This window comes from Sphingorhabdus sp., assembly GCF_046596595.1.
Classification (GTDB): Bacteria; Pseudomonadota; Alphaproteobacteria; order Sphingomonadales; family Sphingomonadaceae; genus Sphingorhabdus_B.
Genome location: NZ_JBKJMB010000124.1, coordinates 1 through 54,722 on the forward strand (window position 1 = coordinate 1; position 54,722 = coordinate 54,722).

A 54,722-nucleotide genomic window follows, 5' to 3' on the forward strand; every position below is an offset into this window, starting at 1 on the left:
GGGTAATTGGTGGACAGGGCTGGATTCGAACCAGCGTACGGAAAACCGGGCAGATTTACAGTCTGCTGCCTTTAACCACTCGGCCACCTGTCCACATCTTCGTCGGGGCATCACGCGTTAGCGTAAGGGCCGGTCCCGTCGAAGAAGCAGCCCAATGGCGAAAGGGCCCTTGCCTGTCAATGCCTCAAGTGGGAAAGGATGGCAGAACGTCCTCTTTTTCACACACAGGTAAATGATATGTCTTCCCATAAAAGCCATCGCCGTCGTGGCGCTGCGGTCACAAGCGGTAACCCAAAATTCTACGGACGGCATGCCGTCTATGCGGCGCTGGATAACCCCGAACGCCGCCTCATCAATTTATGGGGTACGCGCGAGGAAATCGGCAAGATTGTCGTACCCGACGGCCTGACCGTACAATATGCCGAAGTGAACGATCTTGCGCGCTTCGTACCCAAGGACGCGCCGCATCAGGGCCTCGTGCTTGAGGTGGCCCCACTCGAGGATGTCTGGCTAACCGATGCGCTTGCGGTTGCGAATGACGACAACCGGCCGTTACTGATTCTCGACCAAGTGACCGATCCGCATAATGTCGGCGCAATTTTCAGGACCGCAGCAGCATTCGGGGCTGTTGCCGTTGTTACGCAGGACAGGCATTCGCCGCCAGAATCCGGGGCTTTGGCAAAGGCTGCATCAGGCGGGCTTGAAGTCATGCCCTGGGTGCGCGTCGTCAACCTTGCCCGCGCGCTCGAGGAAATCGCCGAGGCCGGCTATTGGCGCATTGGCCTGTCGGGACATGCAGAGGTAACTCTTGAACAAGCACTGACGCCCGGCCGCAACGCGCTTGTTCTGGGCGCGGAGGGCGACGGTATGCGCCACAATATTCAGGAACATTGCGACCAGTTGGCAAAGCTGCCGATCAGCGGGCAGATGGAATCGTTGAACGTATCTAATGCAGCGGCGATATCCCTATATGCCGCAACCGTTCGGCGCGGCCAATAAAGGCGGATCATGGGCATTCCGGCACAACAACTTCACGCTGCGCTCGATTCGCTCGCAGCGATTGAACCCGGCATTGCAGCGGCGCTCGCTGTGACGGGATATCCCGATGAGCGATTGCGCCAGCCCGGCTATGCAACCTTGCTGCGTACGATCTTGGGGCAACAGGTGAGCGTTGCCTCCGCTGCATCGGTCTGGAACAAGCTGGAGGCTCTGCTGGGTCCGCAGTGCCCACCGGAGCAATTGCTGGCGCAGGACTTCGATGCGTTGCGTTCCTGTGGCCTTAGCCGACAGAAGCAGGGCTATGCGCGGTCGCTGGCCGAGCTTGTTCTGTCAGGCGACCTGCCGCTTGATGCACTTCCCGACGATGATGAGGAAGCGATTGCCTATCTTACGCAAGTAAAAGGCATTGGCCGCTGGTCGGCCGAAATCTATCTGCTGTTTGCCGAAGGCCGCACCGACATTTGGCCAGCAGGGGACCTTGCGGTGCAAGAGGGCGTGGGCCGATTGCTGAAGATGGAAACGCGGCCTTCTGAGAAGGAAATCCGCCTCATTGCCGAACGCTGGCGGCCGCATCGCGGGGCAGCGGCGATTTTTACATGGCATATCTACGCCAAGGGCTTTCAGGCGATTTAAAGTTTGAGCGTCTTGTTAAGTCCCATAACCTCAAGCAGAAATGTCTTCGGCTTTTTAAAATGACGGCTTTGGCGGTTGACGCTGAGGCCAAGCAGGGCAGCCGCCTCCATCGCGAAATGCACGCAATTGCGCTTGCCTAGATTATAGCTTTTTCCGGGCAGGCTGCGCCATTTTTCCACGAACGCCATGAACCGCTGATATTCAGCCTCGGATAGTTTGACAGAGAAATGCGGGTTACTGGCAGCGATATATTTGGCATCCTTGGTTTCGATCATGCCTTTGACTGAACCCATCAAGATCGCCGGGGAAACGCTGGTCGCGGTAAATCCGTAGTTGGTATCGACCGCCTGTCCGGTAGACTCATCGGTGCCCTTTAATTTTACAAATGCGTGCGGGAAATGATCGCCAAAGTCATGGCTGTAAAATGTTGCCACCACTTCCGCCCGCGCAGACGCCGGAAATAGGCTGAACAGGGCAACGATAACCAGCGACCAATAACGAAACATATGCACTCCCTAACGCCAAAACATTTATCCAGCCTTTACCGTTGCCGCAATAATCAGTTGACGTAATCGACAAATTGATGTGGCGCACAGGCATGTGAGTAAGAGGGGGAACGTCATCATGGCAGCAGCACAAAAAAGCATTTTCATCACCGGCGCCGCGTCCGGCCTTGGCCGGGAGGTTGCGCGCTATTTCGCGAATGTCGGCTGGTTTATCGGGCTTGCGGATATCGATGAAAAGGGACTGGACGAAACTGCCGCAATGCTGCCCCCGGGCCAGTGGTCACGGCACCGCCTGGATGTGGCCGACCGTGCGCAATGGAAGGCTGTCGTCGCCGATTTTGCAACGCATACAAACGGACATATGACGGTGTTGTTCAACAATGCCGGTATCGGCGCGGGTGGTCCTATTCAGGACATGGCCGATGAAGATATTGACCGTATGATCGCGATAAACCTGACTGGCGTAATCAGTGGTACCCGCGCCTGTTTCGATCTGTTGAAAAACACGCCCGAATCTTGCGTCCTCTACACCAGCTCGGCCGCCGGTATTTATGGCTCGGCTGGCCTGAGCGTCTACAGCGCAACCAAATTTGCGGTGCGCGCATTGGCCGAAGCACATGACATCGAATGGCGGCCTTATGGCATCAAATCACGCAGCCTGATGCCCGGCTTTATCGATACCAAAATCATAGGAAATGTTGACGCCAGCAGCAACATGACGGGTAAGGAAAAGCTTCAGTCAGCAGGCGTTGAGGTCAGCCCTGTGTCGATCATCGGTCCTGCCGCCTGGGAAGCCATTCACGGCAACAAGGTGCACACGCCCGTCAACAAAATGGCAAAGCAGCTTGCCTTTTCCGCCCGCTGGTTTCCAAACCGTTTGCGCAAGCAACTCGGTCTACTGGGTGGCCTTGGGGACGTCGTATAAGCTAAGGCGCGATAGCGTCGATGGCCAAGGCCAGGTCGATATCGCGCTGCGACAACCCGCCTGCATCGTGCGTTGTCAGCAAAATCTCGACCCGGTTATAGACGTTGAACCATTCGGGATGATGGTCCGCTTTTTCGGCAAGTATGGCAACGCGCGTCATGAAACCGAATGCCTCGGCAAAGTCGCCAAAACGCAAATTGCGGCGAATGCCTGATGCATCATTATCGTACGTCCAATGCGGCAATTGTTCCATCGCGGCATCGCGCGCGGCGTCATCCAGTTTTGAAACCTGCATAAGATAATCCTGCTTTTGCAATTGTATGAATTCATGCCTAAGTCGCGATATGTCCTCCCGTCAAGCAGCCTTGCCATCGTTGCACGTTGAAAATGTCGCGGTCATTCGCGGCAACCGGCTCGTGCTGCACGATTTATCGGTCACTGCGGACTCGGGCGATATCATCTGGGTCAGGGGGGCAAATGGCTGCGGAAAGTCTACTTTGCTTCGCCTCGTTGCTGGGTTGTTGTCGCTTTCCTCAGGTACAGTCCATGCCGAAGGACGGATTGCGCTTGCGGATGAAAATCTTGCGCTCGACAGCAATTTGACGGTTCGAAAGGCGCTGCAATTCTGGGCCGACATGGACGGTGCGTCCGCACATGAGCGCGGCGCAGCGCTGACTGATATGGACTTGCAGGGCCTTGCCGACATTCCCGTGCGATTTCTGTCGACCGGGCAACGCAAGCGGGCAAGCATCGCGCGCGTACTTGCGTCCAGGGCAGAAATCTGGCTGCTTGATGAACCTTATAACGGCCTCGACAGCGCAAGCTGCGCGCGGCTCGATCAATCAATCACCACCCATGCCGCGTCGGGCGGAATTGTGCTGGTCGCCGCACATCAGCCGCCGTCGATCAACGTCGCGCACAGCCTTGTGCTTGATGGCAAGGGCGTGGTTGCATGAAGGCGTTTGTGGCGCTGGTTGCCCGTGAGGTACGATTGGCATGGACTGGAGGCGGGCTGTGGCTTCCTGTGGTCTTCTATCTGGCGGTGGCGACGCTGTTCCCCTTTGTCACCGGGCCCGACAAGGCGTTGCTTGCGCGCACCGGCGGCGGCATCTTGTGGATAGCTGCACTTCTTGCGACCCTGCTCCCGATCGAGCGCCTCATATTGCCCGATCGCCAGTCCGGCGTGCTGGATCAACTTGCCCTGCGCGGCTGGTCTGACGAACTTGTGGCGACGGCCAAGATTGCAGGACAGATTGTCGCTTTCGCCCTGCCCCTGCTTTTGGCGACCATTGTCGGATCGGCGCTCATTGGCTTGCCCGAGGCACAATTGGGCACGCTGCTGCTTGGCCTTGCTTTCGCGTTGCCAGCCTTATCGGGATTGTCGGTCATGATCGCGGCACTCACAGCCGGTCTGAGCGGCGCCAGTGCACTTGGCGGCCTGTTGCTCGTGCCAATCACGATTCCATTGCTCATCTTCGGCGCTGGCACTTTGGCCAAAGATCCGGGCAATGCCATGCAGTTGCTCGCGGCGACATCGCTGGCTATTACCGCGCTGTCCCCCTTTGCGGCAGGCGCAGCATTACGTGCCGGCAGAATCTAGACAACGCGTAACGCGCCGCCGTTACTGCGCCGATATTTTCTTGGCATAGCCGTCGGCGACCATCGCCTCGACCATATCGAACAGTTTTTCGGGGTCGTGCGCGCGAAGGACTGGAATATTGGCCTCCATCCCCTCGGCAATCACAATTTCGCGGGTTCCGTTGGCAACCGCTTCCCAGATCAGGCTTGCGACTTTATCCGGGTCAATGCCGTTGTCGATGGCGGCATCGCTGACACCGCGCACTGAACCATCGGCGTTGAGTGCATTGCGCGATACATTGGTGCGAACCGAGCCAGGCGCCACTACAAGGACTTTTACCCCCTGCCCCGCAACTTCACTGCGCAAGGCGTCAGCATAGCCAATCAGTCCGTGCTTGGCCGCGCAATACGCCGTACGCATCGGAATCCCTGCTTTACCGGCGACGCTGGAAATCATCACAATCTGCCCACTGCCGCGCGCGACCATATGCGCCAACAGAGCCTGAGTCAGCGCAATCGGCGCAAGCAAGTCGACGTCGATGATGCGTTGATACACCGATAGATCGGTATCGACCGCAGGTGAACGCTGCGAAATGCCTGCATTGTTGACCAGAACATCAACGCCGCCCTGAAACGCGATGGCTTTCGCGACTTGCCCGGTTAAGCCGTCAAAATCCACCGTGTCGAACGGCAATACAAGACAGCGATCCGGCGCGCCAGTTTCGTTCGCGACGCGCTGCAACTCGGCGACGTTACGTCCCGACAATATCGCGTGCCCGCCGCTCCCCACAAATGCCTTGGCCAATGCCTCACCAATGCCCGACGACGCGCCCGTAATCCACGCGGTTTTCAATGACTGACTCATTATCTCGCTCTCCTTATCGCCCGTTAGGTCAACGCAGGCTTGTCCTGAGTCAAGACTTTCTGGCTTGCACTTTGACGGCCACCGCACCACATGCAAACTATGCTGATAGAAACCGAACTAACCCCTAATCCTTCCACCATAAAATTCTTGCCCGGCCGCGCCGTCATGGACACAGGAACGCGTGACTTTGCGAGCCCGGAGGAGGCTGAGGCCTCACCACTGGCCGAAGCACTTTTTGCGCTTGGCGATGTGACGGGCGTATTCTTCGGGCATTCGTTTATTTCGGTGACTGCGGCTCCCGGCGTCGAGTGGGCAAGTCTGAAGCCTGATGTCCTTGGGATATTGCTCGATCATTTCACTGCTAACATGCCTTTGTTCAAGCCCGCGGTAGCGGGTTTTTCGGTCCCATCGGGTAATGCCGACTATCCACTCGATGATCCCGAAGACGCAGACATTGTCGACCAGATTAAGGAACTGATCGAAACGCGCGTCCGCCCTGCGGTCGCCAATGATGGCGGCGACATCATCTATCGTGGCTTCCAAAAAGGCGTCGTGTTTCTTCAAATGCAAGGCGCTTGCGCAGGGTGCCCGTCGTCATCGGCCACGTTGAAAAACGGGATTGAGCAATTACTCAAGCATTATGTGCCCGAAGTGACCGAAGTACGCGCAGCGTAAATTCATCCCATTCAGAAAGTAATTTGCATGTCCGAAGCTTTGAACGAGACCGCGCTTGACCAAATGTTTCGCGAGGCGCGCAGCTATAATGGATATCTCGATACACCTGTCAGCCAGGCTCAGCTTGAGGCGATTTGGGATCTGATGAAATTCGGGCCAACGTCCGCCAACTGTCTGCCAGCGCGGATCATCTGGTGCACCAGCGATGCGGCAAAGCAAAAGCTGGCCGCATGCACGATGCCAACCAATGGCGAAAAGATCCTTCAGGCGCCCGTAACTGCAATTATCGGGATGGATCTGGAATTTTACGAACTGCTGCCCGAGCTTTTTCCGCACACCGACGCGCGCAGCTGGTTTGTCGGCAATGATGCGTTGATCGAGAAAACCGCTTTCCGCAACAGCAGCCTGCAGGGCGCGTATCTGATGCTTGCGGCGCGCGCGCTTGGCCTCGACACAGGCCCAATGTCGGGTTTCAACAACGCAGCAGTCGATGAAGCGTTCTTCGAAGGCACGACGGTCCAGTCCAATTTCATCTGCACACTGGGCTTTGGCGACAAGACAAGCATTTTTGAACGCAGCCCGCGCCCTGCGTTCGACCGGTTCAATCAGGTCGTCTGATCAGCAGGCGGCGGGACGGCGGTATGCGGACATTGGTCATCGACACTGCAACGCGCGCTTGTTCAGTCGCGTTATTTGACGGTGACCGCCTCGTTTCTGCACAGCATGAAATCATTGGACGCGGCCACGCCGAACGCCTGCTGCCGTTTATTGCGGGGCTCCCTGACAAGGGCAAGGCGGACCAGATTATGGTAAATGTAGGGCCAGGCAGCTTTACCGGCATCCGCGTTGGCGTTGCGGCGGCAAAGGCGCTTGGTCTGGCTTGGCATATAAATGTGCACGGCTATGGCTGTCTTGCTTTGGTTGCTGCCACCGCGCAATCGGATATGGTCCAGCGCCAGGCGGTCGATGTCATCATGACCGGCGGCCATGGCGAATATTTTTTTGAGGCTTTTGACAGGGACGGACAATCGATCGCGCCAGTGCGGTCTGTTTTGCCGGACTCGCTATCTACAACCGCCCACGCAGATGTGGTTGCCGGTGACATTGATCCGCAGCGCAGTGACCGGATTTGGAAAGAGCTATTGCCCAGCGCGCGCGATTGGCCGCAATTGCCCGAGCAGGATTTCATGCCGCCGGTGCCCGTTTACGGCAGGGCGCCCGACGCGAAGCCAGCGGCTACCCGCTGATGATCCACGTCGCACAGGGTGATGCCAGCGATATTTCCGCCGTGATGTCGATCATGAAAGATGCATTCGACCCACGATTTGGCGAAGCATGGACAGCCGCCCAATGTCTTTCAACACTTGTCCTGCCCGATTGCCAGCTTTTGCTCGCCAAGGATGCGGATGAAGTTTGTGGATTTGCGATGACCCGTTGGGTTCTTGATCATGAAGAATTGCTGATGATCGGGGTTGCCCGCCATGCGCAGCGGCAAAGCATAGGAAACCGGTTGATTATGGAAATGATCAGTCGTGCACGAAACGCAGGACGTACGAAAATATTTCTTGAAGTGCGCGACGGCAATAATGCCCATGATTTTTACATAAGATGCGGCTTTAATCCGATTGGCCGCCGCAAAAATTACTATAAAAACGCAGACGGATTAAGTCCGGATGCAATCACAATGAACCTAATTCTATAATATAGGATGCATTTGCTAACGTTTGTTGACGGTTTAACTTTCACCCGATATATGTATCTGAAGTCGCATAACAAAATAATGGGTCTAGGAGTTTACCATATGTCTCAAGAAAGTAATGATGTTGCTGAACTGTTGATTACGCTTACTGCCGATATTGTTGCGGCACATGTCAGTAACAACAGTGTGGCTGTATCTGATGTTTCAACTTTGATAACGAATGTACATGCCGCTTTATCGGGTATTTCAGGACCCACGGTTGCAGCAGAAGTTGTGCTTGAACCTGCGGTTCCGATTCGTAACTCGGTCAAAAGAGATTATATTGTTTGCTTGGACGACGGTAAAAAACTGAAGATGCTGAAGCGGCACCTCATGACCCATTATGGTATGACGCCTGATGACTATCGCGCCAAATGGGGGTTGCCAGCCGACTATCCGATGGTAGCCCCTGCTTATGCAGAACAGCGCCGTGAACTGGCCAAAGCGATTGGCCTTGGCCGTGCGCCGGGGTCAGGTCGCAAGAAAAAAGTGAAATAGAAGCTGCTGCAGGGCACTGGAAACATAGGCCGGGGAGCTCTCCGGCCTTTTTCTTTGACGAATCACGGGGCTGCTCTAAATGTCGTCGGCAATGGATAGTAAAATAGACATCGAAGCGCTTTGCAACGAACGGGGCCTGCGCATTACCGACCAGCGCCGGGTCATTGCCCGCGTAATCTCAGATGCTACCGATCACCCCGATGTCGAGGAACTTTATCGCCGCTCGTCAGCGATTGACCCGAAGATTTCGATCGCCACAGTTTATCGCACCGTTCGCCTGTTTGAAGAGGCCGGCATTTTGGACCGGCATGACTTTGGCGACGGACGCGCGCGTTATGAAGCTTCGCCCGAGGCGCATCACGACCATCTGATTGATGTTGAAACGGGCAAAGTTGTGGAATTTGTTGATCCCGAGCTTGAGGCTTTGCAGAAAATCATTGCCGAACGGCTTGGTTATCGCCTGGTCGACCACCGTATGGAACTTTATGGCGTCGCCATCGACCGCAAGGATTGAGCGGCGCAACCCTGCGGCTTTTGTCGCCGGGCAATTCGTTTTCCTGGCGAGGTTGCTGGTTGTTGCGAGCAGTCTGATCGTTGGGATCGTCCTGCACAATGTCTGGCGTCTGTTCCGGCGACCCTCGCCATGGCCGCGCCTGTTTCTGCTTTCGGTAAGCTGGACCAGTGGGATCGCGACCGCAACGACGGGCAAGCGAGTCCGCGCCAACGTATTCTACGCAGCCAATCACCACAGTTGGATTGATATTCCGGTGATGGCTGGCGTAACCGGCTGCACCTTTGTTGCCAATGATGGGATTGAAAGCTGGCCGCTGATTGGCTGGCTGTGCAAGATCAACAACACAATCTTCGTCAATCGCGAGAGCCGCACCAGCATCAGCGATCAAGTAGATGACTTGCGCGCCGCCATGACCGGCGATCAGCCCGTCACGATTTTCCCGGAAGGCACGACGCATGATGGTTCGGGCCTTTTGCCGTTCAAACCGTCCTTATTTGCCGCTTTGGTCCCGCCACCTGAGGGTATGTTGGTTCAGCCCGTCTATCTCAATTATGGTCGCCACACACCGCGTGTCGCGTGGGTCGGCGATGAAAAGGTCACCGAAAATTTCTGGCGGCTATTATCTTATCTGAAGCCAATCACAGCGACCTTGCATTTTCTCGAGCCATTTGATCCTGTCCATTATCCCGACCGCAAGGCGATTTCGGCCGAAGTGCGTGCACGAATTGGCGCTGCGATGGAGGGTGGCGGCAATAGCGCGCGCTATGTATAGACCCGCTCTATGAGCACGGATTCTCCCAAAACCTATTCGATCAAAAATTACGGCTGCCAAATGAACGTCTATGATGGCGATCGCATGGCCGAAATGTTTGAAAGCCAGGGAATGACGCCAGCAGATGACAAGGCAAATGCCGATCTGGTCGTCCTGAATACCTGCCACATCCGCGAAAAAGCGGCGGAAAAAGTTTATTCCGAAATCGGCCGCCTGCGCCGCAAGGACGGCAGCAGCCCGGTGATCGCAGTGGCCGGATGCGTTGCGCAAGCCGAAGGGAGCGAAATCAGCCGCCGCGCGCCCGAAGTCGACATTGTCGTTGGCCCGCAGGCCTATCACAACCTGCCCGAGATGGTGGCGGCCGTCGGACGCGGCGAGCGCGTGGTTGACCTTGACCTGCCCGGCCTCGACAAGTTCGGCAAGTTGCCTGCGCGCCGCAAACAGGCCCCGTCAGCGTTTCTGACAGTTCAGGAAGGTTGCGACAAATTCTGCACCTATTGCGTGGTACCCTATACACGCGGCGCGGAAATCTCGCGTGGCTGGAACGACCTGCTGGATGAGGCAAAAGCCATCGTCGACGCAGGCGCCAAGGAAATCACCTTGCTTGGGCAGAATGTCAACGCGTGGGACGGCGAAGACGACAAGGGTCAGATGCAAGGGCTTGATGGCCTGATCCGTGCGCTCGACAGGATCCCCGGACTTCGCCGGATCCGCTATATGACAAGCCATCCGAACGATATGACCGAAGGGCTGGTTGCCGCGCATGGCGATGTTGAAAAGCTAATGCCGTTCCTCCATCTGCCCGTGCAGTCTGGTTCGGACCGGATATTGAAGGCCATGAACCGCAGCCACAGCCGCGACAGCTATTTGCGCATTCTCGACCGCGTCCGCGCGGTTCGCCCTGACATCGCATTTTCCGGCGACTTCATCGTTGGCTTTCCCGGCGAAACCGATGCCGATTTCGAAGACACGTTACGTCTTGTGCGCGAAGTCGGCCACGCGCAGGCATATTCGTTCAAATATAGCCCGCGCCCCGGCACACCTGCCGCGGATATGGCCGACCAAATTCCGATGCACGTCATGGATGAACGGCTGCAGCGGCTTCAGGCGCAGATTGTCGCGGACCAGACAGCATTCAATAACAAAACTGTGGGGCGGACTACAGATGTCCTGCTGGAACGGCCGGGAAAATTCGCAGGCCAGCTGATTGGAAAATCGCCGTGGCTGCAATCGGTGCATGTCCTTGCGCCGGACCTTTCTATCGGCGATATCATCACTGTGCAGATTACTGATTCTGGACCACTTAGCCTGAAGGGTGAACCAACGATGAGAGCAGCTGCCTGAATGGCAAAAAAAGCGCAAGCGCAAGCCGGTGACTTGTCCCGGTTGGAAATGAGCTTCGACAAACCGCACCTGATCAACGCGGTTTTTGGCGAATTTGACCGCAATCTGGTGACGATAGAAAACCGCCTCGGTGTCTATATCTCCGCGCGCGGTAACCGTGTCCAGATTGAGGGCGAAGCCGGCGCAATTGGCCGAACGCGCGACGTGCTCAACGACATTTATTCGCGCATTTCACGCGGACAGGAAATGGACAGCGAAGCGGTGCAATCCATCATCGCGATGACCGCCGAACCTACCTTGGAAGGCATTGTGCGCAAAGATGCGACCGATGCGCCGGGCATCATGATCCGCACGCGCAAGAAAACGCTAGTGCCCCGCTCTGCCACACAAATCCCCTATATGGAGGCTCTTGCCCGCGACGACATCATCTTCGCGCTTGGGCCAGCTGGTACGGGCAAGACCTATCTGGCGGTCGCACAGGCGGTTGCGATGTTGATTACCGGCGCGGTCCAGCGCCTGATCCTCTCGCGCCCCGCTGTCGAGGCTGGCGAACGGCTCGGTTTTTTGCCCGGAGATATGAAGGAGAAGGTCGACCCCTATCTGCGCCCGATTTACGATGCCTTGTACGACTGCCTGCCCGCCGAACAGGTGGAACGGCGCATGGCATCGGGCGAAATCGAGATCGCACCCATCGCCTTCATGCGTGGCCGCACGCTTGCAGATGCGTTTATCATTCTGGATGAAGCGCAAAATACGACAGCAGCGCAGATGAAGATGTTCCTTACCCGTTTCGGCATGAATAGCCGCATGGTCGTCTGCGGGGACCCGCATCAGGTCGATATTCCCGGTGGCGAGCGCATGTCCGGGCTGAATGACGCTGTTCAACGCCTTGAGGGCGTGGACGGTATTCAAACCATTCGCTTCAACAGCAGCGACGTCGTGCGCCATCCGCTCGTCGGACGCATTGTCGATGCCTATGAGGGCCCAAATGCTTGATGTCGAACTCGACATCGGACTGGAGTGGAGCGACAGCGGTTTCGGGCAATTGGAAGTTGAAAAGGCAGTCGACGCAGCAATGCGCGTTGCCGACGTGCCGGGACTGAAGGATTACCCTGCACCCGTTGAAGTAAGCATAAAGCTCACCGACGACGCAGAAGTCCATGCTCTGAACCGCGAATGGCGCGACAAGGATAAGCCGACTAACGTCCTAAGCTTCCCGATGCTGGACGAGGACGAACTGGAGAGCTTCCGTCACCCTGAACTTGTTTCAGGGTCTTATTCCTCATCCGGCGCCGAGAAAATCGGGACCCTGAGCCAAGTTCAGGGTGACGGGAACGAGATGGAACTATTGCTGGGCGATATTGTTCTTGCTCACGGCGTATGCACGGCGGAAGCCGAGCAAAAGAATATCCCGGTCGCGCACCACGCAACGCATCTCGTCATCCACGGCATGCTGCATTTGCTTGGGCATGACCATATCGACGAGGATGAGGCTGAATTGATGGAGGCACTTGAGGTAAAAGCGCTTGCATCGATGGGGCTTCACAATCCATATGACGTTTAAATCGACCAATAAGAGGCCAGTACGCTTCCATCATGCCTGAGGGTGACAGTTTTAACGGTTCAAGAACCGTAACCGACGACGACAATGACGGACGAATATGGCAGCGGCTAAAGACGATGTTCTTTGGCCGCGACCACGAGCCGACCTTGCGCGAGCAGCTTGAAGAAGCGATTGCCGAGCACGAGGAAGACAGCGACGACAGCGGACAATCGGATAATGACGGCGATTTGACTGCCGTTGAACGCACAATGCTGCGCAACCTGCTGCATTTCAGCGAGCACCGCGTCGATGACGTTATGGTGCCGCGCAGTGACATCATTGCGATTGAAGAAAGCGCTGGCTTTACTGACTGTATCGCGGCCTTTGTTGAGCATGGCCATAGCCGCTTGCCGGTGTACCGTGATACCCTCGACAGCATCATTGGCATGATCCACATCAAGGATGTGTTCGCCGTCCTCGCCTCAGGTGACGAACGGCCCGAGAGCCTGGAATCCTTCATCCGCCAGCCACGCTTCGTGCCGCAGAATATGAGCGTGCTTGCACTGCTCGACGAAATGCGCCGTACCCGCACCCATCTTGCCATCGTGCTTGACGAATATTCGGGGACCGAAGGCTTGGTCACAATTGAAGATCTCGTTGAAGAAATCGTCGGCGAAATCGAAGACGAGCATGACGACGAACCTGAGTTGCTGTTCATGCAAATGGCTCCTGATATGTGGGAGGCCGACGCGCGCGCCGAACTGGACGATCTTGCCGATGCCATTGACGCAAAGCTGGCGGAGGTCGACGAAGACGTCGATACGCTTGGCGGGCTTGCGTTCGTGATTGCGGGACAGGTACCCGAAATCGGGCAGATGCTCGTCCACGACGCGAGCGGCTGGAAACTCGAGATATTGGAAGCCGACGAAAAACGCGTCACCCGCATCCGCCTGTTCGCGCCTGTTCATGACACGGATGAAACAGGCGAGTAAACGCCGTGCTGCGCAGCCGCGTACCCCCGTCATCTAACTCCAGCGCCAAGTTTCGTCACACTGGAACGTGAGGCGTGCTGCGCTCAACTTGTTTCAGCGTCTGTTTGAGTTGTTCAAATAGCGTCCACCAAATTTTTAAGTGTGCATTCTGCATCTTTTTCAAGGTGGAGAACAGCAGCTATGCTCTTCACCTTTAATTTCTGTAGTGCGTTAGCACGGTGCATTTCGACCGTACGAACGCTAAGCGACAGGTGATGCGCAGCAACTTTATTGGGAAGTCCATCGATCAATACCGCCAATATCTCGGTCTCTCGAGAACTGAGGCAATCAAACAGACGCCTGGCGTTGCATCTGGTTTCTTCGGAATCCTTTATATTGGAAAGCCGTTCAACCGCATCCCCAAGTGCCGCTTCCAACACATCGAAGTCGAGAGGCTTTTCGAGCAGATCGACGGCTCCATTCTTTATCGCTTGTACCGCGACAGGAATATCGGCGTTCCCTGTCATGGCGATGACTGGCCATGTGATCTCACGATTGGTGAGTTCTGACAGCAAATCCATGCCACCAATTTCAGGCATGTTGATGTCCAGCAAAATTGGAGCGGGCCGAAGGTTCGGCAAATTATCCAGAAAATCGAAGGCACAGGAAAACGGCCAGCTGGTAAAACCCGCAGTCGACAATAAAAATTGCAACGAACGCCTGACGGCAACGTCATCATCAATGACATAGACCGTCTGGGTTTGGCACGATTGAGCGGAACGGTTAAACCCCTGCCCTATAGGGAAGCTACCCATTTGCACTGATCAATATTGTCATAAATGGTCCTTGAAATAAGAGCGAAAGCTCAGTCAGGTTCAGAATTGGTCGGGCAGATGGCCTTTCAGCCGCATCGATTCCTGCCACTCGGCCAATTCGGCGAGTTGCAACCACAGTTCGGCGTGTTCTTGATAATCGCGCTTAAAGGCGTCGACATCCGTTTCGTTTGCGACTGCAAACGCCGCTTCAGCCTTTAATCTGTATTCCGCCGCCTGCATCATTGCCGCCTGCTACGGATTTAAATCGGGGCGGTCTGTCGCCTCGAGCACATAAGCGGGTGTTAGTTTTTTGCGTGAAATTGGCTTCGATAAAATGACGCTATTCCTGCGAATAAGGCGTACACGTCTTTCATGGATAAATTCGCCCCCGCAAATATGCTGTTGAGATCGCTCTCCAAGCCCGACCTTACTCAGCTCCAAAGCCATCTGGAACTTGTCGATTTGCGATTGGACGAGACGCTTTACGAGATGGAGGATTCGATTAACTGGGTTTATTTGCCCGAGGTTGGACTTTTGTCTCTCATAACGGTCCTGGAATCCGGCGCAGCGCTCGAAACATCCATCGTGGGGCGCGAGGGCGGAGTAGGTTTTATTGAGGCGCTTGGCAGCGGCACGATGTACACGCGAGTCATCGTTCAAATTCCGGGTAAAGCCTACCGTCTACGCGCGACCGCCTACCGCAAGGCGTTCGATAACAGCGCGGCATTGCGCAAATCCGTCTACATGCAAACCGAGCTGCTTCAGGCCGAAAGTCGCCAGGCGATCGCTTGCCACGGGCTGCACGCCGTCAAGGAACGCTTCAACCGTTGGCTGTTAGAATGTCAGGACCTGTCGGGCGGGCTTGACGACATGCCGCTTAAGCAGGAATTCCTGGCCGTAATGCTCGGCGTTTCGCGCCCGGCAATTACCCGGATTGCCCTCGCTGCCCAAAAGGACGGCCTCATCAAATATTCCCGCGGATCTGTAAAAATCCTCGACCGAAAGGGTTTGGAAAGAGGCGCTTGTGAGTGTCGCGCTTCGGTTCAATATCTCCGATGCCAACTTGCCCCGATGTTTATTGACGAAAAACACTCCGACAGTGACGTCGACAACTTGGCAGACAATGTCCGTAAATCTGACGATGGCAGGAACGGTATGAGAGCTCCGCAAAGAAATGCTAGTTAGTCTTAAGCACCTCGTCTCTTTCGTTATTCAAGTGTATGTTTTGCAATAAAAATATACCCTACACTTGCAATGTAGGATTTGACATGTCAGCACCGTGCGGCACAATCGGTGACCGCCCAATGGCTGCAGGGGCATGCAATCAGCCTTGTTATGTTTCCTCGGCCGTTTAGGTGAGACCTTAGTGTGACTTTAGCCCGGCAGAGGCCCCTAATTTGCCAGTTTCACCGCCCTGCTCCGCCATGTCTCAGCCAGCGTTTCAAGTGTAGCAAGCGCGCGCAATTGCTCGCCTGCCCCTTCCACGCGATGCCCGCCGCCAATCAGCAGCCGGAACACGCGCGCGATCGTCCAGTCATGACCAGCCTGCTCGACCTGTTCTATCCGGTCACCCGGCGCAACCTCGCCCTCTTCGATCACTCGGAAATAGCCGCCGCAGCGGCCTGTCTTGATCACCATGCCGGACAGGCCATGCACCGAAAAGTGATGGTCAAGCTTCCAGCATGGCTGACGCCCCTGCGCCACTTCAACCAACGCACGCCCAATGCGGAACCGGTCCCCGATGCGCAATTTCTCTTCGGTCAGGCCCGACGCGCTGATATTCTCGCCAAAGGCGCCAGCCCGGTCCAGCAGCGGGTGGGCAAAACCCTCTGCGGCAAAATGCGCAATCCACTTGGGATAATGTTCAGCCGGATAGAAATGCACGGCTTTGTCGACGCCGCCATGTACCGCCGGATCAGCGACCTGATCGCCAGCAAAGCCAAGCTTCCCCAAGAAAACGGGGCGGTCGACCGCGTCGCGCGCCATCGCGCTCATCGTGCCGTCGGCGCGAAACGGCTTTGGTCGCCCGATCAGCAACTTGTCGATTTGGGTCAGGATCATGAACGCGTCTTATCCCACCAAATGCACCATTCCCATTGGCATTTTGCGCGACCGCCGATAAAAGCCCAGCGATGCAGACCAGCGACCTTCGCATTGCGCTTTTCAGCGGCAATTATAATTATGTCCGTGATGGCGCAAATCAGGCCCTGAACAGGCTGGTGGGCTATCTGCTCAGCCAAGGCGCATCGGTGCGCATTTACTCGCCCACGGTTGATGAGCCTGCTTTTGTTGCAACGGGCGAAGTCGTGAGCGTTCCGTCCGTCGCGATACCCTTTCGTCCCGAATATCGCCTGCCGCTTTCACTATCGGGCAGGATAAAGCGCGATCTGGATGCCTTCGCCCCCAATGTCGTCCATATATCAAGCCCTGACCGCGTGGCGCGGCAGGCGGTGAAGTGGGCGCGGCGCCGCAACCTGCCCGTCCTGTCGTCGGTGCATACGCGCTTCGAGACCTATTTTCGTTATTACAACATGTCCTTTGCCGAACCGTTGGTGGAGGCTTGGTTGCGGCGTTTGTACCGCAAATGCGACGCGTTGGTCGCCCCGTCCGAAAGCTTTGCGCAGGTCTTGCGCGAACAGCGGATGAACTATGATATCGACATCTGGTCACGCGGGGTGGACCGCGACATCTTTAATTCCGGGCGGCGCGATCTCGAATGGCGCCGGGCGCAGGGTATAGACGACGAGCCCACCGTCATCGGCTTTCTCGGCCGTTTGGTGATGGAAAAGGGGCTCGACGTTTTCTCCGATACCATTGACCAGCTGCGGCGTCGCAATGTCCCGCATCAGGTGATGGTCATCGGCGAAGGCCCGGCGCGTGGCTGGTTCGAAAGCCGTCTGCCGCACGCCCGCTTTGTCGGATTTCAGGGCGGACAGGACCTCGGCCGCGCGGTGGCCGGCATGGACTTGTTGTTTAACCCGAGCGTCACCGAAACATTTGGCAATGTCACGCTGGAGGCGATGGCCTGCGGGCTCCCCGTGGTCGCGGCCAAGGCAACGGGCAGCCAGAGCCTTGTTCAAGACAATGTGTCCGGCCGCCTCGTGACGCCGGGTGCGATCCAGAAATTCGCCGATGTGCTTCAACTCTATTGCACGGACCCCGATTTGCGCGCTCGGCATGGCGCAGCAGGCGAACAAAGGTCGCTCGATTTCAGTTGGGACGCGATTAATCAAACTGTGGCCGACACCTATATCCGCCTCATTCGCCAACGTGCAGCGCGTGCTATTGCCGCACGTTAAGCGCGCCCACTGCCCCAACGGGTTGGCGCAGCCGGGAACCCGTTGGCAACACCGCCCGTTACCCGGTGACACGCAATTTGGGGATGGCACATGAGCGATCTGTTTGGCGATAGCCCGGCTCCGCCTACGCGTGCGCCCGAGAACGCACCACTTGCCGATACGCTTCGACCTGCAAAACTGGATGAGGTCATTGGTCAGGAGCATCTGACCGGGCCGGACGGAGCGATCGGCCGGATGGTGAAGGCCGGCAAATTGTCCTCCATGATCCTGTGGGGGCCGCCGGGCACAGGGAAGACCAGCATAGCACGCCTGCTCGCCGACGCTGTCGACATGCATTATAAGGCGATTTCGGCCGTATTTTCTGGCGTCGCCGACCTCAAAAAGGCATTTGCCGAAGCCGAAACCATTGCCCGGACCGGCAAGCAAACCTTGTTGTTCGTGGACGAAATCCACCGCTTCAACCGCGCGCAGCAGGACGGCTTTTTGCCCTTTGTTGAAAGCGGCGTAGTGACCCTGGTCGGCGCGACCACCGAAAATCCGTCGTTCGAGTTAAACGCGGCCTTGCTTTCGCGCACGCAGGTCATGGTGCTCAAGCGCCTGGACGATGCTGCTCTGTCAATGCTCCTGACCCGCGCCGAAGCTGTCTTGGGTCGTCCCCTGCCCCTAACGGACGATGCCCACTCGGCCTTGATTTCAAGCGCAGATGGCGATGGCCGTTTCCTGCTCAATCAGGCAGAGACCTTGTTCGCGATCCAGATCGAAAATCCGCTCGATCCTCCTGCCATGGCGGCTTTGCTGCAGCGGCGGATGCCGGTCTATGACAAGGATCGCGAGGGCCATTACAACCTGATTTCCGCCTTGCACAAAAGCCTGCGCGGCTCCGATCCACAAGCCGCCTTATACTGGATGGCGCGCATGTTGGTGGCGGGCGAAGAGCCATTATACGTGCTACGCCGACTGGTCCGTTTTGCCAGCGAAGATATCGGCCTTGCTGACCCGCAGGCGCTGGTGCAATGCCTTGCGGCAAAGGACGCTTATGAATTTCTCGGCAGCCCTGAAGGCGAGGTCGCTATAGTTCAGGCATGCCTCTACCTTGCAACTGCACCCAAATCGAATGCAGCCTATAAGGCGCAAAAATCCGCGTGGAAAATAGCGCGTGATACAGGGTCGTTGATGCCGCCCGCGCACATCCTCAATGCCCCCACAAAGCTCATGAAGGATATCGGCTATGGCGCGGGCTATGCCTATGATCATGACAGCGCAGAGGGTTTTTCCGGCGCAAATTACTGGCCCGACGCGGTTACACCGACGCAATTATATGCGCCGGTCGAGCGCGGCTTTGAACGCAAGATAATCGAGCGTATGCAATATTGGGATCGGCTGCGCGCCCGCAACGCGGAGCCAGACGCCACGTGAGCAAAATCTGTTTGATCGCTACGCGATTTAAAACCATCGGATCACGTTGATGCGCCCGTTTACGCGCTTTGCCTGCGCCGACTGGTCGGGTGCAAAAGGAAGCCGCCATCCCGGCATTGCGCTGGCCGTTTGCGATGCGGGCGACGACGCGCCAAGACTGGTCATTCCGCCAAACGGCATGTGGTCGCGCCAGGGCGTCGCCGACTGGCTTTTGGCGCAGAACGACGACCTGCTCATTGGCTTCGACTTCAGCTTCGCGCCGCCTCTGGTCGAACGCGGCAGCTATCTACCCGGCGACGACCTCCCTTCCACTGCAAAGGCGTTTTGGGCCTATGTCGACGCCGTCTGCAACGACCCGGACCTTGGTGCGGCCTCCTTCCTTGAACAACACCATCGCCGCCATTTCTATTTCGGCGCGGCCGACGGCACGAAGGCTGATTTCCTGTTTTGGCGTCAGTGCGAAATCCTCAACAAGAACAGCAGCGGGAAAACATCTACCGTTTACGACGCCATCGGAGCATCGCAAGTCGCCAAGGCAAGTTTCGCTGGCATGCGCTTTCTCAACCATGTGCGCGAACATGTCGCCATCTGGCCGTTCGATGCCCTCCCCAATCGCGGCCCCGTGGTGGTCGAGATTTATACCACCATCGCCGCACGCGCCGCCGGCGTTGCCAAGGGCCGCAGCAAAATTCGCGACAGCAGCGGCCTTGATATGGCGTTGCAGGCGCTTGGGTCACAGCGCCATCAGCCACTCGAACGCTACACCGACCACGCGACCGACGCCCTGATAACCGCAGCTTGGCTGCGCTCCGTGGCCGATAATCCGGAAAATTGGGCACCAAAATCACTAAATAGCGAAATTGCCGCAACTGAGGGCTGGACCTTTGGGGTAATTTGACGCTATGGGACGCGCCGAGTGCCGGCTTAGCTCAGTTGGTAGAGCACCTGATTTGTAATCAGGGGGTCACGAGTTCGAACCTTGTAGCCGGCACCATTTCAATTTCAGTTTGCGAAATTAACGCATCATAATGGTCGTCCCAGTGCAGACGCCCTTGTTAATCGGTGCCGCCATAGTGTTAACGCATCCCAAAACATGCCAATCAACGGCGCTACTCCGCGAGACAGCCCGTTTTGGGCAATGGTCTGCGCGCCGCGAGCGTCTGAAACGGGCGGCATTGTGTAAATTCTGTTGTTTGCAAAGATGGTTAACGGTATACGGAATCAACAAGGTCGCCCAAAAAATTGCAGTCATTTCGGGGGAGGCGATTTTGAGCGATACTAGAAAATGCCCGCATTGCGCGGAAATGGTCCATGTCAAAGCCAAAGTATGTTGCTATTGCTGGTACGACTTTCGAACAGATCCAACAAATCCGCCGCCGAAATACGGGCTTCAGAACGGATTTGTGATTATGGTATCGCTCATACTGCTGATATTTGCCCTTGCCTTTTTCGCCATAATGACAAGCCAGAACAAGCCGGAGGCTGCAATATCCCTGCCCGACATTGCGGGTAAGGGGTAGGCGAACGCTCTACATCAAAGCGTCAGGACGAAGCGCCGATTAGCAGCGGCCAACGGTAAATTCGCCGCACACGGCACTCCGCAGCATTGCAGATGCCAACGTCCATGCCGTCTATCGCGCCCGGCGGCATCTGTCCGAACAGAAGCGGACATTGTCCCAATCCTTTGCCCATTTCTTGCGCCATGCAAAGGGCTTGTTGCAAGCCACGCAAATCTTTGATGGCAGGTCTGATTTCTTGACCATTTTGGGCATGTTGTAATCCATCATTGGAGACGAGGCGGGAGGAGCTGCAAACGTTCGTTACATTTTTATCGCAGTTGACACTATATTTTTATGAATGAAACTAAGTAATTGCTGCGCAGCATTTGTGACGTTATCACCCTGACATGCCTTACGGCGGCTCAGTGGGATGCTGGGGGCAAATACGATGTAACATCCCCAAGAAAAACCCGCAAAAGACGGGATCGAAAGACCAACAGGAGAGTGAATATGAAATTGGGAAATCATATGCTGAAGGCGGCCATGCTGTCGACGATCAGCATCGCTTCGCTGAGCATCGGCTCGGCTGCCTTTGCGCAAGACACCACACCACAAGCTAGCGAAGAGGAAGATTCGAACGTCATCATCGTAACCGCAACTAAGCGCGAGCAAACGTTGCAGGAAATCCCGATTTCGGTTTCGGTAACTTCCGGCGAGACGATTGAACGTTCGCAAGTTCGTGACTTGATTGATCTGCAGACGCTCGTACCGTCGCTCAAAGTCGGGCAACTTCAAAGCTCGGCCAATACCAATTTCATCATTCGCGGTTTCGGTAACGGTGCCAACAACGCAGGCATCGAACCGTCAGTTGGCGTGTTCATCGACGGTGTATATCGTTCGCGGTCAGCAGCCCAAATCGGCGACTTGGCCAATATTCAGCGCGTTGAAGTGCTGCGCGGCCCGCAATCGACATTGTTCGGCAAAAACGCATCCGCAGGCATCATCAGCATCGTCACGAAAGAACCGCAGTTCGAGTTCGGCGGCGGGGTTGAAGTTTCATACGGCAATTACGACGCGATGGTTGTGCGCGGAAACGTCACCGGCCCGATCGGGGACACACTCGCTGTCTCCGTTGAAGGTAATTTCAACAAGCGCGACGGATATATCAACGTCGTCAACCTTGGGACGAAATCCAATGACCGCGACCGTTGGGGCGTACGCGGACAGATTTTGTGGGAGCCGAGCGATACCATCAAGCTCCGCCTGATCGCCGACTATGACAAAATTGACGAAGTATGCTGCGGCGTCGCCAATGTCTTTAATGGCCCAACCGGCGCTGCCGTTGGTGCGTTGGGTGGCAACATTGATCGCAACAAGCCATTTTCGTACAACACTTTCCAGAACTTTGAATCGATCAACGATATCAAGAATTACGGCTTTTCGGGCCAGGTTGACTGGGATTTGACGGATCAACTTTCCCTGACGAGCATCTCCGCTTATCGGGCGGTCCGCTCATTCACCAATCAGGACTCCGACTTTACAAGCGCCGATCTGATCGGTTCCAACTTTGCCGATACCACGATCGATACCTATACGCAGGAATTGCGGATCGCATCCAGTTTTGATGGCCCGTTGAATTTCTTGCTCGGCGGTTTCTACTTCAAGGAAGATATCGACATTTCGTCAGGCCTGACATTCGGTCGTGATTTCCGGAACTATGCAAACTTGCTCAGTGGCGGTGCATATGGCGGCAACGAGGCACTCATCCGTTTGCTCAACGGTCTACCCGCAGCAACGCCGACCACACAGTTCGGTGCACAAGGACAGGGTCGTACCGAGAATTTCGATTATAAGGACACCGCTTATTCGGTTTTTGGGCAAGTTGATTTTGAGGTGATTGATGGTCTTACCCTGACCGGCGGGTTCAACTATACCAAGGACAAGAAAACTGTCGCTTCCAACAACAGATCGACTGACGTGTTTTCTGGAATCGATTTGGTAAGAACGGGCGTTAATGCTGGCGTTCCGGCTGTCGTCGCTGCAAACCCGACCTTTAACCCGTTCCTGGGGCTTCGTCCGTTGCAATTCCTGCCGCCGTTCCTGAATTATCCGAACGCGGTTGAAAGCGGAAAGACCAGTGACAGTGATTGGTCCTACACGCTTCGCGCCAGTTACAAATTTGACGAGCGGATTAGCGGATATCTGACCTACGCGACTGGCTTCAAAGCGACATCGTTCAACCTTTCAACAGATAGCCGTCCGTTCCCCACGGATTTCATTCCAGGATCATCTGCTCAGTCTCCTGCTCCGGCGCCTTCGCCTATTCGCGGCGCTGGCCTCGCGTTAAATAACCTCACGACCGGCACGCGTTATGCTGGACCAGAGGATGCAGTGGTATACGAAATGGGGCTGAAGGGACAATTTGATGGCTTCGGCTTCAACTTGGCGATTTTCAAACAGGTTTTGAAAGGATTCCAGAGCAACGTGTTCTCGGGCACCGGGTTTGTCCTTGGCAATGCAGAGAAGCAGTCAACCAAGGGTATGGAAATTGATGCAACAATTTCACCTGCCAGTGGCCTGAACTTCACTGCGTCGTACACATATCTGGACCCCAAATATGATAAGTTCACTGGCGGGTCGTCGTTCAATGCAAGTAACAACATCTCGCCCACAAACCTGACTGGTTTCACGCCAAGCGGGATTTCCAAGCATAGCGTATCGGTTGGCGGAACGTATAATATCGACGTTGGCAATGGTAACGCACTTATCCTGCACTCCGATTACCAGTTGAACAGCGCCTACCAGATTGCACAAGGCCTGCCGAACAAAGCTGCGATTGAGTCGCTTAACGCGTCAATCGCTTTTGCCTTTGATAATGGCCTTGAGCTCAGCATTTGGGGTCGCAACCTGACCGAGCCAAAATATAACCCGGTCATTTTCCCGTCGGTTGCGCAGTCGGGAAGCCTTTCCGGCTACCCGTCACCACCACGCTTCTACGGTGCATCAGCCAAGTTCAAGTTCTAACGGACCAACGTCCTTTGGGGGGAGAGAGCCGGGGCAGCCATGCTGCTCCGGCTTTTTCATGCGCGAGATCCCAATCGAGGCGAACGCCATGCTCAGCCGCCGCAACACGCGACACCACATTTGAACTAAACTGGAAAAATGGTGCCCGAGGGCGGATTTGAACCACCGACACGCGGATTTTCAATCCGCTGCTCTACCCCTGAGCTACTCGGGCTACGCGGCGAAAACCGCGTGGGAGCGCAGCCTATAGAGAGGCGATGCGCCCCTTGGCAAGCGCAAAATCAGTATCCATCGTCCGGACCAATGCTATCTTCATAGTCCGCATACGGCCCCGGCACGCGGTAACCTTCATCAAGCCATTTCAATAAGTCACGATCTTTGCAACCCTGACTACAAAATGGCTTCGATTCAGCTGCTTGTGGCTTTCCGCAGAACGGACATTGATTAGCTTTGCGCGACATGCACCTGCCCATAGCCTGAGGTTTTTTCGTCTGCAACCACGACCATGTCAGCGCCGGACAGGCGGATGGCTTCGGCGCGCCACTGCGCCCATTGCCCGGATTGCAACAGGTGTGCAACAACGGGTCGTGCTGTCACCGTTCGCGGTCCAAAGCCTGAGGACTGTGCAACCGCACGCAAAAGCCAATATGCCTGCGTCTCGTCGGAAAGCGCCGCAATGCGCGTACCAAACAGATGGTCAAGGATAGATGGTCTTGGCCTTGCCCGCACGACCTGCATCATGCCGTAACCGTTGATCGCAGTCCGTTCAAAGGGACGCTGATCCAACGTAGAAGCGGCATCAAAAATTTCTGCAATCTGTGTCCGCTGCGTCTTTGCTTCCATCGATACAAAATCGACCATCACCATTGCGCCGATCTGGAAGAGTCGCAACAGACGGGCAATTTCGGTCGCGGCCACGCTGTTAATCGCGAAAGCATTGCCAATGCCATCCACGTCGAAAACAAGCCCTGCCTTGGTGCGTTGAAAGCTGACCGTGACATCACCGACGATTGACTGGCCAGCAAGGGCCACATCAAAACCTGAAGCAATCGACGCGGCCAAAGATTTATGCCCCGGCAAAGAAAGTCGATTGTTCCAAAGCGCGTCCTTTTGCGGCAGCGGGTCCGGCAAATTATTGCGCAGCATAATCTCCGGCGGTTTGGTCCGGCCCGGCTCCGATATCGCCTCTCGCATTACCTCAAAAGCAACGCGCGAACCTTCCGGATCGCTGATTTTGCTGCGCAGCAAAAGTTCGCTTCCACTGTCCGCTATGATGTACGCCCCCGATGGCGTTTTCCGGTCAATCCGGCCATTCCCGCATTCGCCTAACACCCATTGCACGTCCCGTTGGATGTGAATTTCGAGTAGGTGCCCGCCTTCGACCAAAGCGGCACGTCGTTCGCCCGGCGCTTCATCGCGCCACATCTCAATCAAGCGGAAAGCCCGAAGCCCGAAGCAGCGCCCGGGTTTCATATAAGGGCAGACCAACCACGCCCGAGTGGCTGCCTGCCATCCAGTCGATCAACGCTTCTGCCCTGCCCTGGATGGCGTAACCGCCAGCTTTGCCAAGCCCCTCTTTGCTTTCAATATAGCTGTCGATTTCCTGTACGGACAGCCGCTTGAAACGGACGATGCTGTCGCAAATCCGGCTGCGCAACCGGCCATCGGCATCGATGACAGCAACGGCGCTCAGCACATGGTGGCGACGGCCGCTCAATAATGTCAGAAAGCCGCGCTGCATGTCGGCGTCGGCGGCTTGCGGCAATATCCGGCGGCCAACTGCTACGGTGGTGTCGCCTGCAATGATGATTTCATGTGCGGCGCGCGAAACGGCCTGAGCCTTCTCCTCGGCCATGCGCAGCGCATAAACGCGCGGCACCTCGCCTTTGCGCGGAGTTTCGTCAATATCGGGCGCGGCAATGCGCGCAGGCACAATGCTCAGACGCGCAAGCAGGTCACGCCGACGCGGGCTTGACGATGCCAAAACAAGTGTGGGGTTCAGACCCAAGGCCTGCCGCCTTTATTTGAAGCGGTACGTGATCCGGCCTTTGGTCAGATCATAAGGGGTCAATTCACACAGCACCTCGTCACCGACAAGAACACGAATCCGGTTCTTGCGCATTTTTCCGGCGGTGTGGCCCAAAACTTCATGACCATTTTCCAGCTCGACACGGAACATTGCATTGGGCAGCAATTCTCTCACTGTCCCACGCATTTCGAGTAATTCTTCTTTTGCCATTCGGCCCCTTAAATCATCAAAAATCTGAACTTGGTGCGCCTTTAACCCTAATGTTCGAAAAAGGGAAGAGCTACAGTATAATCGCCCTATTGCGACAAAATGCGACAAAGTTCATCTGTCCTATTTTGCGTATATCCTTATGTACCAACGCAATAACAAATGAACTGAGCTCCCCCCCCATGAAATTTTCCCCATTTTGTGCACTATTGCTCACGTCAACGGCTTTGCCTGTCATGGCGGCGGACGAAATCCAGAGTACCGGAAGTACAGTCGCCATTTCGAATGAAGAAGCGGAAGAACCGGTTGAAGATGATTCTTCCGGCGAGATCGTGGTTACGGCCGAGCGCATTCGCGGCTCAGTGGATACTGATGTCCCGCCGATCGAGCAGCTGGACGAAGCCGATATCGCGGCTTTGGGTGCATCATCGCTGACTGATCTGGTGGCAGCGGTTGCACCGCAAGCCAATTCAGGACGCGGGCGGGGCGGCGGACAGCCCATTGTGCTTCTCAATGGCCAGCGTGTTTCGGGGTTTCGCGAATTACGGGATTTGCCGCCAGAAGCCATCCGTCAGGTGCAGATCTTTCCGGAAGAGGTAGCCCTCAAATATGGTTTCCGCCCTGACCAGCGCGTCATTAACTTCGTTCTGAAGGACAATTTTGCCTCCTTTGCCGCCGAGTTTGAGCATGCCCAGCCGCAGGATGGCGGTTTTGCCAGCAATGAATTCGAAACGACCCTAACGCGCATCGGGACGAACACGCGCCTTAACCTTGATGTCGAGCTTGAGCGTTCAACCGCGTTGACCGAAGCCGAGCGCGATCTGATTTCGTCAGGAGGTTCATTATTGGCGCGCGGCGGTAACGTCAGCGGATTGGGTCTGAATGGCGAGATTTCGCCTGCGCTCAGCGCGCTGTCCGGAAGCACCGTCACGCAAGCAGGGGTGCCGCTCGGCATTGCCAACCCCACTTTGTCGCAATTTGCCGGAAACGCGAACCGCCTTAACGACGCCAACATCGGCGACACACGGACTTTGCTGCCCCGCACAGAACGGCTTGAAGTCAACGGCACCTGGAGCCGGTCACTTGGCCCGCAAACGGTCTTGTCGCTGAACGCCAACTTCGCTTTGACAGGTAGCGCATCGCTGCTTGGATTGCCCGGCAGCAGCTTTGTCGTCCCCGGCAGCAGCCCGTTTTCACCTTTCGGTCAGGATGTGACGCTCAGCCGCTATTTCGACAGTCCCCGGCCGCTGGAGCGAGAAAGCGAAACCCGCGTGTTTCAAACCGGCAGCACGTTCAACCATTTGCTTGGCGGCTGGCGCTGGACCTTAACCGGCAATTATGCCCGGACGGCAAATGAAACACGCACCACCCGCAATGCAGACTTCACCGCCTTGCGCGCCGGAGTACTGGCCGGCACCACCAATCCGTTTGCTGCCGACTTCGGTGCCAATCTGTTGTTTCTCGCGCCCGATCTGGCGAGCAGCCTCAACCAAAATTTGGACTTGCGGAGCACCCTTGCAGGAACGTTGTTCACTTTGCCTGCAGGCGATGTGCAAATGACCTTCGCGTCGGGTTTCACCCGGCAAATGCTGGACAGCGAAACATACCGTTCGGGTCTCACGACCGGCGTGTCGCTCCGGCGCAACATCATGAACCATTCGGTCAATGCCGAACTTCCGTTGACCGGAAGCGACTTCGGCATTGGCTCTGCCATTGGCGAATGGTCGATCAACGGCAATATCGGGTTCAGTGGCCTGTCCGATTTTGGCCAGCTGGTGGAATATGGCGCTGGCTTGCGCTGGGCACCCGCGCGCAATTTGACGTTTCAGGCCTCCATCACAGGCGATGAAAACGCGCCGGGTATCGGCCAACTCGGGAACCCCATATTGGTCACGCCTAATGTCGCGACATATGATTTCACGCGCGGCGAAAGCCTGTTCATCAACGTCATTACCGGCGGGAACCCTGCCCTGATTGGCGAAAAGCGGCGTGACTTTATTTTCAATGCCAACTGGAATCCTGATTTCATCAAGGATTTTGCGCTTCAGTTCAGCTACTTCAAGAACAACAGCCGCAACACAACGGCGGGTTTTCCGTTGCTCACGCCTGAAATTGAGGCAGCATTCGCCAGCCGGGTCGTGCGCGATATCAACGGCCGCCTGTTAAGCGTCGATCAACGACCCGTGAATTTCGACCGCGAAGCTTCGCAGCGTATCCGCTGGGGTTTTAACGTGTCAGGGAACATCGGCGCCCCACCGCCACAACGTGGCCCCTCGGGTGGCCCTCCTGGTGCAGGCGGACCTCGTGGCCCCGGTGCAGCTGCTGGCGGAGGTGCCCCGCGTGGGCCACGCGGACCAGGAGCTGGCGGCGGCGGACGCGGCGGGGGCTTTGGTGGCGGCGGTTTCGGCGGTGGCGGTGGACAACCAAGCCGCTGGAACATAGCTTTGTACCACACCTACCGTATTCAGGAAGAAATCCTGATCAGACCCGGCGTCCCTGTGCTCGACCTGTTGAATGGCTCAGCCACCAGCAGCAATGGCGGCGCATCGCGGCACGAAGTTGAGCTTTCCGGCGGTGTGTTCCACAAGGGCTTTGGGTTGCGTCTCCAGGGCACCTACAAAAGCGCAACGACTGCCAATGGCACTGGCTTGCCGGGAAGCAACGACCTGCGCTTTAGCGACATTGCCGCTGTAAACGCTTTTATATTCGTCAATCTCGACCAACAGGCCAGCGTGGTTAAGGCATTGCCCGTTCTCAAGGGCAGCCGCATCACCTTCCGGATCGAAAATATCCTGAACGATATTGTCGACGTGCGCGACCAGAACGGCAATGTACCGCTTGGCTACCAACAAGGTTATATCGACCCGCGAGGCCGCGTATTTGAAATGAGCTTTAGAAAGCGTTTTTAAGTTTTCGTCTTATCCTGCGTGCTAACACCAAAACAAAAAGGCCGCCCCGATGGGACGGCCTTTTTTACGGTATTAATCTGGCTTATTTCGACGCGATGGTGATCGCGACTGGCGGCGCCTTGTCCGGGTCCGATGCAATATAGGCCGGATTATAACGTTGTGCCCATGCTTCTGCTTCTTTCAGCCATTCGATATGCACATCTTCATATGGCAAGTTATGCGTACCCTTTGGCTGCTCGACATATTTGAAATCGACGCCTTCTTTCTTGCCCGAACTTTTAAGCCGCGAAACAAGCGTGCGCGACTGTTCGATGGGGATACGTGCATCGCGCAGGCCAGCAACAATCAATATCGGTGACCATGGCCCGTTGGTGTTCCGTGCGGAGGAAATGCCTATCAAGTCATCAGCCGTCGCCTGGAAATTTGCCCCGAAATCACCAAAGGCACGCGTGTCATAGGCTTTCATCATCGGGAAATCATAAACGCCTGCACCGGCAATCGCGCATTTCCATTTGTCCGCGTCACGCTGCGCGCCGCGCGCCGTTGCGTAACCGCCATAAGACCAACCCATGATGCAGGCACGTTTCGGATCAATTAAGCCCGATTGCCCAAACCATGTGAGGGCGTCATTCAAATCATCCTGCATCCGCATGCCGTATCCGGTCGGCTTACGGCCTTCCTTGACGAATTCTTTGCCATAGCCACCTGAGCCGCGGTAATTTGGCTGAATGACCACATAACCAAGCTCGGCCATAGCCTGATGCCATGGGAACGGGCCGAATTCCTCAGAATCGCGGACACCGTAAGGACCACCGTGCGGCATGACGATGACAGGAAGATTTTTACGCGTGGGGCGGTGACGCGGGTACGTAACCACGGCTTCGATTTCCATGCCATCCGATGCCTTATAGCGGATGGAATCCATTGGGTTCATAGTTTGGTTTTTTAAAATGGGGTGATACCATCCCAGCAGGTTCATATCGCCGGTATCAGTGTTAAACAGATAATAGCCGCCTGGTTCGCCGTTTCGCTCTACAAAAACAACTACTCTTGTATCGCCATCGTTTGTCGAGCCGATCGTCGCGTTACCTTTTCCAAAATCTTCATCCAGCAATTTCTGGATCATGGCCAAACGCCCATCGAACCAACGTTGCCGGTCTTTGTTTGAAGTATAGCTGACACCCGCCATACCGTTGCGCTTTTCATTCGGAATGACGCCGCCAACATCATATCCTTTCACGCCAAACACAGGTTCGCCGATTATTTGCATAGTCTTGACGTTAATCTTATAAACCTTGCGGAACCCGTCCTTGTTGCTTGTAGCATAAGCCAGGTCCGGCTCGTCGAGAAAAACGGAAGGCGTGATTTGCGTGCCGGTGAATGTGGGATCAGCTTCGTTAGACACAGTCTTCATGGTACCATTTGCATCAGACCGATACATGAGCCGCTGTTTGCCACTATCACCATCACCGCCAACACCAGCGCGGATCACACCATTGCCATCCACGATCCAGCCACCTACTTCTACGTTAGGGCGCATGACTGTTTTAAATTTGCCCGAGCGAACGTCGACTTCGATAACTTCAGGGTTGCCGCTGTAGCTCATGTCCTTCAAGACATCGCGTTCGACAAGCAAAGTTTCCTTCTCGTCATCGATAAACAGAATTGAAGCACCATCGGCACCAGCTCCATCCCATGCCAGTGGCGAGATTTTTTTAGTCTCGAGATCGTACGATACTAGGCGGTCCACATCGCTGCGATTTCCGCTTAGAATTTCACGAGACCGAACTGTGAATACAATTGTCCTGTTGCCTACGAATCTCCAAACGGTGACTGTCCGATCGCCGGCCTCGCGAAGTTCTTCGGCCGAGGCGAAAAACACTGGGGCCGAACCCGGCTTGGTGACGTCGATGTAGCCAAGATTATCGACACCATTCTTGCTCATCATGACGACGATCTTCGTGCCATCCGGAGATAGCACCGGAGTGCGCATAAACGGGCGCTTCCCGAACACGGCAGTATCCGCTCGGCCTTTTGAAACAAGAATCTCGCCATCAGCGGACTGCGCGGCGATGTTTGCGATAACACCACCAGCTGGTCCATCTTTCGCCAACGCACCCGCAAAAGTCGACGGCAGTGCAGCCCCGACAAACAACGCGGTTATAATAGCTTTTTTCACAATCTCTGCTCCCCAGCACACGTTAATATGCTTTGGTTATACGTTCGATGAAACGAGACGCAAGCAAGACAAAATACTGTGTCGAAGTTTTTCGATGAACGGAGCACGTTCACAAAAAAACCCGCCGGAATCGCTTCCGGCGGGCTTTTAAAACTTAGTTATGTTCAGGCGTTACATGCCGCCATGCGCCAGTGCAGCCAACAGAAGCAAGGCCACGATGTTCGTGATCTTGATCATCGGGTTCACAGCTGGGCCCGCGGTATCCTTATAAGGATCACCCACGGTATCGCCGGTTACGGCTGCCTTGTGCGCCTCCGAACCTTTGCCACCATGATTGCCGTCTTCGATGTACTTCTTGGCATTGTCCCATGCGCCGCCGCCCGATGTCATCGAGATGGCAACAAACAGTCCCCCCACGATCACGCCGAGCAGGAGCGCGCCAAGAGCCGCAAAGCCCTCCGCCTGCCCTGCAACGGCAGTGATGATGAAATATACCGCGATTGGCGTCAAAACGGGCAGCAAGGATGGGATAATCATTTCCTTGATCGCTGCCTTTGTGACGAGATCGACCGTACGCGCATAATCGGGCTTTGAGGCGTAGGTCATGATGCCGGGGTCGTTTGCGAACTGGTCACGCACGTCCTTCACCACTTCGCCAGCCGCGCGGCCCACTGCGGTCATGCCCATTGCGCCGAACAGATAGGGCAGAAGCGCACCGAGCAGTAGCCCGACGATGACATATGGGTTTTCAAGGCTGAAATTCACCTCAAGCTCCGGGAAATACTCCCGAAGGTCGGCGGTGTAGCACGCGAAGAGCACGAGGGCGGCAAGACCCGCCGAACCAATGGCATAACCCTTGGTCACGGCCTTTGTCGTGTTGCCAACGGCGTCGAGTGCATCAGTCTTTTCACGGACAGATTCGTCAAGGCCAGCCATTTCGGCAATACCACCGGCATTGTCGGTAACGGGGCCATATGCATCAAGCGCAACGACCATCCCAGCCAATGCCAACATCGCAGTCGCGGCAAAGGCAATGCCGATGACGCCCGCAAGCTGGTACGCGATGATGATACCGGCACAAATCACAATCGTTGGCATCGCGGTGGATTCAAGGCTGATCGCCAGACCTTGAATAACGTTGGTGCCGTGACCGGTTTCCGATGCCTTGGCAATCGATCGTACCGGACGGTAATTGGTGCCGGTATAATATTCGGTGATCCAGATAATCAGGCCAGTGATGACGAGGCCAAGGAACGAACAGTAGAACAATGTCCGGCCCGTAAACCCGCCAACGTCGACTTCCATACCGCCCAAAGCATAGTTGATCGCAAACCAAATCGCGGGAACAGACAAGATAGCGGTGACAAGAAAGCCCTTGTACATCGCGCCCATAATATTCTTGCCGCCGCCAAGACGGACGAAATAGGTACCAATGATCGAGGTGATGACGCACACGCCGCCAATGAGCAGCGGCAGAGTCATAAGATTCAGGAACAACGCACTGTCGGTGACGCCCTGCACCAGCAAAGCGATCAGAACCATCGTTGCGCCAACGGTCACGACATAGGTTTCGAACAAATCAGCCGCCATACCAGCGCAGTCGCCGACATTATCGCCGACATTATCGGCAATGACCGCAGGGTTGCGTGGATCGTCTTCGGGAATGCCAGCCTCGACCTTGCCAACAAGGTCAGCGCCGACGTCAGCAGCCTTGGTAAAGATACCGCCGCCTAAACGCGCGAAAATGGAAATAAGCGATGCGCCAAAGGCCAATGCGACCAGCGCATCGATCACAGGGCGGCTATTGGGTGCCATCATTGCGACATCAGTCAAATACCAGAAGAACCCGGCAATGGCGAGCAAAGCAAGTCCTGCCACCAGCATGCCGGTAATGGCCCCTGCGCGGAATGCCATGGTTAGGCCCGCCTGAAGACCGGTCTGTGCCGCAGCAGCCGTCCGCACATTTGCGCGCACCGAGATATTCATCCCGATGTACCCAGCAACGCCCGAAAGCACCGCGCCAAGCACAAAACCGACGGTCGGAATAAGGCCAAGGAACAAAGCGACCAGAACCGCGACGGCAACGCCGACGATGGCGATGGTCCGGTACTGACGGCCAAGATAGGCCTTTGCCCCTTCTTGAATGGCCGCAGCGATTTCCTGCATTTTTTCGTTGCCAGCCGGTGCGCTGAGCACCTGGCGGCTGGTTACAAAACCGTACAGCACGGCAAGTAACCCGCATAATATTGCGATAATTGTTAGAGACATGAAATTATCTCTCCCCTCCTGTTTGTGTAAACAACAACTGTTGTCACTCTCCTCCCGAGAAGTGCAAGCCGCCGGGGTATAAGGCGGCAGCATGAACAATGGCAACCCATAAACGCCGCCTGCTCTAATGCTTCAGTTATTGATGCAAATAACCGAGTGTCGGGGGCAATTTCACTGGATTTGCGCCATCTTTTAAAGTCAGTCCGCCGCCGTCAATAACGCGCCCCACGGCCGTCGCTGGCACGGGCAGCGCGGCCTCGGGTGGCGCGGTGAACAGCAATTGATAATCATCGCCCCAGCTGGCTGCTTGCATTCTGCTTTCGCGGCTATCGGAGCGGTAGCTGACATAAAGCGGCGACAAGGGCACGCATGAAAGGTCGATTTCGATGCCAATCTGGCTTGCGGTCGCAATACGTTCGGCATCGAGCAACAGGCCATCCGACACATCCATCATTGCGGTGACCAACGGCGCCAGAGCTCGACCGTCGGCCAGCCGCGCCATTGGCCGGTTGAACGCGTCGGCAAGCGGCCCGACTTCGTCAAAACCAGCATCAATGAGCTCAAATCCGGCCAAAGCATCGCCCAGCGTGCCGGTTACATATAAAATATCACCAACTTGCGCACCTCCGCGCGACGGCACGGGGCGGTGGCTTGCGATCCCAAGAGCCGTAAGACCAAACGCACGTTTGTCGCCACGATTGGCTACCGTATCGCCGCCGAGCAACGCAACGTGATAATGCGCGAGCACTTTTTTCAATCCAGCGGCGAAGGCCCTGTCCCATGCGTCATCGCCAAGCATGAAACCAAGCAGAACGCCGACTGGCTCTGCGCCCTTTGCCGCAAGATCAGACAGGTTTGACGCCACGAGCTTCCATGCCACATCCTCCGGATTGGCGTTTGAGCGGAAATGCACGCCTTCCGCCATCATATCATGCGTGATGATGAGAGCGGCATCGCCCACTTCGATGACCGCGACATCATCCAGCAAGCCGCGCGCCGCAGGATCAGTGGCAAAACCGCGCAGCAGATTTATGAAGGTGGATTCGGTGGTCACGTCGTGTCGCCCCCATCTCGTTATCCCGAACTGGTTTCGGGATAACACGCTGCCATATTATGTTGTCCTGGAATGAAATGACCAGAGGTCGCACAAGTTCAGGACGACGAAAGAGAGGCTACCGTCGCACATCTTTCGCAACAGCATCGAGCAAGCCATTGACAAACTTCGCGTCCTTCTTGTCGAAAAAGGCATGCGCCACATCAAGATATTCGTCGATAACGGTCGCGGTTGGTACATCTGGCCGGGCAATCAGTTCATATGTGCCGCAACGCAGGAGCTGAAGCATCGTCTTGTCCAAACGCTCCATCTTCCACTTCTCGCCCAGCTTGCCGTCGACCAATTCGTCGATTTCTGCGCGGCGTGCGTCAACGCCAGATACGACGTCATCAAAAAAGTCAGGATCGGCATCGGCATATTGCGCGTCTTCGATTTCCTGCCCCAGCCGGTGCGAGTGAAATTCGTGCAGCAACCGGGCGATGCCGATATCTTCCATATCCATCTGATACAGCGCCTGCACCGAGGCGAGCCGCGCAGCGGAACGGGCTTTGGATTTTGCACTGGCGTTATTGGCACTCATAATCTTTTCCTGACACTCGCCGCATGCGCGGGTAAACCCTCGGCATCGGCAAGTGTTGCTGCTGCCGGGCCGATGGCGTTCATTGCGTTTCGGTCGAGCGCGATGAAACTTGTACGCTTCATGAAATCAAGCACCGAAAGACCCGACGCGAAACGCGCGCGGCGTCCGGTGGGCAATACATGATTTGGACCCGCAACATAATCGCCAATCGCCTCGGGCGTCATTCGGCCCAGGAATACCGACCCGGCATGACGAACCAGATCGAAAAGGCGTTCGGCACGATCATCATCCACCGCAAGCTCAAGATGCTCCGCGGCCAGACGGTTGACCAAAGGCATCGCCTTTTCCAAATCATCAACAACAACAATAGCACCAAAGTCATCCCAGCTTTGACGCGCAACTGCGCCTGTTGAAAGCGTCGCGATTTGCGCGTCAACCGCTGCCGCGACCTTTTCGGCAAAAGTGGCATCGTCGGTAAACAGGATCGACTGGCTGGTCGGGTCATGCTCGGCCTGACTGAGCAAGTCGGCGGCAATCCATTCGGGGTCGTTCTGCGCATCGGCAACTACGACGATTTCCGAAGGTCCGGCAACCATGTCGATCCCGACGACGCCATATAGCTGACGTTTCGCCTCTGCGACCCACGCATTACCGGGGCCAGTGATAACGTCGACAGGCCGGATACGTTCTGTCCCATATGCCAAGGCCGCAATTGCCTGCGCGCCACCGACGCGCCAGATTTCATCCACGCCCGCCAAATGCGCTGCGGCCATGACGGTCTGGTTAGTTTCCCCACCCGGCGTTGGCGTGACCATGACGATGCGCTCTACGCCGGCCACCTTGGCAGGAATTGCGTTCATCAATACGGACGACGGATAGGCCGCACGGCCACCGGGAACATAGACCCCAGCAGCGTCAACGGCCGACCATCGCGCGCCAAGACGCACATTGTCGCTATCAAGGTAATCGCGATTTTCGGGCAATTGCGCCTTGTGATAGGCTTGTATCCGTTTGGCCGCGAGCGTCAGGGCATCGCGCAGATCCGGCTCCAGCCCATCATACGCCGCCTTGCACTGCGCGGCATCAATCTGCCAGCCAGCAGCATTCAGGTCAAAGCCGTCAAAACGCTGAGTCATCTCCGCCAATGTCGCATCGCCCCGCGCGCGCACATCGCGGATGGTTTGCACGACGGCGCTCGACACATCGGCGTCTGCTTCACGCCGGCCATTGACCAGCGCGTCAAAGGCTTCGGCAAAGCCAGCGTCAGTGGTTTTAAGCAACTGCACGTAATCCCGCCAATTCTCTAAAGCGTTGCACCATGTTGGGGATTGTCCCGCTCATCATCTTAAATGCCGCGCGATTGACGATCAGGCGCGCCGAGACCTGGCTGATAACCGCCGTTTCGACTAGGCCATTTTCGGCCAGCGTCTTGCCGGAGGAGACCAAATCGACAATACGGCCCGACAGACCAAGCGAAGGCGCGAGTTCCATCGCCCCATTCAACTTCACGCACTCGGCCTGAATCCCGCGCGCCTGATAATATCGGCTCGTTGTGTTCGGATATTTGGTGGCGACACGAATATGCCCGCCATTGACGTCGTCCACCGCACCCTTCGGCATTGCCACCGAAATCCGGCAACGGCCAATGCCCAAGTCGACAGGCGCATAAAGTTCGGAATAATCAAACTCGTCGATCACATCGGATCCGACAATGCCAATCTGTGCCGCGCCATGGGCAACGAAGGTTGCGACATCGAAAGCGCGCACGCGGATGATGCTGATCGCAGGGTCATTGGTCGCAAACAGTAACGCACGGCTGGCGTCATCAAAAAACGCTGCCTCAGGTTCGATGCCCGCTGCCTGCATCAGCGGCAACGCCTCGTCCAAAATCCGTCCCTTGGGGATTGCAAAGATGATAGGTTCAGTCACAATGGCCGCGCTTTAGGGGCCGCGCGCAGAAAGGGCAATATGGCAGAACCCATCATGTCACAGGATTTTGGCGCTGGTGTCATGGATGATCGCCGGATTGCCGAAGGCATAAAGGTGCAAGCCGAGCATTGCCGCCGCAATAATGCGCCGGTCACGGCCCATATCGTTGAGGCGCAGCTGGCGTTAATGCACGGGCCCACACTCTGCGGCCATCGCATTGCGCGCTGGCCGGGACTGCCGCTTGAGGACGCCATGCCCCTGCGGCTCGCGGGCGGGTTTCACCATCTGCATCTGACTGGCGCGGACGACCGTCTTGGTCCCATCTACAAAGGCGAAGTCACCGAGCAGGCCGAAGTCGATGCCCTGATTGGCGCAATCACCCGCGACCATGATGCGCGGCTATTGCCGTGGCTCGACGGTCCGCCACAAACCAACGAAGCGGGACGGTCGGCCAGCTTTATGGCAGCCTTGTTGTGGTTGTCGCGCAGGATCGGCGCGCGGTTCGAGATGAACGAAATTGGCGCGAGTGCAGGCATTAACGTCATGATGGAGCGCTATCATTATGATCTTGCGGGCGTTTCTGTGGGACCAGCAGCTTCGCCGATGCGGATCAAGCCCGAATGGCGCGGATCGCCGCCGCCTAACGCGTGCGTGGAAATCACGCAAATCAGCGGCTGTGACCAAGCACCGGTCGACTTGTCCGACCCAGAAGCAGCGATGCGAGTCAAAAGCTATGTCTGGCCTGAAAATATTGACCGTCTTGGGCGCATGGACGCCGCAATTGCGCTTGCCACCGAAATGCGACCGAATATTGTGCAGGCCGACGCGCTGGATTGGGTGCTGGAACGGCTATCTGCGCCGCAAGAGGCGGATGTCGTGCGCATATTCAACCATTCGATAGTCTGGCAGTATATTCCCGAAGAAAGACGCCAGAAAATCCGTGCGGCCATAGAAGCTGCGGGCCAACACGTAACGCCGGAACGCCCGCTTGGCTGGATCATGCTCGAAACCAATCGTGAGACGTTCAAGCATGAGTTAATGGTCAAATATTGGCCAGGACCGGACTCATGGCATTTGCTCGCCGAGGCTCAGGCGCATGGCGCGTGGATCCACTGGCTTGCCGATTAACCCAGAAACTTGTCCATCGCCGCGTTCACGGCCTCAGGCTTTTCCCAGATCACGAAATGCCCACAGTCTTCGACGGGTTCAATTGTCACATTGGGAACCAGTTCTTCGATGCCGTCGATATTGCATGGCGGCAAAGCGAGGTCGTCCATAGCCCAGATCACTAACGTCGGGATCAACAATTTCGGAAAAGCGTCGGCTGCAAAGGGCGGAATTTCGGCCTCCTCATCCATCGCGGGCACATTCAGGGCCGCGGCGCGGTACCAGTTAAGCATCCCGAAACAGGCATCGCGATTGGTCCAGTCCGCAAGCAATGCGGCGCGCTCCTCTGGTTCCATCGCACTTGGCTTGTCCCATTTGATGGTTTTCAACAACAGACCGCTCAGCCCCTGTTCGATCACCAGCGCGTCATTCGCCGGATCCCGGAATGCGCGCATATATTGGCTGGATTCGCGCTGGTTCATGTCCGTAATCAACAATCGCTGAAACAGGAAAGGATGCGGCGCGTTGGCGATGATCGCGCGCGGCACACGGCCAGCCCAAGCCGGATTGAACGCACCTGCTTGCCCATTGAGCGCAACGCTCCACGCAATCGCGCCGCCCCAGTCATGGCCAGCGATGATGAATTCCTGCACATGCAAGGCATCGGCCAGCGCGAAAATATCGGCGGTCAGCTTATCTGCAGTATACGCGTCGACCTCCTGCGGTTTTGACGTTCCGCGATAGCCCCGCTGATCGGGCGCGATGCAGTAAAAACGGTCGGCAAAATGCGCCATCTGATGCCGCCACGTCCGGTGCGATTCGGGAAAGCCATGCAGGAAAATGATCGCAGGATTGGCCGGGTCCCCTGCGGTGAATACATCCATCTCAATTTCCGTCGACAGCGACAGGCGGTGCGGGGAAAGTTCGATCATGTCATGCGCCTTGCAAAAATGGGACGATGCATCAATTGACCCGTTTTACACGAATACCGGTGTTGTTCATGACCAGCATGAAACTTCCCAAAGCTGCCCGCTTTATCTTGAACTTCTTGCCATTCCTCAAAATGGACGAAATGCCCTGCGTGGTTTGCCATGTGCCCGCGTCTTTTACCGTGAACTGATACTTGCCATATGGCAGCGCTTGCACATTCGCCAATTCGCCTTCGATTTCTTTGAACTCTTCTTCCTGTTCCTCGTCGCTTTCCCCGAAGAACGGAATTTTCGGCAACGAGAACCCGAATAATGATCGCTTGGTTTTGCGCACTTCACTTTGGTCGAGGATTACTACTTGCCTATTCTCGGTCGCAGTCTCCAAAGCCATGGCTGCGGCATCAAAACATTTCAGCCTTGCCGCAGAATCCGTCAATGCGCGGCACGCGACGATGTCGCTATATACCTTGGGCCGGTTCACTTCGGCGGCATAAGCCGGCGCGCAAAGCGCAGCTATAAGGACAACGTAAGTCAGCTTCGTCATGTGTTCGTCTCCGCTTTGGTCCGGTTTTTCCCGATACCATGAATTACCTAAAGTTCGCTGGGGGCACTAGCCTTGATCGCGAGGGCATGGACGCGCGTTCCGGGAATATCGCCCAACGCCTTGTTCACCATGCGCTGCCGCGTCACCCGCGATACGCCGGCAAAGGCAGCGCTTTCGATTTCGATGGTAAAATGCGATTCGCCCGACCCGTCATCGCCGCTATGGCCATGATGCTGCGCGCTGTCGTTGATGACGGCAAGGCGGGTTGGCGCGAATGCCGTTTCGAGCAGCATTTCCATTTCAATTTGGGCAGGACCTTTTTTCATCCGCCACTCTTCCCATATGGCAGGTTTTTCGCCAAGGAAAATCATGGCTGCAGAACGTTCCACTGACCGATTTCACGGCCGCATTCGCGGGGCGGCGCGGCAGTGCGCCCATCCGCGCTGCCGTGAGGCAGGCGAATTTCGCGCGCCCGATCCGCAAGGTCAGGCAGCATCGGGCAATGGCCCGGGCGAATATCAATATTTGTGTCTCGACCATGTACGCGAATTTAACGCCGGGTATAACTGGTTCGACGGTATGACTTCCGATGAAATCCTGATGGCGCAAAGTCCAATCGGCATGTGGCCAAGCGAAACCCGTGCGTTTCGAGCCAGTGGCAGCGTCGATTCGCCACCCAAATGGGCTGACTTCAAAGACCCGCTTGACGCGATTTATACGCGATTCCGGTCGCGCTTGCCAAAGGAGCGTGCCGATGGCCATTTCCTGTCGCCTGAGGACCGCAAGGCGCTCAGGACGCTAGGGCTTGGCGAGGATGCCGACCGGCGTGCCTTGCGCAGCGCCTATTCGGCCAAGGTCCGCGCTTATCATCCCGACAAAAATGGCGGCAACCGGTCTTATGAAAAGGCTTTGCAAGACGTGATTGCTGCTTATACGCACCTTAAAACATCTCCCGCCTTCATTTGACGAGACTGACATGACCGACATTCCGAATATCCAGCCCGACAGCCGCGATGCGACTATTCTCGCTGCCCCTGACAAGATGGTCAGCGTGCGCGAACTGTTCGGCATCGATGTAGACATGGAATGCCCCGCTTTCTCGATCGCTGATGAACGCGTTCCCGACACCGACGACAGCTATGTCTTTGACCCCGACACAACGCTCGCGATTTTGGCTGGCTTTGCCCATAACCGGCGCGTGATGGTTCAGGGTTATCACGGCACTGGCAAATCCACGCATATTGAGCAGGTCGCCGCGCGCCTGAAATGGCCGTGTATCCGAATCAACCTTGACGCCCATATCAGCCGGATTGACCTCATCGGACGCGACGCGATTGTCCTGCGCGATGGTCAACAAGTCACCGAGTTTCGCGAAGGCCTTTTGCCATGGGCTTTGCAGACACCAACCGCGTTGGTGTTTGACGAATATGACGCTGGCCGACCAGACGTGATGTTCGTCATTCAGCGCGTACTCGAAACCGAAGGCAAGCTGACCTTGCTTGACCAGAACCGCGTTATCCGTCCCAATCCGTTCTTCCGCCTGTTTGCCACCGCCAACACCGTTGGCTTGGGCGACACCAGCGGACTGTATCACGGCACGCAAGCGATCAACCAGGGCCAGATGGACCGGTGGAACATCGTTGTTGGCCTGAACTATTTGCCAGCGCAGGTCGAAAGCGAAATCGTTCTGGCCAAGGCGTCGGGCACCGATGCCGCGACCGTCACGAACATGGTGAAGGTCGCCGAAATGACTCGCCAAGGTTTCATCAACGGCGATATTTCCACCGTGATGAGCCCGCGCACCGTCATTACCTGGGCGCAAAACACCGCGATTTTCAAGAATGTCGGCTTTGCATTCCGGCTGTCGTTCCTCAACAAATGTGATGACGCCGAACGCGCCTTGGTCGCCGAATATTATCAGCGCGTTTTCGGACAGGACCTTCCCGAAAGTGTCGTTGGCAAAGCAAAGTAATTTTTCGGCTATTTTGCCGAAAGGATTTAGGAAAAGGACGATTTATGCAACGCATCGCACTTGCTCTGGCGCTCATGCTCTCCACCTCCCCGGCCTTTGCCGCGCTGAAACCCGGCGTACGCGCAACGGATTTCACGACGCAGGCCGTACTGGCCGGCAAGGCAGACACGTTTAACCTGAACAAGGCACTCAAACGCGGACCCGTCGTGCTGTATTTCTATCCAAAGGCATTCACGTCGGGATGCACGGTCGAGGCGCATGAATTTTCCGAAGCTTCGGACGACTTTGCCGCTTATGGCGCGTCAATTGTCGGCATGTCGGCAGACAATATTGAAACGCTGAAGAAGTTTTCGGTCGAGGCATGCCGCAACAAGTTCACCGTTGGCATCGCAACCAAGCCGATGATCAAAAATTACAAAGTCAGCTTGCCTATGGGTGGCATCACCAACCGGACGACTTACGTCATCGCGCCCGATGGCAAGGTGCTGTTTGCATATTCCGACTTGGGCGTAAAAGGCCATGTGTCGGGCGCGCTGAACGCTGTGAAGGTATGGCGGGCTGCCAATCCCAAAGGAAAATAATGCGCAAAACACTCCTCTTGCTTTTGCCGCTGTCACTGGCGGGTTGTACCGTTGCAGTCCAATATGGCGATGTACCCCACAGCACGCTTGCCGAAAACCCGCGCTGTAACCCGGTGCAAAACGACGACGCTGCCGTGGTGGGCAAGGATTATTTTCTCGTCACCAGCCGCCTGCCCGATTGTCGCGGCGACGCCATTGAGCTGACCAACCATCGCGCCGAAAAAGTCCGTTACGCCCGTTTTTCGCCACCACAGAAGATCAAGCCGTTGAAGGGCGATGCAGTTGTGGTCGTGCCACTTGCGTTTCAACCCGAAGACGCATGGTGGGCTGGCCTGCGCGATGCGGCAAATCTGCGCAAGGGCCGGGTTCTGCTGTATGTCCATGGGTATCGCGAGACCACGGCGACAACGACCCGCGACACTGTGCAAATTGGTACACTGAGCAACTTTGACGGGCCAGTCGTCCATTATAGCTGGCCGTCGCAAGGCAATTTGCTGAGCTATGCGGTTGACGAAACCAACATGTATTGGGACGAACGCAATTTCCGGAATTTCCTGACCAAATTGGCACGCACCGAATGGGTCAAGGAAATCGTCATCGTGTCCCATTCGCTGGGCGCGCGCCTCGTCATTCCAGCTGTCGAATATGTTGACCGCACGTCGAGTAACGCAGATTCCAGCAATATTTCCAATATCATACTGGCGTCACCTGATGTTGATCGTGAAGATTTCGAACGCGACATTGCCGAAGAAGTTCTCGCCGCCCGACGCGTAAACAACGACCGGCGCGTGACGGTATATGCCTCGTTAAATGACCGCGCACTTGCGGTCTCGCGCGCGGTTCATGGCTATCCGCGGCTGGGATCACCTTATTGTTTCAACCCGTTTGAGTCTGCGGCGCTAAAAGCAAAGGGCATGCCGCAACGGTGCTTTGCCACCAAAACGAAATACCAGACCGAGCCAGCCAAAACGGGCTTCACCATTATCGACACGACCGATGTGTCCGGTGGCGGTGCCGGGCATAGTGACTATTTGCGCAGCCTTGCGGTGTGCAAGGATTTTGCAGCGGTTGTGAACGGTGCCCGTACCACCGAAGACCGCGTCGCCACACAGAACGCGCATGTTTTCACGCTGCGCGCACCGACAAAGCCGACCAAGGAAGAGGTCGCGTCTGTCTGCAAAAGACTGGCCGAATAATGTCGAACGAGTCGCCCCTCGAACAGTTCAAGCAGGTCCTGACCGGTACCGCGCGTGCGATCGCGCATGAACCCGAGGTTGAGCTCGCCTTTACCGCCGATGCGCCAAGTCAGGCGGGCAAAAACTTCAAGGTGCCCATGCCGGGTCGCCTGCTTCCGCCGGATCAGGTCGCCGAAGCACGGGGCTTTGCCGACAGTTTCGCACTCAAGTTAAAGCATCACAATGCGGCGCAGCATGCGGCCCTCCGTCCAACCGAAGTGATCGCTGGCGCGGCGTTCGACGCGGTGGAAAATGCGCGGGTCGAGGCACTGGGTTCGCGCAATATGGCGGGTATCGCGGTAAATCTTGGTCATGCGCTTGATCTGAAAATGCGGACTGACCCCATCAGCCGCGCACAGGCAGCCGATGAAGTGCCGATATCAACAGCATTGTCGCTTATCGTGCGCGAACGCCTCACCGGTGCGGTTGTCCCGAATGCGGCAGCGGCTGGCGTCGACATGTTGCGCGGCTGGATTGAGGAAAACGCCGGCGGCGACCTCGACGCGCTTGCCCTTGCGCTGGATGACCAGACCGCCTTTGCCGCGCTGACTCAGTCCATGCTGGCGCATCTGAACCTGACCGAGGGCGAGGTTGACCCGTCCGACGCCGACGAAGGCGGAGAAGACGCGGACGACGCCCAGGATCAGGATGGCGACAGCGATGACGAAGGCGACGGTGAGGCTGGACAAGCCGACGCCCGCGCCGAGCCGCAGCAAGGCGAAGGCGAAGAGACCGAGGCCGATTATGACGGCCAGGATATGGACGATGAAGACGGTGCCGAAGGCGAAATGGGCGAAGACGGCATGCAGCCTGTCACACCACAACGCCGCAATTGGGACCATCTGCCGCAAAGCGATTACAAAATCTGGTCAACAAAATTTGACGAGACAATCACCGCAACCGAGCTTGCCGACGAAGAAGAGCTGAACCGGCTGCGCGCATATCTGGACCAGCAATTGTCGAATCTGCAATCGGTGGTCACGAAGCTTGCCAACCGGTTGCAACGCCGCCTGATGGCGCAACAAAACCGCAGTTGGGATTTCGATCAGGAAGAAGGCATGTTGGATGCTGCCCGCCTCGCGCGTGTGATCGTCTCGCCGGGAAGCTCGCTTTCCTACAAGATCGAACGTGAGACCGATTTCCGCGACACGGTGGTAACCTTGCTTATCGACAATAGCGGATCGATGCGTGGACGCCCGATCAGCATCGCCGCGATCAGCGCCGATATATTGGCGCGCACGCTTGAGCGGTGCGGCGTGAAAACCGAAATATTGGGCTTCACCACCCGCGCGTGGAAGGGCGGGCAAGCGCGCGAGGACTGGCTTGCTGCCGGTCGCCCTGCCATGCCCGGCCGCCTCAACGACTTGCGGCATATCATCTACAAAAAAGCCGACGAGCCATGGCGGCATGCCAAACGCAACCTCGGCCTGATGATGCGCGAAGGGTTGCTCAAGGAAAATATCGACGGCGAGGCGTTGCTTTGGGCGCATAACCGCCTGATCGCCCGCGCCGAAGACCGCCGCATATTGATGGTCATTTCCGATGGTGCGCCGGTCGATGACAGCACCTTGTCGGTCAACCATGGCGGCTATCTCGAACAGCATCTGCGCAAGGTTATCGAAATGATCGAAACCCGCTCTCCGGTTCAATTGGTCGCCATCGGCATTGGCCATGATGTGACGCGTTACTACAAGCGCGCGGTCACGATCATGGACGTCGAGCAACTGGGCGGAACGATGATCGAACAACTTGCCGGGTTGTTTGACGAGGAATAGGCTTGCCTTTCGCACCCCGCGTGGCATGAATTAATCAGACGATTAAATATGCGGGGGGAATAAGATGAACGTAACCGAAGCCGTCGCCTCACGGCGCTCTGTCCGGCAATTTCTGGATACGCCAGTCGAGCAATCGGTGCTGCAACGCGTGCTCGCCAAGGCGCAACGCTCCCCTTCCGGCGGCAATACGCAACCATGGAGCGCCGTGATCCTGACCGGACAGCCGCTCGCCGACCTCACCGCAAAGGTCAAAGCCAAGGCCGCCACTGCACCATTAGGCGAAGGCCATGAATATGACATCTACCCCAAGGGATTGGAGGGCCGTTACGAAGAGCAGCGCCGCGGCGTCGGCAAGGCGATGTTCGATGCGCTTGGTCTCGCGCGCGAAGACGGCGCTGGCCGCATCGGGCAGATGATGAAAAACTGGGACAGCTTCGGCGCTCCGGTGCAATTGTTCACTTACACGCGCAAATATATGGGTCCGCCGCAATGGTCGGACATGGGTATGTGGCTGCAAACGGTGATGCTGCTGCTCCGCGAAGAAGGCCTCGACAGCTGCGCGCAGGAAATCTGGGCGATGTACGGCACATATATGCGGGAATTGCTGGATATCGACGACGACCACATCTTCTTTTGCGGCATGGCCATTGGTTATCGTGATCCGGATGCGGCAGTGAACAATTTCAACGTCCCGCGCGTGGAGATTGACCAGGCGATACGCTGGAACGGGTTCCAAAAATACGCGTCATGCTGAACTTGTTTCAGCATCTTACTTTGCGACGTCGAGAAGTAAGACCCTGAAACACGTTCAGGGTGACGGTTGGACGGGTTTTCATCCTCCCGGCGTTCAGCATGACGGTCGGAGGTGGCTTGACCTCCGCACCCATTTCCAGCATCGCCAAGCCATGACCGAACTGCGCCTCTTCAACAGCCTTACGCGGCAACTGGAAACCTTTACGCCCGTCCATGCAGGTGAGGCACGGGTCTATACCTGCGGGCCGACGGTCTATAATTACCCGCATATCGGCAACATGCGCGCTTATGTCTTTGCCGATACGCTTGGCCGCGTGCTGAGTTACAAGGGCTATAAGCTCACCCATGTCATCAACATCACCGATGTCGGCCATCTTACCGACGACGCCGATACAGGCGAGGACAAGATGGAGAAGATGGCCGCCGAAAAGGCCCAAAAAGGCGAATTAACGTCGATCTGGGACATCGCCAAGCATTATACGCAAGCCTATTGGGACGACATAAAGGCGCTGAATATCCGCCAGCCAGCGCATTGGTCGATCGCCACCGATTATGTACCGCAGATGATCGCTTTTGCCGAAACCATCGCCGACAAGCATTGCTACGAACTTGACAGCGGCCTGTATTTCGACACCTCGACCGTCGCCAATTATGGCGCATTGGCGCGGGCCAAGACCGAGGACGGAGAGGCCCGCATCGACGAAGTCGAAGGCAAACGCCACGCCGCCGACTTTGCGATCTGGCGCAACACACCAGCTGGTGAAACGCGGCAGATGGAATGGGACAGCCCGTGGGGCAAAGGCGCGCCGGGCTGGCATCTCGAATGCTCCGTCATGTCCGAGGCTTTGCTTGGCCTGCCCTTCGACATCCACACCGGCGGCATCGACCATCGCGAGATTCACCACCCCAACGAAATCGCGCAAAACCAGGCGCGTTGCGGCAGCGACCATAGCGGCGCGCGTTTCTGGATGCACAACAACTTCCTGATCGAACGCAGCGGCAAGATGTCCAAATCCTCGGGCGGATTTCTGCGCGTGCAACTGCTCATCGACAAGGGCTTCCACCCCCTCGCCTACCGCCTGATGTGCCTGCAAGCGCATTACCGCAGCGAGATGGAGTTTAGCTGGGAAGGATTGCAAGCTGCGCTGGTGCGATTGAAACGGATGGTGATGGCGATCGCTGCCCTAAAAGCCCGTCATGCTGAAACCGCAACCCGTCATGCTGAAAGCCCAACCCGTCATGCTGAAGCCGCCCCCCGTCATGCTGAAACCAGCCCCCGTCATGCTGAACTTGTTTCAGCATCGTACTTGGCGACGTCCGAAAGTAAGACCCTGAAACAAGTTCAGGGTGACGTTCCTTTGGCCATCCAAACCACATTAGACGACTTCGGGGCCGCAGTAACTGACGACCTCAACACCGCCGTCGCTATCACCTCTTTGGAAACGCTGGTCGCTCTCAAAAAAGTCGATATCGCGCACCAACTCGCGGCGATTGCCGAAATGGATGCTGTCCTTGGGCTCAGTTTGCTGACGGTCACGCGCCAAGACCTGCGCATCCGACCAAAAACAGCAACCATCACCGAAGCCGAAATCGAAACCGCGCTTGCCGCCCGCAAAGACGCCCGCGCAGCCAAGGACTTCGCCAAATCCGACGCCATCCGCGACGACCTGATCGCCAAGGGCGTCGAAGTCATGGACGGCGACCCGCTCGGTTGGGACTGGAAACTGGATGTTTGAATTCGCCCTTCCGTCATCGCTGCGCGATGCCACCTCCCCAATGCAAGTCATTGGGGAGGACATGAAAGGAAATGTCACTTCCATCCTCCCCATCGACTTGCGATGGGGAGGTGGCAGTCCGCAGGACTGACGGAGGGGCAAGCGATGCGTCCGCAAAAATCAGCAAAATCGGTTCAACTGGCCAAGCGATTTCGGCGCGAATTGACAAAGCCCGAACTCTTGTTGTGGCAATATCTCCGCGCTTCTCCGTCGGGCCACAAATTCCGCAAACAGCATCCGGCGGGACCATACGTTCTTGATTTTTTCTGTGCGCGCGCGAACCTCGCTATCGAAGTGGACGGCAACGCGCATGATACAGAAATGCGCGCAGCTAGCGACGTTGCAAGAGATACATGGCTGGCCGCGCATCGCATCTACACCTTGCGCATTCCCGCAGTTGACGTACTCAAGGATGCAGCGGACGTAACAAATAACATTATCATAATAATCGATGATCGACTTGCTCATTTTGGGAAGGCCCCTCCGTCATCGCTTCGCGATGCCACCTCCCCATCGCAAGTCGATGGAGAGGAATAAATGATGACCAAAACTAAACTCGTGATGTCGGGCCTTGTCCGTCCATTAATTGAACCGAGGCTTCCCGACTGGATCGAGCCACAGTTTTTCATGTCCAAGGAAGAAGCGCTCACGCTTGCCCCTGAGGCCGAAATTGGCTGGTTTGACATGTATGACAAACGCGATATGGCCACGATCATTGGTGCCGCCACACACATGAAATGGCTCAACAGCATCTATGCCGGCGTCGACGGCATGCCGCTCGCGCAGTTGAAGGCGCAAGGGTGCGTTGTCACCAACGGCGCGGGCATCAATGCCATCACCATCGCCGAATATGTCGTGATGGGGATGCTGACGGTCGCCAAGGGCTATCGCGAGGTTGTCCGCGCGCAGGAACGCCGCGAATGGTTGCTCGATTCACCCGGCAAGGTTGAACTGTTCGGGTCAAAGGCATTGCTGCTTGGCTATGGCGCAATCGGGAAGCTGATCGAAGCACGCCTTACGCCCTTTGGCGTAGACGTCACCGTCGTGCGCCGTTCGGCTGCCCCAAACACTCTCACGCCAGACCAATGGCGCGCACAATTAGGGGAGTTCGACTGGGTCGTCCTCGCCGTCCCCGCGACCGCAGAAACCGACGGTATGATTGGCGCCGCGGAGCTTGCGGCCATGAAACCAAGTGCAACGCTCATCAACATCGCGCGCGGATCGGTCGTTGATCAGGACGCGTTGGTGGCGGCGTTACAAGGCAAGCAAATCGCCAGCGCCTTTCTGGACGTCACAACGCCCGAACCCTTGCCCGCCGACCATATCCTGTGGACGCTCGACAATGCGCACGTCACCATGCATCTATCGGGCCGCGCGCAGGACAAGATGTTCGTCCGGTCGGCAACGCGCTTCTTTGAAAATCTGGAGCGCTATCGCAACGGCGAGGCGCTCGAGCCGATAGTAAATTTGGATTTGGGCTATTGATGACTACCGCAGCCCTGAGCCTGTCGAAGGGCGTTTCCCGGAAGCAGCGCGTCAACTGAGAAACGTGCTTCGACAGGCTCAGCACTACGGTTTTGGAGGCAAATATCATGACGCATAACCCAGCCGAAATCTGGCACAAAGTCGCCCTTTCGCGTGATGTCGACACCATCGCTGCGATCCTGCATGATGATTGCGTCTTCGAAAGCCCCGTGGTCCACACGCCGCAGGTCGGCAAGGCAATCACCGCCAAATATCTCGCGGCGGCGGGGCACACGTTGGGCAATGCGGAGTTCAAATATGTCGGCGAATGGCACCGCGATAATAGCGCAATTCTTGAGTTCGAGACCGTCATCGATGGCGTCGCGATCAACGGCGTCGATATGATCACCTGCGACGACGACGGCCTCATCACCCATTTCAAGGTCATGGTCCGCCCGTTGAAGGCGATGAACATGCTGCACCAGAAAATGGGCGAAATGCTGGCTTCGATGAAGGCCTAGGACCAGAATTTCAGTTCGTTCTGCCGCGCCGGCGCGACAATTTCGACTGCAGGCTTTTTCGACAAGGTGAACGCGGCAAATATTCCAGCGATCGCGCCGAACAAATGCGATTCAAACGAGATATAACCCGCCGTTGGCAGCACGCCGAACACCATGCCGCCATAGAAAAACACAACGGCCAGAGCAATCGCGATATTGCGCGGGCTGCGGTCAAACCAGGCCAATGCAATGACGAGGCTCCATAATCCGAAAATCCAGCCACTTGCCCCGATATGCGTCGCGTCGCGTCCAAACAGCCAGACCAATGCGCCCCCGAGCAATATGATCAGCGCGCTGACCTTTACAAAATAGCGCAGCCCCTGAAGCAGCACCAACGACCCAAGCACGACGAAGGCCGCAAGATTGCTGCCAAGATGCCCGATATTGGCGTGAAGCCACGGTGCGGTTGCAATGGTGTAAGCGGATCCGATTTCGCGTGGTTCGATGCCGAAACTATTCAGATAGCCGCCGGTGAAAATGTTGACGACATGCACCGCAACCATCGCCGCGCTTGTTCCTGCGATTGCTTTCCAGTGCTGGATCATCGTCATCTCCTCTGCCTCGACTGTATTATGTATATAACACAATGAAGCAAAAGAAAAGGCCGGTGAGTTACCCCACCGGCCCTTAATGTTTCAGCCTGAGCCGAGCGTTTGGACTTAGAAGTCCATACCGCCCATGCCGCCCATTCCGCCCATGCCGCCTGGCATGCCGCCGCCAGCCGACTTGTCTTCTGGCGCGTCGGAAATCGCTGCTTCTGTTGTGATCAACAGGCCAGCAACCGATGCCGCATCTTGCAATGCAGTACGCACAACCTTGGTTGGGTCAATAACGCCAGAAGCCACAAGGTTTTCATACACGTCGGTCGACGCGTTGAAGCCCATGGTTTCGTCATTTTCGCGCAACAGGTTGCCCGAGACAACAGCGCCGTCATATCCGGCGTTGGCCGCAATCTGACGCAATGGTGTGACAATCGCCTTGCGGATGATGTCGATACCACGTGTCTGGTCGTCATTGACGCCCTTCATGCCGTCCAAAGCCTTTGTTGCATACAGAAGTGCAGTACCGCCGCCTGGGACGATGCCTTCTTCAACGGCTGCGCGGGTTGCGTGCAGCGCGTCATCAACGCGGTCCTTGCGTTCCTTCACTTCAACTTCAGTCGAACCACCGACCTTGATCACGGCAACACCGCCAGCGAGTTTCGCCAGACGCTCTTGCAGCTTTTCCTTGTCGTAATCCGACGTCGTGTTTTCGATCTGCGAACGGATCGCTTCAACGCGGCCCTTGATCGCATCGGTTTCACCGGCACCGTCGACGATAATGGTGTTGTCCTTGTCGATGGTGACGCGCTTGGCTTGGCCAAGCATGCCCAAGGTAACGGTTTCCAACTTGATGCCGAGGTCTTCGCTGATCATTTCACCCTTGGTGAGGATCGCGATATCTTCCAGCATCGCCTTGCGACGATCGCCAAAGCCTGGTGCCTTGACCGCAGCAATCTTCAGGCCGCCACGCAGCTTGTTGACCACCAATGTTGCAAGCGCTTCGCCTTCAACATCTTCAGCGATGATGAGCAACGGACGACCCGATTGCACGACTGCTTCCAGGATCGGGAGCATGGCTTGCAAATTGCCAAGCTTCTTTTCGTGGATCAGGATGTACGGATTTTCCAGCTCGACCGACATTTTTTCGGTGTTGGTGATGAAGTAAGGCGACAGGTAACCGCGGTCAAACTGCATACCTTCGACAACTTCGAGTTCGCTTTCGCGGCCCTTGGCTTCTTCGACAGTTATAACGCCTTCCTTGCCGACCTTTTCCATGGCGTCTGCAATCATCTTACCGATTTCAGCTTCACCATTTGCAGAGATCGTTCCGACCTGAGCGATTTCCGACGAGCCAGCAACTGGCTTCGAACGGTTTACGAGGTCAGCAACAACAGCGGTAACCGCCATGTCGATGCCGCGCTTCAGGTCCATCGGGTTCATGCCCGCTGCAACCGACTTCATGCCTTCGCGAACGATCGCTTGAGCAAGAACCGTTGCAGTGGTCGTGCCGTCACCGGCAATGTCGTTGGTCTTCGAAGCAACTTCGCGGACCATCTGTGCGCCCATATTTTCGAACTTGTCTTTCAGTTCGATTTCCTTGGCGACGGTAACGCCGTCCTTGGTGATGCGCGGTGCGCCGAAGCTTTTGTCGATGACAACATTACGTCCCTTTGGACCCAATGTTACTTTCACCGCGTCAGCGAGGATGTCTACGCCGCGCAGGATGCGTTCACGCGCATCGCGGCCGAATTTCACGTCTTTAGCAGCCATGATATTTTTCCTTTAGTGAGTTAATCTCTGAATTTTCGTCATCCTGAACTTGTTTCAGGATAACGCGCCAACGTCGTGTGTTATCCCGAAACAAGTTCGGGATGACGAAGGCTGCGGGTTCTTAGGAAACGATTCCCAGTATGTCCGATTCCTTCATGATCAACAGGTCTTCACCGTCGATCTTGACTTCGGTGCCCGACCATTTGCCGAACAGGATCTTGTCGCCAGCCTTCACGTCGAGCGGCGTTACGGTGCCGTCTTCGGCGCGTGTGCCAGTGCCAACGGAGACGACTTCGCCTTCCTGTGGCTTTTCCTGAGCTGTATCAGGGATGATGATCCCGCCAGCGGTTTTTGCTTCGGCCTCGACCCGACGGACGAGAACGCGGTCATGCAATGGACGAAATGCCATGTTGAACTATCCTTTTTCTGTTTCGCCATCCCGCCACTCCTGCAACGAAGCAAGGGACGGCAATGAATATACGTTAGCACTCATACATGACGAGTGCTAACGGAGCCCAGATAGGGTGTTTTTGTGACAGGTCAAGGACTCGCGTGCGGATTTTGAGGTTCAATTTTGCAACTTTTTTGGTTTGCCGCACTTTATCGCGCATGAAGTAAGACCCTGAAACAAGTTCAGGGTGACGAAACATTTTTTCAGACGCGCGCCGGCAGGCCCGCAGCCCGCAAGGCCGCGTGCGCATCCGCGATGCTATATTGCCCAAAGTGGAATATCGACGCCGCCAGCACGGCGCTGGCGTGGCCTTCGCGGACGCCTTCAACCAGATGGTCAAGATTGCCAACGCCGCCGCTGGCCACCACGGGTATGTTCACCGCATCGGCAATCGCGCGGGTCAGTTCAAGGTCATAGCCATCGCGCGTGCCGTCGCGGTCCATGCTGGTGACCAGCAGTTCGCCTGCGCCGAGTTCCGCCAGCCTTACCGCATGTTCAAGCGCGTCGATGCCCGTGGGCTTGCGTCCGCCATGGGTGAAGATTTCCCAGCCGTCGCCTGTTCGCCGCGCATCGACCGAAGCGACTACGCACTGGCTGCCAAAGCGCGCGGCAATGTCGGCGACGACTTCCGGACGAGCAACTGCCGCGCTGTTCACAGCGACCTTGTCCGCGCCTGCCAGCAACAATGCCCGCGCATCTTCGGCGCTCCGAACGCCGCCGCCGACGGTCAGCGGCATGAAGCAGACCTCGGCCGTGCGCCGCACGACGTCAATAATCGTCCCGCGCCCTTCATGGCTTGCGCCAATGTCGAGAAAGCAAAGCTCATCCGCGCCCGCCGCATCATAAGCTTGCGCCTGCTCAACCGGGTCGCCTGCATCACGCAGGTCAACGAAGTTCACACCCTTGACCACGCGGCCATTGGACACATCGAGACATGGGATCACGCGGATGCGGACGGTCATTGGCACGCAGCCATCGAAGATTCACCGTAGTCCTGAGCCATCAGCGCAACCGGCGCTGATGAAAGTCGAAGGGCGCCTACACGCGATGCGCCAACCATGAAGGCACCCTTCGACGGACGCAGCCGCATGCGGCTGCTGCTCAGGGCTACGGTATTGTTTGAAGAACAGATCACGCCCGCTCCGCCACCGCAATCGCCGTCGCCAGATCAAGCCGCCCGTCATAAATCGCACGGCCAGTGATTACGCCCTCGATGCCGTCCTTGGCGTGAAGCGAGAGCATGTGGATATCATCAATGCCCTTCACCCCGCCGCTGGCGATCACTGGAATGTTCACCCGACGCGCCAGATCCACCGTCGCCTCGATATTGCATCCCGTCAGCATCCCGTCGCGGCCAACATCAGTGAACAATATCGACGCCACACCCGCGTCCTCAAACCGCCTCGCAAGGTCGATTACCGGCATGTCGGATTTCTCCGCCCAGCCTTCGGTCGCAACAAAACCATCGCGCGCGTCCACAGCCACGACGATGCCGTCTGCAAATTCGCGCGCCATGTCCTTGACGAACTGCGGATCCTTGAGCGCCGCCGTGCCAATCACCAGCCGCGCGACGCCCATATCGAACCAGCGCTCGACTGTCTGCGGATTACGGATGCCGCCGCCCAATTGAATATAGCCCGGGAAATTCTCGATAATGCCTTCCACAGCTTCGGCGTTTTCCGGTCGTCCCGCAAATGCACCATCGAGATCAACGACGTGCAGAAATTCAGCGCCCTGCTCAGCAAACAGCATCGCTTGCGCCGCCGGATCGTCGGCATAGACGGTCGCGCGGTTCATATCGCCCTCGGCCAGACGAACGACTTCGCCGCCCTTCAAATCAATCGCGGGAAAGACAATCATGACATACTCTTTCTTCTCTGTGCCTCTGCGCCTCGGCGTGGACAAAAAAGAATCTCACGCAGAGCCGCAGAGGAAAAGGGAGCTAAATGAACGCGTCTCACGGTGTCCACTCCAGAAAGCGTTTCAGGAAATTGATGCCATAGGCCTGGCTCTTTTCCGGATGAAATTGCACGCCCATCATATTGTCGCGCCCGACCGCCGCAACCAGCGCGCCGCCATGGTCGGTGGTTGCCAGCACATGCGCCTTGTCTGTTGCATCAAAATGATAGCCGTGGAGAAAATAGGCCTCGCCGTTTTCAATCAACGGCGCGCCTTCGGTCGGCACGACATCGTTCCACCCCATGTGCGGGATTTTCAATTCCGCGGCTGGCACAATCGCGCGCACGGTGCCCTTTATCCATCCAAGGCCTTGCGTCGTACCGTGCTCCACGCCTGCGTCGGCTAGCAACTGCATCCCCACACAAATGCCCAGAAATGGAGCGCCTTGCTCGCGCACGCGATTCTCCATCGCGGCGATCATGCCGTCAATGGCGGACAAGGCCTCCATGCAATGCGCAAAAGCGCCAACACCGGGCAGTACAATGCGGTTGGCTTTTGCCACCACAGCGGGATCGGCGGTGACGACAACATCATCC

The 54,722-nt window shown here is 56.5% G+C and carries 60 protein-coding genes and 3 tRNA genes (1 of these 63 running past the window's edge); 35 read left to right on the forward strand and 28 right to left on the reverse strand.

All coding sequences use genetic code 11. The annotated features are described in order from the left end of the window. Positions 1–7: 7 nt before the first annotated feature. Positions 8–93 (reverse strand) — tRNA-Tyr (locus ACLL9E_RS12390). Positions 94–237: 144 nt separating this feature from the next. On the opposite strand from ACLL9E_RS12390, the gene rlmB reads away from it, so the two are divergent. After that, positions 238–999, forward strand: coding sequence for a 23S rRNA (guanosine(2251)-2'-O)-methyltransferase RlmB (rlmB, locus tag ACLL9E_RS12395; protein WP_411292047.1), 762 nt, complete (start codon positions 238–240; stop codon positions 997–999). Positions 1,000–1,008: 9 nt separating this feature from the next. Continuing rightward, entirely contained in the window at positions 1,009–1,632 is a 624-nt protein-coding gene (locus ACLL9E_RS12400; RefSeq protein WP_411292048.1) for a DNA-3-methyladenine glycosylase family protein, read from the forward strand. Here ACLL9E_RS12400 and ACLL9E_RS12405 read toward each other — a convergent pair. Beyond that, the gene (locus ACLL9E_RS12405) at positions 1,629–2,138 is read right to left on the reverse strand and encodes a hypothetical protein (RefSeq protein WP_411292049.1); all 510 of its coding nucleotides are present in this window, start codon (positions 2,136–2,138) and stop codon (positions 1,629–1,631) included. The genes ACLL9E_RS12400 and ACLL9E_RS12405 overlap by 4 nt on opposite strands. Before the next feature lie 118 nt (positions 2,139–2,256). Between ACLL9E_RS12405 and ACLL9E_RS12410 the strand changes: the two genes are divergently transcribed. Further along, positions 2,257–3,063, forward strand: a complete 807-nt coding sequence (locus tag ACLL9E_RS12410) for an SDR family oxidoreductase (RefSeq protein ID WP_411292050.1) — start codon at positions 2,257–2,259, stop codon at positions 3,061–3,063. Between the two features lies 1 nt (position 3,064). On the opposite strand, the gene ACLL9E_RS12415 is transcribed toward ACLL9E_RS12410, so the two are convergent. Further along, on the reverse strand, positions 3,065–3,358 hold the full coding sequence (locus ACLL9E_RS12415) for a 4a-hydroxytetrahydrobiopterin dehydratase (RefSeq protein WP_411292051.1): 294 nt from the start codon (positions 3,356–3,358) through the stop codon (positions 3,065–3,067). A gap of 49 nt (positions 3,359–3,407) precedes the next feature. Between ACLL9E_RS12415 and ccmA the strand changes: the two genes are divergently transcribed. Continuing rightward, positions 3,408–4,019 (forward strand): heme ABC exporter ATP-binding protein CcmA, encoded by a 612-nt coding sequence (ccmA, locus tag ACLL9E_RS12420; RefSeq protein WP_411292052.1) that lies wholly within the window; start codon positions 3,408–3,410, stop codon positions 4,017–4,019. Continuing rightward, entirely contained in the window at positions 4,016–4,663 is a 648-nt protein-coding gene (locus tag ACLL9E_RS12425) for a heme exporter protein CcmB (RefSeq protein WP_411292053.1), read from the forward strand. Before ccmA ends, ACLL9E_RS12425 begins: the two co-directional genes overlap by 4 nt. Before the next feature lie 21 nt (positions 4,664–4,684). Here the strand turns inward: ACLL9E_RS12425 and ACLL9E_RS12430 are convergent, their stop codons facing one another. Continuing rightward, positions 4,685–5,506, reverse strand: a complete 822-nt coding sequence (locus ACLL9E_RS12430) for an SDR family NAD(P)-dependent oxidoreductase (RefSeq protein ID WP_411292054.1) — start codon at positions 5,504–5,506, stop codon at positions 4,685–4,687. Positions 5,507–5,605: 99 nt separating this feature from the next. Between ACLL9E_RS12430 and ACLL9E_RS12435 the strand changes: the two genes are divergently transcribed. From ACLL9E_RS12435 to ACLL9E_RS12485, 11 genes are all read left to right on the forward strand, one after another. Continuing rightward, a complete protein-coding gene (locus ACLL9E_RS12435; protein WP_411292055.1) occupies positions 5,606–6,181 on the forward strand; it encodes a NifU family protein in 576 nt (191 codons plus the stop codon). Between the two features lie 27 nt (positions 6,182–6,208). After that, complete coding sequence (locus ACLL9E_RS12440) at positions 6,209–6,799, forward strand: malonic semialdehyde reductase (protein WP_411292056.1); 591 nt, start codon at positions 6,209–6,211, stop codon at positions 6,797–6,799. Positions 6,800–6,822: 23 nt separating this feature from the next. Next, positions 6,823–7,428 carry a tRNA (adenosine(37)-N6)-threonylcarbamoyltransferase complex dimerization subunit type 1 TsaB gene (tsaB, locus tag ACLL9E_RS12445; RefSeq protein WP_411292057.1) on the forward strand — a complete coding sequence of 202 codons (606 nt, stop codon included), beginning with the start codon at positions 6,823–6,825 and terminating at the stop codon, positions 7,426–7,428. Further along, entirely contained in the window at positions 7,428–7,883 is a 456-nt protein-coding gene (gene rimI, locus ACLL9E_RS12450) for a ribosomal protein S18-alanine N-acetyltransferase (RefSeq protein WP_411292058.1), read from the forward strand. Before tsaB ends, rimI begins: the two co-directional genes overlap by 1 nt. 99 nt (positions 7,884–7,982) lie before the next feature. Next, positions 7,983–8,417 carry a MucR family transcriptional regulator gene (locus ACLL9E_RS12455; protein WP_411292059.1) on the forward strand — a complete coding sequence of 145 codons (435 nt, stop codon included), beginning with the start codon at positions 7,983–7,985 and terminating at the stop codon, positions 8,415–8,417. A 91-nt stretch (positions 8,418–8,508) separates the two neighbouring features. Beyond that, positions 8,509–8,931, forward strand: coding sequence for a Fur family transcriptional regulator (locus ACLL9E_RS12460; RefSeq protein ID WP_125230414.1), 423 nt, complete (start codon positions 8,509–8,511; stop codon positions 8,929–8,931). Further along, positions 8,903–9,703 (forward strand): lysophospholipid acyltransferase family protein, encoded by an 801-nt coding sequence (locus tag ACLL9E_RS12465; protein WP_411292060.1) that lies wholly within the window; start codon positions 8,903–8,905, stop codon positions 9,701–9,703. The genes ACLL9E_RS12460 and ACLL9E_RS12465 overlap by 29 nt, the downstream gene beginning before the upstream one ends. 60 nt (positions 9,704–9,763) lie before the next feature. Beyond that, positions 9,764–11,047 (forward strand): tRNA (N6-isopentenyl adenosine(37)-C2)-methylthiotransferase MiaB, encoded by a 1,284-nt coding sequence (miaB, locus tag ACLL9E_RS12470; protein ID WP_411292128.1) that lies wholly within the window; start codon positions 9,764–9,766, stop codon positions 11,045–11,047. Then, a complete protein-coding gene (locus ACLL9E_RS12475) occupies positions 11,048–12,043 on the forward strand; it encodes a PhoH family protein (protein WP_411292061.1) in 996 nt (331 codons plus the stop codon). Beyond that, on the forward strand, positions 12,036–12,611 hold the full coding sequence (gene ybeY / locus ACLL9E_RS12480) for an rRNA maturation RNase YbeY (RefSeq protein ID WP_411292062.1): 576 nt from the start codon (positions 12,036–12,038) through the stop codon (positions 12,609–12,611). The genes ACLL9E_RS12475 and ybeY overlap by 8 nt, the downstream gene beginning before the upstream one ends. 32 nt (positions 12,612–12,643) lie before the next feature. Continuing rightward, entirely contained in the window at positions 12,644–13,582 is a 939-nt protein-coding gene (locus tag ACLL9E_RS12485) for a hemolysin family protein (protein WP_411292063.1), read from the forward strand. Between the two features lie 113 nt (positions 13,583–13,695). On the opposite strand, the gene ACLL9E_RS12490 is transcribed toward ACLL9E_RS12485, so the two are convergent. Together ACLL9E_RS12490 and ACLL9E_RS12495 are read right to left on the reverse strand one after the other, a co-directional pair. Further along, positions 13,696–14,376, reverse strand: coding sequence for a response regulator transcription factor (locus tag ACLL9E_RS12490; RefSeq protein ID WP_411292129.1), 681 nt, complete (start codon positions 14,374–14,376; stop codon positions 13,696–13,698). 60 nt (positions 14,377–14,436) lie between these two features. Then, positions 14,437–14,619: a hypothetical protein gene (locus tag ACLL9E_RS12495; protein WP_411292064.1), complete on the reverse strand. Its 183-nt coding sequence runs from the start codon at positions 14,617–14,619 to the stop codon at positions 14,437–14,439. Positions 14,620–14,748: 129 nt separating this feature from the next. On the opposite strand from ACLL9E_RS12495, the gene ACLL9E_RS12500 reads away from it, so the two are divergent. Beyond that, positions 14,749–15,561, forward strand: coding sequence for a Crp/Fnr family transcriptional regulator (locus ACLL9E_RS12500; RefSeq protein ID WP_411292065.1), 813 nt, complete (start codon positions 14,749–14,751; stop codon positions 15,559–15,561). Between the two features lie 207 nt (positions 15,562–15,768). Here ACLL9E_RS12500 and ACLL9E_RS12505 read toward each other — a convergent pair whose 3' ends face one another. Further along, positions 15,769–16,437 carry an MOSC domain-containing protein gene (locus ACLL9E_RS12505; RefSeq protein WP_411292066.1) on the reverse strand — a complete coding sequence of 223 codons (669 nt, stop codon included), beginning with the start codon at positions 16,435–16,437 and terminating at the stop codon, positions 15,769–15,771. A gap of 71 nt (positions 16,438–16,508) precedes the next feature. On the opposite strand from ACLL9E_RS12505, the gene ACLL9E_RS12510 reads away from it, so the two are divergent. From ACLL9E_RS12510 to ACLL9E_RS12530, 5 genes are all read left to right on the forward strand, one after another. Next, positions 16,509–17,675: a glycosyltransferase family 4 protein gene (locus tag ACLL9E_RS12510; protein WP_411292067.1), complete on the forward strand. Its 1,167-nt coding sequence runs from the start codon at positions 16,509–16,511 to the stop codon at positions 17,673–17,675. Positions 17,676–17,765: 90 nt separating this feature from the next. Further along, positions 17,766–19,091, forward strand: coding sequence for a replication-associated recombination protein A (locus ACLL9E_RS12515; RefSeq protein WP_411292068.1), 1,326 nt, complete (start codon positions 17,766–17,768; stop codon positions 19,089–19,091). A 49-nt stretch (positions 19,092–19,140) separates the two neighbouring features. Further along, the gene (locus ACLL9E_RS12520; protein ID WP_411292069.1) at positions 19,141–19,989 is read left to right on the forward strand and encodes a hypothetical protein; all 849 of its coding nucleotides are present in this window, start codon (positions 19,141–19,143) and stop codon (positions 19,987–19,989) included. A 20-nt stretch (positions 19,990–20,009) separates the two neighbouring features. Next, a tRNA-Thr gene (locus ACLL9E_RS12525) sits at positions 20,010–20,085 on the forward strand. Positions 20,086–20,143: 58 nt separating this feature from the next. Further along, positions 20,144–20,611, forward strand: coding sequence for a hypothetical protein (locus ACLL9E_RS12530; RefSeq protein ID WP_411292070.1), 468 nt, complete (start codon positions 20,144–20,146; stop codon positions 20,609–20,611). A gap of 111 nt (positions 20,612–20,722) precedes the next feature. On the opposite strand, the gene ACLL9E_RS12535 is transcribed toward ACLL9E_RS12530, so the two are convergent. Then, the gene (locus ACLL9E_RS12535) at positions 20,723–20,863 is read right to left on the reverse strand and encodes a DUF2256 domain-containing protein (RefSeq protein ID WP_411292071.1); all 141 of its coding nucleotides are present in this window, start codon (positions 20,861–20,863) and stop codon (positions 20,723–20,725) included. A 237-nt stretch (positions 20,864–21,100) separates the two neighbouring features. On the opposite strand from ACLL9E_RS12535, the gene ACLL9E_RS12540 reads away from it, so the two are divergent. Continuing rightward, positions 21,101–23,614, forward strand: a complete 2,514-nt coding sequence (locus tag ACLL9E_RS12540) for a TonB-dependent receptor (protein WP_411292072.1) — start codon at positions 21,101–21,103, stop codon at positions 23,612–23,614. 139 nt (positions 23,615–23,753) lie between these two features. On the opposite strand, the gene ACLL9E_RS12545 is transcribed toward ACLL9E_RS12540, so the two are convergent. From ACLL9E_RS12545 to infA, 5 genes are all read right to left on the reverse strand, one after another. Further along, positions 23,754–23,828 (reverse strand) — tRNA-Phe (locus ACLL9E_RS12545). Between the two features lie 67 nt (positions 23,829–23,895). Next, positions 23,896–24,087, reverse strand: a complete 192-nt coding sequence (locus tag ACLL9E_RS12550; RefSeq protein WP_411292073.1) for a DNA gyrase inhibitor YacG — start codon at positions 24,085–24,087, stop codon at positions 23,896–23,898. Beyond that, on the reverse strand, positions 24,059–25,039 hold the full coding sequence (locus ACLL9E_RS12555) for a ribonuclease E/G (protein WP_411292130.1): 981 nt from the start codon (positions 25,037–25,039) through the stop codon (positions 24,059–24,061). Before ACLL9E_RS12555 ends, ACLL9E_RS12550 begins: the two co-directional genes overlap by 29 nt. 1 nt (position 25,040) lies before the next feature. After that, positions 25,041–25,616 carry a Maf family protein gene (locus ACLL9E_RS12560; protein WP_411292131.1) on the reverse strand — a complete coding sequence of 192 codons (576 nt, stop codon included), beginning with the start codon at positions 25,614–25,616 and terminating at the stop codon, positions 25,041–25,043. Positions 25,617–25,634: 18 nt separating this feature from the next. Then, on the reverse strand, positions 25,635–25,853 hold the full coding sequence (gene infA / locus ACLL9E_RS12565) for a translation initiation factor IF-1 (RefSeq protein WP_125230427.1): 219 nt from the start codon (positions 25,851–25,853) through the stop codon (positions 25,635–25,637). A 179-nt stretch (positions 25,854–26,032) separates the two neighbouring features. Between infA and ACLL9E_RS12570 the strand changes: the two genes are divergently transcribed. Then, positions 26,033–28,759 (forward strand): TonB-dependent receptor, encoded by a 2,727-nt coding sequence (locus ACLL9E_RS12570; RefSeq protein ID WP_411292074.1) that lies wholly within the window; start codon positions 26,033–26,035, stop codon positions 28,757–28,759. A gap of 82 nt (positions 28,760–28,841) precedes the next feature. Here ACLL9E_RS12570 and ACLL9E_RS12575 read toward each other — a convergent pair whose 3' ends face one another. From ACLL9E_RS12575 to hisG, 6 genes are all read right to left on the reverse strand, one after another. After that, positions 28,842–30,938: an alpha/beta hydrolase family protein gene (locus ACLL9E_RS12575; protein ID WP_411292075.1), complete on the reverse strand. Its 2,097-nt coding sequence runs from the start codon at positions 30,936–30,938 to the stop codon at positions 28,842–28,844. A gap of 171 nt (positions 30,939–31,109) precedes the next feature. After that, positions 31,110–33,206: a sodium-translocating pyrophosphatase gene (locus tag ACLL9E_RS12580; protein ID WP_411292076.1), complete on the reverse strand. Its 2,097-nt coding sequence runs from the start codon at positions 33,204–33,206 to the stop codon at positions 31,110–31,112. A gap of 136 nt (positions 33,207–33,342) precedes the next feature. After that, positions 33,343–34,260: a thiamine-phosphate kinase gene (gene thiL / locus ACLL9E_RS12585; RefSeq protein ID WP_411292077.1), complete on the reverse strand. Its 918-nt coding sequence runs from the start codon at positions 34,258–34,260 to the stop codon at positions 33,343–33,345. 118 nt (positions 34,261–34,378) lie between these two features. Continuing rightward, a complete protein-coding gene (gene nusB, locus ACLL9E_RS12590) occupies positions 34,379–34,840 on the reverse strand; it encodes a transcription antitermination factor NusB (protein WP_411292078.1) in 462 nt (153 codons plus the stop codon). Then, a complete protein-coding gene (gene hisD, locus ACLL9E_RS12595; protein ID WP_411292079.1) occupies positions 34,837–36,126 on the reverse strand; it encodes a histidinol dehydrogenase in 1,290 nt (429 codons plus the stop codon). Before hisD ends, nusB begins: the two co-directional genes overlap by 4 nt. Further along, the gene (gene hisG, locus ACLL9E_RS12600; RefSeq protein ID WP_411292080.1) at positions 36,113–36,769 is read right to left on the reverse strand and encodes an ATP phosphoribosyltransferase; all 657 of its coding nucleotides are present in this window, start codon (positions 36,767–36,769) and stop codon (positions 36,113–36,115) included. The genes hisD and hisG overlap by 14 nt, the downstream gene beginning before the upstream one ends. Positions 36,770–36,808: 39 nt before the next feature. On the opposite strand from hisG, the gene ACLL9E_RS12605 reads away from it, so the two are divergent. Beyond that, positions 36,809–37,897 carry a DUF2332 domain-containing protein gene (locus tag ACLL9E_RS12605; RefSeq protein ID WP_411292081.1) on the forward strand — a complete coding sequence of 363 codons (1,089 nt, stop codon included), beginning with the start codon at positions 36,809–36,811 and terminating at the stop codon, positions 37,895–37,897. Here the strand turns inward: ACLL9E_RS12605 and ACLL9E_RS12610 are convergent. Genes ACLL9E_RS12610 through ACLL9E_RS12620 form a run of 3 tightly spaced genes read right to left on the reverse strand, consistent with a single transcriptional unit; the run spans position 37,894 to position 39,675 of the window. Next, the gene (locus ACLL9E_RS12610; RefSeq protein ID WP_411292082.1) at positions 37,894–38,808 is read right to left on the reverse strand and encodes an alpha/beta fold hydrolase; all 915 of its coding nucleotides are present in this window, start codon (positions 38,806–38,808) and stop codon (positions 37,894–37,896) included. The two genes, ACLL9E_RS12605 and ACLL9E_RS12610, sit on opposite strands and share 4 nt — an antisense overlap. Positions 38,809–38,839: 31 nt before the next feature. Continuing rightward, positions 38,840–39,349: a hypothetical protein gene (locus tag ACLL9E_RS12615; RefSeq protein ID WP_411292083.1), complete on the reverse strand. Its 510-nt coding sequence runs from the start codon at positions 39,347–39,349 to the stop codon at positions 38,840–38,842. Between the two features lie 47 nt (positions 39,350–39,396). Continuing rightward, complete coding sequence (locus ACLL9E_RS12620) at positions 39,397–39,675, reverse strand: BolA family protein (RefSeq protein WP_411292084.1); 279 nt, start codon at positions 39,673–39,675, stop codon at positions 39,397–39,399. Between the two features lie 43 nt (positions 39,676–39,718). Here ACLL9E_RS12620 and ACLL9E_RS12625 point away from each other — a divergent pair, with 43 nt between their 5' ends. The 10 genes from ACLL9E_RS12625 to ACLL9E_RS12670 all read left to right on the forward strand — a co-directional run bounded on the left by ACLL9E_RS12625 (position 39,719) and on the right by ACLL9E_RS12670 (position 49,425). Then, the gene (locus ACLL9E_RS12625) at positions 39,719–40,315 is read left to right on the forward strand and encodes a J domain-containing protein (protein WP_411292085.1); all 597 of its coding nucleotides are present in this window, start codon (positions 39,719–39,721) and stop codon (positions 40,313–40,315) included. Between the two features lie 10 nt (positions 40,316–40,325). After that, positions 40,326–41,321 carry a cobaltochelatase subunit CobS gene (cobS, locus tag ACLL9E_RS12630; RefSeq protein WP_411292086.1) on the forward strand — a complete coding sequence of 332 codons (996 nt, stop codon included), beginning with the start codon at positions 40,326–40,328 and terminating at the stop codon, positions 41,319–41,321. 44 nt (positions 41,322–41,365) lie between these two features. Next, on the forward strand, positions 41,366–41,902 hold the full coding sequence (locus ACLL9E_RS12635; RefSeq protein ID WP_411292087.1) for a peroxiredoxin: 537 nt from the start codon (positions 41,366–41,368) through the stop codon (positions 41,900–41,902). Then, positions 41,902–43,098 (forward strand): alpha/beta hydrolase, encoded by a 1,197-nt coding sequence (locus tag ACLL9E_RS12640; RefSeq protein WP_411292088.1) that lies wholly within the window; start codon positions 41,902–41,904, stop codon positions 43,096–43,098. Before ACLL9E_RS12635 ends, ACLL9E_RS12640 begins: the two co-directional genes overlap by 1 nt. Continuing rightward, positions 43,098–44,912, forward strand: a complete 1,815-nt coding sequence (gene cobT / locus ACLL9E_RS12645; RefSeq protein WP_411292089.1) for a cobaltochelatase subunit CobT — start codon at positions 43,098–43,100, stop codon at positions 44,910–44,912. Before ACLL9E_RS12640 ends, cobT begins: the two co-directional genes overlap by 1 nt. A 64-nt stretch (positions 44,913–44,976) precedes the next feature. Next, on the forward strand, positions 44,977–45,666 hold the full coding sequence (locus ACLL9E_RS12650; RefSeq protein WP_411292090.1) for a nitroreductase: 690 nt from the start codon (positions 44,977–44,979) through the stop codon (positions 45,664–45,666). A gap of 151 nt (positions 45,667–45,817) precedes the next feature. After that, entirely contained in the window at positions 45,818–47,401 is a 1,584-nt protein-coding gene (gene cysS / locus ACLL9E_RS12655; protein WP_411292091.1) for a cysteine--tRNA ligase, read from the forward strand. A gap of 144 nt (positions 47,402–47,545) precedes the next feature. Then, positions 47,546–47,977 carry an endonuclease domain-containing protein gene (locus tag ACLL9E_RS12660; protein ID WP_411292092.1) on the forward strand — a complete coding sequence of 144 codons (432 nt, stop codon included), beginning with the start codon at positions 47,546–47,548 and terminating at the stop codon, positions 47,975–47,977. A 3-nt stretch (positions 47,978–47,980) separates the two neighbouring features. Further along, the gene (locus ACLL9E_RS12665; RefSeq protein WP_411292132.1) at positions 47,981–48,925 is read left to right on the forward strand and encodes a D-2-hydroxyacid dehydrogenase; all 945 of its coding nucleotides are present in this window, start codon (positions 47,981–47,983) and stop codon (positions 48,923–48,925) included. 107 nt (positions 48,926–49,032) lie between these two features. Beyond that, a complete protein-coding gene (locus tag ACLL9E_RS12670; RefSeq protein ID WP_411292093.1) occupies positions 49,033–49,425 on the forward strand; it encodes a nuclear transport factor 2 family protein in 393 nt (130 codons plus the stop codon). Here the strand turns inward: ACLL9E_RS12670 and ACLL9E_RS12675 are convergent. From ACLL9E_RS12675 to hisH, 6 genes are all read right to left on the reverse strand, one after another. After that, entirely contained in the window at positions 49,422–50,009 is a 588-nt protein-coding gene (locus ACLL9E_RS12675) for a rhomboid family intramembrane serine protease (protein WP_411292094.1), read from the reverse strand. The two genes, ACLL9E_RS12670 and ACLL9E_RS12675, sit on opposite strands and share 4 nt — an antisense overlap. Before the next feature lie 114 nt (positions 50,010–50,123). Further along, entirely contained in the window at positions 50,124–51,776 is a 1,653-nt protein-coding gene (gene groL, locus ACLL9E_RS12680) for a chaperonin GroEL (protein WP_411292095.1), read from the reverse strand. 121 nt (positions 51,777–51,897) lie between these two features. After that, positions 51,898–52,185: a co-chaperone GroES gene (gene groES, locus ACLL9E_RS12685; RefSeq protein WP_411292096.1), complete on the reverse strand. Its 288-nt coding sequence runs from the start codon at positions 52,183–52,185 to the stop codon at positions 51,898–51,900. A 245-nt stretch (positions 52,186–52,430) separates the two neighbouring features. Further along, on the reverse strand, positions 52,431–53,189 hold the full coding sequence (gene hisF, locus ACLL9E_RS12690; protein WP_411292097.1) for an imidazole glycerol phosphate synthase subunit HisF: 759 nt from the start codon (positions 53,187–53,189) through the stop codon (positions 52,431–52,433). A gap of 169 nt (positions 53,190–53,358) precedes the next feature. Then, a complete protein-coding gene (gene hisA, locus ACLL9E_RS12695; RefSeq protein ID WP_411292098.1) occupies positions 53,359–54,087 on the reverse strand; it encodes a 1-(5-phosphoribosyl)-5-[(5-phosphoribosylamino)methylideneamino]imidazole-4-carboxamide isomerase in 729 nt (242 codons plus the stop codon). A gap of 97 nt (positions 54,088–54,184) precedes the next feature. Continuing rightward, positions 54,185–54,722, reverse strand: the 3' portion of a protein-coding gene (gene hisH, locus ACLL9E_RS12700; RefSeq protein WP_411292099.1) for an imidazole glycerol phosphate synthase subunit HisH. It continues 77 nt past the right edge of the window; 538 of the gene's 615 nt are visible here — the last part of the coding sequence; its start codon lies beyond the right edge, outside the window; its stop codon occupies positions 54,185–54,187.

Bases quoted from the DNA above. Each gene is read 5' to 3' on its own strand.
- ACLL9E_RS12610 (WP_411292082.1), bottom strand. From the start codon at position 38,808: ATGATCGAACTTTCCCCGCACCGCCTGTCGCTGTCGACGGAAATTGAG.
- ACLL9E_RS12495 (WP_411292064.1), bottom strand. From the start codon at position 14,619: ATGATGCAGGCGGCGGAATACAGATTAAAGGCTGAAGCGGCGTTTGCA.
- ACLL9E_RS12415 (WP_411292051.1), bottom strand. From the start codon at position 3,358: ATGCAGGTTTCAAAACTGGATGACGCCGCGCGCGATGCCGCGATGGAA.
- ACLL9E_RS12635 (WP_411292087.1), top strand. From the start codon at position 41,366: ATGCAACGCATCGCACTTGCTCTGGCGCTCATGCTCTCCACCTCCCCG.
- groL (WP_411292095.1), bottom strand. From the start codon at position 51,776: ATGGCTGCTAAAGACGTGAAATTCGGCCGCGATGCGCGTGAACGCATC.
- rimI (WP_411292058.1), top strand. From the start codon at position 7,428: ATGATCCACGTCGCACAGGGTGATGCCAGCGATATTTCCGCCGTGATG.
- cysS (WP_411292091.1), top strand. From the start codon at position 45,818: ATGACCGAACTGCGCCTCTTCAACAGCCTTACGCGGCAACTGGAAACC.
- infA (WP_125230427.1), bottom strand. From the start codon at position 25,853: ATGGCAAAAGAAGAATTACTCGAAATGCGTGGGACAGTGAGAGAATTG.
- ACLL9E_RS12615 (WP_411292083.1), bottom strand. From the start codon at position 39,349: ATGACGAAGCTGACTTACGTTGTCCTTATAGCTGCGCTTTGCGCGCCG.
- ACLL9E_RS12505 (WP_411292066.1), bottom strand. From the start codon at position 16,437: ATGATCCTGACCCAAATCGACAAGTTGCTGATCGGGCGACCAAAGCCG.
- ybeY (WP_411292062.1), top strand. From the start codon at position 12,036: ATGCTTGATGTCGAACTCGACATCGGACTGGAGTGGAGCGACAGCGGT.
- ACLL9E_RS12625 (WP_411292085.1), top strand. From the start codon at position 39,719: ATGGCTGCAGAACGTTCCACTGACCGATTTCACGGCCGCATTCGCGGG.
- ACLL9E_RS12410 (WP_411292050.1), top strand. From the start codon at position 2,257: ATGGCAGCAGCACAAAAAAGCATTTTCATCACCGGCGCCGCGTCCGGC.
- ACLL9E_RS12670 (WP_411292093.1), top strand. From the start codon at position 49,033: ATGACGCATAACCCAGCCGAAATCTGGCACAAAGTCGCCCTTTCGCGT.
- ACLL9E_RS12500 (WP_411292065.1), top strand. From the start codon at position 14,749: ATGGATAAATTCGCCCCCGCAAATATGCTGTTGAGATCGCTCTCCAAG.
- ACLL9E_RS12520 (WP_411292069.1), top strand. From the start codon at position 19,141: ATGCGCCCGTTTACGCGCTTTGCCTGCGCCGACTGGTCGGGTGCAAAA.
- ACLL9E_RS12490 (WP_411292129.1), bottom strand. From the start codon at position 14,376: ATGGGTAGCTTCCCTATAGGGCAGGGGTTTAACCGTTCCGCTCAATCG.
- ACLL9E_RS12550 (WP_411292073.1), bottom strand. From the start codon at position 24,087: ATGGGCAGGTGCATGTCGCGCAAAGCTAATCAATGTCCGTTCTGCGGA.
- ACLL9E_RS12460 (WP_125230414.1), top strand. From the start codon at position 8,509: ATGGATAGTAAAATAGACATCGAAGCGCTTTGCAACGAACGGGGCCTG.
- cobT (WP_411292089.1), top strand. From the start codon at position 43,098: ATGTCGAACGAGTCGCCCCTCGAACAGTTCAAGCAGGTCCTGACCGGT.
- hisF (WP_411292097.1), bottom strand. From the start codon at position 53,189: ATGACCGTCCGCATCCGCGTGATCCCATGTCTCGATGTGTCCAATGGC.
- ACLL9E_RS12510 (WP_411292067.1), top strand. From the start codon at position 16,509: ATGCAGACCAGCGACCTTCGCATTGCGCTTTTCAGCGGCAATTATAAT.
- ACLL9E_RS12540 (WP_411292072.1), top strand. From the start codon at position 21,101: ATGAAATTGGGAAATCATATGCTGAAGGCGGCCATGCTGTCGACGATC.
- ACLL9E_RS12580 (WP_411292076.1), bottom strand. From the start codon at position 33,206: ATGTCTCTAACAATTATCGCAATATTATGCGGGTTACTTGCCGTGCTG.
- ACLL9E_RS12650 (WP_411292090.1), top strand. From the start codon at position 44,977: ATGAACGTAACCGAAGCCGTCGCCTCACGGCGCTCTGTCCGGCAATTT.
- groES (WP_411292096.1), bottom strand. From the start codon at position 52,185: ATGGCATTTCGTCCATTGCATGACCGCGTTCTCGTCCGTCGGGTCGAG.
- ACLL9E_RS12605 (WP_411292081.1), top strand. From the start codon at position 36,809: ATGGCAGAACCCATCATGTCACAGGATTTTGGCGCTGGTGTCATGGAT.
- ACLL9E_RS12640 (WP_411292088.1), top strand. From the start codon at position 41,902: ATGCGCAAAACACTCCTCTTGCTTTTGCCGCTGTCACTGGCGGGTTGT.
- hisA (WP_411292098.1), bottom strand. From the start codon at position 54,087: ATGATTGTCTTTCCCGCGATTGATTTGAAGGGCGGCGAAGTCGTTCGT.
- ACLL9E_RS12475 (WP_411292061.1), top strand. From the start codon at position 11,048: ATGGCAAAAAAAGCGCAAGCGCAAGCCGGTGACTTGTCCCGGTTGGAA.
- ACLL9E_RS12660 (WP_411292092.1), top strand. From the start codon at position 47,546: ATGCGTCCGCAAAAATCAGCAAAATCGGTTCAACTGGCCAAGCGATTT.
- ACLL9E_RS12430 (WP_411292054.1), bottom strand. From the start codon at position 5,506: ATGAGTCAGTCATTGAAAACCGCGTGGATTACGGGCGCGTCGTCGGGC.
- ACLL9E_RS12675 (WP_411292094.1), bottom strand. From the start codon at position 50,009: ATGATCCAGCACTGGAAAGCAATCGCAGGAACAAGCGCGGCGATGGTT.
- cobS (WP_411292086.1), top strand. From the start codon at position 40,326: ATGACCGACATTCCGAATATCCAGCCCGACAGCCGCGATGCGACTATT.
- ACLL9E_RS12465 (WP_411292060.1), top strand. From the start codon at position 8,903: ATGGCGTCGCCATCGACCGCAAGGATTGAGCGGCGCAACCCTGCGGCT.
- ACLL9E_RS12435 (WP_411292055.1), top strand. From the start codon at position 5,606: ATGCTGATAGAAACCGAACTAACCCCTAATCCTTCCACCATAAAATTC.
- nusB (WP_411292078.1), bottom strand. From the start codon at position 34,840: ATGAGTGCCAATAACGCCAGTGCAAAATCCAAAGCCCGTTCCGCTGCG.
- ACLL9E_RS12535 (WP_411292071.1), bottom strand. From the start codon at position 20,863: ATGCCCAAAATGGTCAAGAAATCAGACCTGCCATCAAAGATTTGCGTG.
- ACLL9E_RS12555 (WP_411292130.1), bottom strand. From the start codon at position 25,039: ATGTGGCGCGATGAAGCGCCGGGCGAACGACGTGCCGCTTTGGTCGAA.
- tsaB (WP_411292057.1), top strand. From the start codon at position 6,823: ATGCGGACATTGGTCATCGACACTGCAACGCGCGCTTGTTCAGTCGCG.
- ACLL9E_RS12515 (WP_411292068.1), top strand. From the start codon at position 17,766: ATGAGCGATCTGTTTGGCGATAGCCCGGCTCCGCCTACGCGTGCGCCC.
- rlmB (WP_411292047.1), top strand. From the start codon at position 238: ATGTCTTCCCATAAAAGCCATCGCCGTCGTGGCGCTGCGGTCACAAGC.
- ACLL9E_RS12405 (WP_411292049.1), bottom strand. From the start codon at position 2,138: ATGTTTCGTTATTGGTCGCTGGTTATCGTTGCCCTGTTCAGCCTATTT.
- ACLL9E_RS12665 (WP_411292132.1), top strand. From the start codon at position 47,981: ATGACCAAAACTAAACTCGTGATGTCGGGCCTTGTCCGTCCATTAATT.
- ACLL9E_RS12400 (WP_411292048.1), top strand. From the start codon at position 1,009: ATGGGCATTCCGGCACAACAACTTCACGCTGCGCTCGATTCGCTCGCA.
- ACLL9E_RS12425 (WP_411292053.1), top strand. From the start codon at position 4,016: ATGAAGGCGTTTGTGGCGCTGGTTGCCCGTGAGGTACGATTGGCATGG.
- ACLL9E_RS12455 (WP_411292059.1), top strand. From the start codon at position 7,983: ATGTCTCAAGAAAGTAATGATGTTGCTGAACTGTTGATTACGCTTACT.
- ACLL9E_RS12485 (WP_411292063.1), top strand. From the start codon at position 12,644: ATGCCTGAGGGTGACAGTTTTAACGGTTCAAGAACCGTAACCGACGAC.
- ccmA (WP_411292052.1), top strand. From the start codon at position 3,408: ATGTCCTCCCGTCAAGCAGCCTTGCCATCGTTGCACGTTGAAAATGTC.
- ACLL9E_RS12440 (WP_411292056.1), top strand. From the start codon at position 6,209: ATGTCCGAAGCTTTGAACGAGACCGCGCTTGACCAAATGTTTCGCGAG.
- miaB (WP_411292128.1), top strand. From the start codon at position 9,764: ATGAACGTCTATGATGGCGATCGCATGGCCGAAATGTTTGAAAGCCAG.
- ACLL9E_RS12570 (WP_411292074.1), top strand. From the start codon at position 26,033: ATGAAATTTTCCCCATTTTGTGCACTATTGCTCACGTCAACGGCTTTG.
- ACLL9E_RS12620 (WP_411292084.1), bottom strand. From the start codon at position 39,675: ATGAAAAAAGGTCCTGCCCAAATTGAAATGGAAATGCTGCTCGAAACG.